The sequence below is a fragment of the Microcoleus sp. Pol11C3 genome (assembly GCF_036701485.1).
Taxonomy (GTDB): domain Bacteria; phylum Cyanobacteriota; class Cyanobacteriia; order Cyanobacteriales; family Microcoleaceae; genus Microcoleus.
Map to the genome: position 1 here is coordinate 1 of NZ_JAUBQW010000040.1, position 46157 is coordinate 46157.

Sequence of the window (46157 nt, forward strand, 5' to 3'; positions counted from 1 at the left end):
TCTATTTTCAGCGCGGCTTCTTGGCTCTATCCTTTATGCAGCAAGCATTATAGGTACGTTGTCACCCGCTAAGGCTAGAAAGAAACCGGGTTTCTGCAATAATTTTGGCATCCTCATCGAGACTTGGTGAAGAAACCCGGTTTCTCACTCCCAATGGGAACCAATTATTAAAGTTTAGGGTTTCTTTTTGGGAGATTTGGGAGGTTGGGGAGATTTTAAGATTTTGTCAGCGACCATTTTGTCAGCAATTAAATCGCCGATAATTCTAGCACCGTGGGAAGTAAAGTGCACGCCATCATTAGTTTTGACATATCCTCGCTTCCCGGATTTGTCCGCAACTATAGGAACCAATTTTCCGGCATTTGCAAAAGTGTCCCAAGTAGAAATAAATTCGAGTTTGGCTGATGAATTGCTGGCATTTTTATAAATATCGTTCATAATGGGAAAAGCTTTGAGATACAAAGATTTATTAGGTATGGATTGACCGATCCAATACACTTTTCTCACGGATGACGAATCCAGTAACTTGGCGTATCTTTCAACTCTTTCTTGATAAGCTTTTTGCCATTCTTTCGTCATAACAACCCGGCCTTTTCCTTGAAAATCAATAATATTTTGAGGGTCATTGGCTCCGAACAAAACTATTACTACATCCGGCTGGTAATTATTAAGAATTTGGCGAGTTCTGGCATACCAGTCATAATAATCTATCCGATTTAATCCGGTCGATACCTTGTAGTCAATTTTCGTATCGGCGATATTGTATTTTTTCTTAAGAGTGTACTGGAGTTGAATTCCTAAGTCGAACATTACGGAATCTCCAATAAATAAAAATCTGCGATAAGGTATGGTCAGTTTAGGTTTAGCTGGGGTTTGTTTTTTAGCCTTAGCCGGCTTTGGGGGTTCAACGGCCGCTTTTTTTTCGGTTTGGACAGGCGGAATTTCTGGTTCTTTGGGGAGGCTATCGAAGTTAATATCTTTAATTTTGCTCCAAAAATCTTGTTCGGATTTTCGGAAACCGTCTATTTCGATATGGCCCGCGGCTTGTTTAATTTCGGGACTGGCGAAAGGAGTTGAAGCAAAGCTTTTTAGAAATAATGATAAGTTTGAAAATATTAAAGTCAGAATTACCGAAGTAACAATCAGCAAAAATTCCCGGTCTTTCATATTCTTAGAAATTAAAGTAAATAAAAGGCGGAACGGTACTCGGTCCCAACATCAAGATAGTATACACGAGCAGCGAAACTAAGACAACCCGAAAGAAAATGTTTTTTAGTGACAAGACGGTTTGCAATAGTTGGGAGATACGATCGCCCCACAAGTTGATCGCGCCAATGACGGCAATTACTAAATACAATTGCCAAAAGTTAAATTGAAAAGTTGCGACGGCAGGATAGACAATTCCTTCAAAAAAACTGACCGCAGTTTCCCAGTTGGGAGTGCCGAAAAATACCCAGCTACAAGTAACAAAACTAAATGTTAACAGCCAACTGCAAAATTTAGCAAATCTGGGAAAGGCATAGTCTAATTTAAAGTGGATAACTTGGGGGAGATCTTTACATAAATGGTTGACAATTAATCCTAAACCGTGAATTGCTCCCCAGAAAATAAAGTTTAAACCTGCGCCGTGCCACAATCCACCGATCGCCATTGTTAAAAATAGATTTAGGTACTTCCTCAACTTGCCGTATTTGTTGCCACCTAACGGAAAATAAACGTAATCCCTCAACCACTCGGAAAGACTGATGTGCCACCTTTTCCAAAATTCTTGCAAGCTGAGCGATCGGTATGGCATATTAAAGTTGGCAATGGGTTTGAAACCCAGCAAACAGGAGATACCGTTGGCTAAATCCGAATAGCCGCTGAAATCTACGTAAATTAAACAGGAATAGGAAATTGCCGCGAGGATTAAATCGATGCTGCTGTACTGCTGGGGGACTTTGAATGGCAAGTCAGTGAAGTTAAACAAAAAGCTCGCTAAAGTATATTTTTTAAACAGTCCCGACAAAATCAAAACTATAACTTCTTCGATTTGATAGTCGTATTTGTTCGGTGAATTTAGCTGCAAGTAAAATTCGCGAGCTCGGGAGATTGGCCCGGAGGCAATTTGGGGAAAATAGGTAATGTATGCGGCGTAATCTACAAATTTAGGACAGGGTATTTTTTGCTGGTAGCAGTCGATTAAATGGGAAATCATTCTAAAAGTGTAGAACGACACGCCGACGGGGGCGATTATTTGCAAAACTTGAAAGTTGGCTGGAATTTGTAGCTGGTTCAGTACCTCAAATAAAGAAGTTACAAAGAAGTTGCAATATTTAAAGATGCCGAGAGTGGCAATGTTGAAAATTAGGCCGGAGATTAAAGCGAGTTTTTTATATTTACCGTTGCCGGAAGCCCGAAGAATGATATAATTGTATGCTGTACATAAAACGAGAATTAATAGAAAGTCGAAACTCCAAAAGGAATAAAATAATAAACTCGAAACTAACAAGACAATTTTATACAAATCGACCTGAGGTTTTACCGAGACGATCGCGCTAAAAATAATTAGGAAAAAAACTAAAAATTGGTAAGTGGGAAATAACATAAATCTCAGCCGAGAAAAAATCTTGTTGCGGGCAATATTTTTATAAGTACAGCCAGCCAACCTATCCCGAAGGGAATCGCCAGAGTCGGTCTGACCGCACCAAATTTCGGCGTGGATTGCGGACTGTAAGCTTTTGCAAGAGGTCAATTATTTCACAACTTCCGCCCTAGTTAACCGCACTCATAGATTCATAATCCTGTTTAAAGATTATGATGGTTGTGAGACGATGTATTAACGGATAACAACAGGCATCCCCTTGATTGCGAGGAACCAACGTGCAGCCAACAGACCCTAGCAAATTTACAGATCAAGCCTGGGAAGCCATTGTCAAATCCCAGGATGTAGCCCGCCGCTTTGCCAATCAGCAGCTAGAGGTTGAACATTTAGCGATCGCCATTCTTGAACAGCTTGGCTTAGCAAACACCATTTTCAGCTTGGCTGGGGTAGATGTCACCCGCTTGGCCCAGCAGTTAGATGCTTTTGCCAAACGACAGCCCAGAGTTGCCAACGCTGACCAACTATACCTCGGCCGCGGCTTAGAAGTGATGTTAGATGTTGCCGAGGCCACCAGAGCGACTTGGCAAGATAATTTTATCGCGGTTGAACATTTATTAATTGGCTTAGTAGAAGACGAACGAGTCGGCCGCAGGTTGCTGACAAAAGGCGACGGCCCGCCGGGTCGCCCCGGTTACGATCGCAAACCCCCAGCCGGTACGATCGATCGACCAAAACTCGAAGAAGCAATCAAATCTTTCCGCGCCACTGCTAAAGCCCAAGAAAAAAATTCCGAAACGGGGAAAGCCAGCCGCAGCAACGCTAAAGCCCAAGATCAAGATGGCGAAGCTAACTCCGACGCCCTCAGCAAGTACGGCCGCGATTTGACAGAAGCCGCCAAAGCCGGCAAACTCGACCCAGTAATCGGCCGCGACGAGGAAATCCGCCGCGTGGTACAAGTTCTTTCCCGCCGCCAAAAAAACAATCCGGTGTTAATTGGCGATCCCGGAGTCGGAAAAACTGCGATCGCCGAAGGTTTAGCCCAGCGAATTGTCAACGGCGACGTACCGGAATCTTTGAAAAATCGCCAGCTATTTAGCCTCGACATGGGCAGTTTAATTGCTGGGGCAAAATTCCGGGGTGAATTTGAAGAACGATTGCGGTCTGTTCTGCGGGAAGTCATCGATTCGGACGGGCAAATTGTCCTATTTATTGACGAATTGCATACCGTTGTCGGCACTGGCGGCGGTGGCAGTTCCGGTTCGGGAATGGATGCGGGAAATTTGTTAAAACCAATGTTGGCCAGAGGTGAATTGCGCTGCATCGGCGCTACAACTCTCGACGAATTCCGCAAGCATATCGAAAAAGATCCTGCCTTAGAACGCCGATTTCAACAAGTATTTGTCGGCGAACCCAGCGTTGAAGATACTGTTTCGATTTTGCGCGGATTGAAAGACCGTTACGAACGCCACCACGGGGTAAAAATTACTGATTCGGCCCTGGTAGCTGCTGCAACTCTGTCTTTCCGCTATATTTCCGATCGCTTTTTGCCGGACAAGGCGATCGACCTCGTAGATGAAGCGGCCGCCCACTTGAAAATGGAGATCACCTCTAAACCTGTGGAATTGGAAGGCATCGACCGCCGGGTGATGCAGTTGGAAATGGAAAAATTGTCGATCGAAGGCGAAGGAAAAGGCGCTCAAGCCCCTGGGATAGGCTTCCGCGTCGAACGCATCACATCTGAGATTGACATTTTAAAAGCTAAGCAAGAAAAATTGTCCTCTCAGTGGTTGGGCGAAAAGCAGTTGTTGGATGCAATCAATAAATTGAAAGCAGAAGAAGACCAACTGCGAGTCCAAATCGAACAAGCAGAAAGGGCTTACGATTTGAATAAAGCCGCACAGTTAAAGTACGGCAAGTTGGAAACTGCGGTGCGCGATCGGGAAGCGAAAGAAGCGGAACTTTTGAAACAGCAAGCTCAAGGTTCTTCCCTGCTGCGCGAAAAAGTTACTGAGGGCGATATTGCCGAAATAGTCGCTAAATGGACGGGCATTCCGGTTAACCGATTGTTAGAATCCGAACGCCAAAAACTGCTGCAATTGGAAAAACACTTGCACCAAAAAGTCATCGGTCAAGAGGAAGCTGTAACAGCCGTGGCAGCGGCAATTCGGCGCGCTAGGGCGGGGATGAAAGACCCCGGGAGGCCGATCGGCTCTTTCTTGTTTATGGGCCCGACAGGCGTCGGAAAAACTGAGTTAGCGCGGGCGTTGGCGGAGTTTTTGTTTGACAGCGATGATGCGATTATCCGTATCGATATGTCGGAATACATGGAGAAGCAAAACGTCTCTCGGTTAGTAGGAGCTCCCCCGGGATACGTCGGTTACGACGAAGGCGGACAACTTTCCGAAGCAGTGCGGAGACGCCCTTATTCGGTGGTGCTATTTGACGAAGTGGAAAAGGCACACCCGGATATATTTAACATTTTGTTGCAAGTGTTGGATGACGGCAGAATTACCGATTCTCAAGGTCGAGTGGTTGACTTTAAAAATACCGTAATTGTGATGACTAGCAATATCGGCAGCGACCACATTTTAGACGTGTTTACTAAGAAGGAAAAAACCGTCAAAAAACCTGCTACTCGGAAGCATGAAACGAAAGATTTGTCAAGTCAAAAGACAGATTATAAAGTGGCTGCCGATGGTACTGTCGAGGTGTCAGCCCAGCGAGTTGATGTTGATACTGTAACCAAGAATGAAAACAAGAGTGAGAATGAAGAAAATTTATTAACTCAAGAACGGGAGACAGATCAAGAGTACGAACAGATGTTAAAACGGGTGATGACAGCGCTGCGATCGCACTTCCGGCCCGAATTTCTCAATCGGGTGGACGAGATAATTTTGTTCCACACTTTGAGCAAGATCGAATTGCGGCAAATAGTCAGCATTCAAGTGAAGCGGATCGAGCGTTTGTTGGCCGAGCAAAAAATTACTTTGGAACTGTCGGATGCGGCGAAAAACCATATCACAGATGTTGGTTACGACCCGGTTTACGGCGCTCGTCCCTTGAAACGTGCCATCCAGCGGGAACTGGAAAACCCGCTGGCAAACAAGATTCTGGAAAATGCGTTTGTTGAGGGCGATACAATTGCGATCGACTGTGAAAATAACACTTTGCAATTTCGCAAAAAAGATTCTCGCCCAGCGCTGGTAGGTAAGAGTTTGTAGTTGCGTTAGAAACAGGCTTCCCGGCCTGTTTCACCAAAAATTAATCTTCTTTTGTCCCAGAAAGCCTGGTAGTTTAAAATCATGAAACAACTAACTAGAATCACTCTGAATCCAGAAGTAATGGGAGGAAAACCCTGCATTCGCGGCTTGCGAGTCACGGTGGGTACTATAGTCGGACTGATGGCATCGGGACACTTACCGTCAGGCATTTTGCAGGCTTATCCCTACCTGGAAGAAGCAGATATATATGAAGCGCTTGCCTATGCAGCGTGGCGAGTTGAAGAAGTAGAAATTCCTCTCAAAATAGCGTGAAAATTTTGATTGATATGAACCTGTAACCTGAATGGACTGTCGTATTTACTAAATACGGAATAGAGTCTCTTCATTGGTCTACAGTCGGCGATCCTCGTGCCACAGATCGCGTTATTATGGAAGGGGCGCGAGTAAATGACTATGCCGTATTCACTCATGATTTAGATTTTGGCGCACTGCTAGCCGCAACCCAAGCTGATGCTCCCAGTGTCATTCAAGTCCGTATTCAAGACGTGCTGCCTGCTAATATAGAGAGTTTGATTGTGGAAGTGTTCCATCAATTTAAGCCACAAATTGAGTCGGGGGCGTTCATTTCTGTGGATGAAACGCGCTCTAGGGTGAGAATTTTGCCGATTACACTTCGATAATTATTTATGGCCTGTTCTACAAAAATTAATCTGCTTGTGGAACAGGTCAGAAAGCCTGTTATTAAAAAATTAGGAACAGGCTTTCTGGTCTGTTCCACAAACAATCAATTTTCGTGTGGAACAGGCCAGAAAGCCTGTTATTAAAAATGGTGAACTATGTCAAGAATTAGAGATGGTGCGGCTACCATAGGCATCCATGCTGTAGGCAGGAACGCGAACGCTGTAATCCATCTCTGTTGCTGTGATTGCTACAGCCAATTTTTCAAAAGATTCATCGTTCCAATTGCGCTCGTGGATGGGCTTTGACTGTTCGCCCAGGAAATATGCTTGAGTGCCAATCACTGAGGCGGCGACCCAACCGACGATTAAAAGAGCGATTACAATAGCCATATTTGCTTTTTCCTTAACTTTTGTTGCTTTATGTAAACTAATGTAACGAAAATTAGTAATCAACGTCAAGGTACTGTAATGTCGTGGCAACCGTCCGGCAGGTAGTAAATACCGCACCTTTGACGGAAGCGGGAGAGGGGAAGAAGGAGACAGAGCGAGAGTATGTAGGGTGGGCACTACCGCGCATCGGTAGCTAGCACAGTACCCGGATTGTGAACTGTATCCGAAATAGCAAAACAGATTGTGGATTTTTAATCGTTAAGAACTTATAAGTTTTGCGTTAATAAATTACGATTAAAACTCTGCGGCTCGTATGAGGAATTGCGGCAAAATTATGAGTTATGATTTATCGGTTTGGATGGGAACTAACAAATCCCAATCACCAAATTTTAAGTACAAATTACCAATGACCAATTATCGCTACAAATCATGCCCAACTCAATGTTAAATGACGACCCGTTGTGGTTCAAAGACGCGATTATTTACGAAGTACCAGTTCGGGCTTTTGCCGACAGCAATGCAGACGGCATTGGCGACTTTAGAGGACTGACAGAAAAACTGGATTACCTGCAAAACTTGGGAGTAACAGCAATTTGGGTACTGCCATTTTTTCCCTCGCCGCTCCGAGACGACGGCTATGATACATCTCACTATACTACGGTCAACCCGATTTACGGCACATTAGAGGATTTTAAAGACCTTTTAGAAGCAGCGCACGAGCGGGGAATTCGAGTCATTATTGAGTTAATTGTCAACCACACTTCCGATCAGCACGCTTGGTTTCAGCGAGCGCGCCGCGCCCCGAAAGGCAGTAACGAAAGAGATTTTTATGTGTGGAGCGACACGCCGGAAAAATATCAAGATGCTCGGATTATTTTCAAAGATTTTGAAACCTCTAATTGGGCTTGGGATGCGGTAGCAAAAGCTTATTACTGGCACCGTTTTTATTCCCACCAACCCGATTTGAATTACGACAATCCCGCCGTCCGCCAAGCCATCTTAGATGTGGTAGATTTCTGGTTGGCGCTGGGAGTAGACGGACTGCGGATGGATGCGGTGCCTTACCTGTACGAGCGCGAAGGTACTAACTGCGAAAACCTGCCAGAAACTCACGTATTCCTCAAGCAATTGCGGCAGCACGTAGATGAGAAATTCCCGAACCGGATGCTGCTTGCTGAGGCGAATCAGTGGCCGGAGGATGCGGTTGAATATTACGCTGCTGGCGATGAATGTCACATGAACTTTCATTTTCCGCTGATGCCGCGTTTATTTATGGCTTTGCACATGGAAGATAGCTTCCCAATTAGCGACATTCTCCAGCAAACTCCACATATTCCCAATAATTGTCAGTGGGCCTTATTTTTGCGGAATCACGATGAATTGACGCTGGAAATGGTGAGTGATGAAGACCGAGATTATATGTATCGGGTTTACGCTCAAGACACTCAGGCGAGAATTAATTTGGGCATCCGCCGCCGCTTGGCTCCTTTGATGGGAAATAACCGCCGCCGCATCGAGTTGATGAATGCTTTGCTGCTGTCTCTTCCGGGTACGCCGGTGCTTTACTACGGCGATGAAATTGGCATGGGAGACAATATCTATTTGGGCGATCGCAACGGGGTGAGAACTCCGATGCAGTGGAGTGGCGATCGCAATGCCGGTTTCAGCCGTGCTAACCCGCAGCGGCTGTACGCACCGCCAATTGTTGACCCTGAATATCACTACGAATCTATTAACGTGGAAGCGCTGCGGGCGAATCCGAGTTCTCTTTGGTGGTGGATGAAACGCCTAATTGCAATTAGGCAGCGCTTCCAAGCATTCGGTCGCGGGACTTGCGAGTTTCTGTACCCGGAAAACCGCAAAGTTTTAGCTTTTGTTCGCACTTATCAAGACGAACACATCCTCGTAGTGGCTAATTTGTCGCGCTTCGTGCAGACGGCAGAATTAGACCTTTCGCCCTTTAAAGGTGCTGTTCCAGAGGAGATTTTCGGCCGCACTGAGTTTCCGGCGGTTGGCGACTCGCCTTACTTCTTGAGCTTGAGCCCTCACACGTTTTACTGGTTTACTCTTCGTGTTAAACACGAAGATTTTCCGCGGAACGGTTTTCACACAGACTTGCCTAGTTTGGCGGTCATAGGTACTTGGAAAACTGCTTTTTCTACAAGTCAGTTAAGCGATATGCTGCTCAATCTTTTGCCGGAATACTTGCGGCGAAATCGTTGGTATAGCGGTACAGACAGGACAATTCAATCATTAGAAATAAGTGAGGTTGTGCCTGTTGAATGTAATGATAGTGCTGGGGAGGAATCTAAAGTTTACATTCTGTTTTTGCAGTTGAATTATACTGAAGGTATGCCGGAAACTTACGTTTTGCCTTTAGGTTGGGAAGAGATGAAAGGCGATGCGGACGAGCGGGCGATCGCGCGGCTGCACTTCCCAGAAACCAACAAGGAAGTCGGGCTACTATTTGATGCTGCTGGGGAGAAAGGTTTTCTGAGCGCGCTGCTGGGGGCGATCGGCAATTCTCGCAGTTACAGAGGTGTTGCAGGTCAACTGGTAGGAATTGCCGACAGTGCATTCAGCTCAGAACAAGATTTATCGGACCTGGACCCTCACCTGTTCAAAAAAGAACAAAGCAATACATCCGCAGGTTACGGCGACCGCTTCGTCCTGAAAATATTGAGAAAAGTCGAGGAAGGAATCAACCCCGAATTAGAAATCGGACGCTTTTTAACAGAGCGCAACTCGATCCAACACTACGCTCCAATTGCCGGAGCATTGGAATATCACACACAAGGAAAACAAGTCGTTACAGTCGGAATACTACAAAATTTAATCCCCGACAGCATAGACGCTTGGTCTTATACATTAGACACACTGCGCGACTATTTCGAGCAAGTAATGACAGTAGAAGCAAAGCATTCCGGCGAAAATTTATCTATTTCCCCCGAAAATTATTTACCGAGCGCTTTGACCGGATCAACGCAGCGGCAGTCAAACTCGCTAGTAGCGGATTTATCCCTGGAAATTCCGGCATTAGCTCGCCAACTCATCGGCTCTTACTTAGCATCAGCCGAACTTTTAGGTCAGCGGACAGCCGAACTTCACCTTGCTTTAGCTTCGGACATAGAAAATCCCGCTTTTGCCCCAGAAAGCTTTACCTCGTTTTACCAGCGTTCCATCTATCAATACATGAGAAATGTGGCAGGAAGAACTTTGCTGGAGCTGAAAAAACGGCTGTCCAAACTGCCACCAGAAATACAAAAATCGGCGCAAAAGCTCCTCAACCGCGAAGATTTGCTCATGGAACGTTTCAAGTCTATTTTGAACTTGAGAATCACGGCCGATAGAATTCGCTGTCACGGAGACTTTCATTTCGGGCAAGTTCTTTATACAGGCAAAGACTTCGTAATTATTGATTTCGGAGGAGAACGCGATCGACCATTAAGCGAGCGGCGGATGAAGAGGTCGCCCCTGCGAGATGTTGCGGGAATGCTGCAATCTTTGAGTTACGCTGTTACTTTGGCACTCCGCAATGAAGTAGAAAGTGGCATGATTCGCCCTGAAAATCTCCCGGAGATGCAGCAGTGGGCGAACGTTTGGCATCGCTGGGTCAGCCTAACTTTTGTCAAGAGTTATTTGGCGACTGCCGCCGATGCAAATTTCTTGCCAAAATCTATCCCGGAACTACAAGTTTTGCTGGATGCTTACATTTTGGAAAAAGCGGTTGGCGAGCTAGCCTACGAACTTAATTACCGCTTGGATTGGGCGCACATTCCGCTTCAGCGGATTGTACAATTGCTGAATTTATAAGGGCGGGTTTATCTCTACTCATTAGGGTGCGTGACTTTCTAGCCACTCAAGTGGCAGCGAGATGCTGGAGAGTCACGCACCTTACACCATACCCAATCTACTTTGATAACGATTTGAGCGGCGAATATAATTCGCTCTTCTACCAACAAATTCCCCGCCCCGCGAGGCTAGAAGAAAAAATGGTAAAAAACTGATTTCCTATTACTTAAAATAAAGAGCGGCTTGATATAAAACTTGTTCTTGATGAGTTAACAAAGTGCAGTCAGAAAGCGGGTAAGCCACACAAGTAACAGCGTAGCCAGCTTGCAATTCTGACGGCTTCAAAAACTTTTGTTCGCTTTGGTCGATTTCACCGCTCAGCAGTTTGACAACGCAAGCAGAACACTCTCCTTGCTTGCATCCGTTCGGCAAGCGGATGCCGGCATCCTCTGCCATATCTAAGATATACTGGTCGTCTGGTACTGCGATCGTGCGATCGAGCGCGAGAGCCTCATTCACCAACCGAACTTGATAAACTGCCATTTTTTCCTCATTCCTCGCGAAAGGGCGGGTTTACGATGCTGTTAGTCCTAGCAAATATTTCGGGTAAAACCCGCCCGTACAACTAGAAAGGGCGGATTTATATCGTGTATATCTAGACAAGCGCTTCTTGATAATCGAGATTTTCATCTAGATAAATAGCCCGAATATCCTCCGGCAAGTTGGATTCTAAAGTTTGATATCCTTTTTGCAGCAAAGCCTTTACCTGAGCAGGGGAAATAGCTTCCCCTTCTGCTTGCAAATAAGCTGCAATTCGAGTTTCGCTCCAGCGGAAAGTCTGAGCCATCAACACCACTAAACGCGGCAGCGGCGCTAACAATTCCAAGGCTTGTTTGACGTAACACCAGAGGGGAGGCGGAGCCGATTGCAAAGAGTAGTGAATCGACTCAACAGGGGGCAATTCAGCTTGATTTATGCAGACGGCGGTGACATTAATCAGCCAGTTTTGGAGACTAAGATTTCCCCCATCAGACTCTTGGATTTCGCGGCGCAAATCGAGGCCTCGGAGTTCGTGATAGATGTGCAGCCAAGTGTGGGCAAATAGGTAATCGCCTTGTACGGGCGATCGCACCGAATGGCGAATCAGGGAGTGGACAATTTGAGCATAGCGGCAAAAAATCGCCGTGAAGAAGCGACCCTGATCGGGATGGTTTTGAAACAGAGTCAATAATTCCTGATCGCTGTGATGGAACAGGGATTTGACCACAGGATGGTTGAGTTCTGAAAAATTAGGTGTTTGCACAATTGTTCTGGAAAGGTTTGGAGAATAAATGCGGGTGCAGCCCGATTCTACAACACGATATACATTTGATGCAAGTGCTTAAAAAATATGTTGATATTTAAGTTATATTTTAGTCAATTTAATTATATAATGGAATTGGTAAGTGACGCTGAATAAACCTCAATTAATAGAGCGAAATTTATTTGTTCACCGTCACCTACAAAGGTTGTTTAAATGGTAAATTCTTTGTATGTCTAGCATTAATACTGGTATCGAATGGACCGACAGAACATGGAATCCAACAACGGGCTGCGATAAAGTCAGTCCCGGTTGTACGCATTGTTATGCTGAAGCATTAACAAAACGGTTTCATACTAATTTTCCTAACGGTTTTGATTTAACGGAATATCCAAAACGTTTGAATGAGCCTAAAAGCTGGCGAAAGCCGAGTCGCATTTTTGTTAATTCAATGAGCGATTTGTTCCATGAAGATGTTTCTCTTGAATTTCTGAAAAAAGTTTTTGAGGTAATGCGTGAAACTCCTCACCACATTTATCAAATTCTTACGAAGCGACATGAGCGTTTAGCAGACTTAGCCCCTAAACTTAATTGGTCTGATAATATTTGGATGGGGGTGTCAGTTGAAAATCAAAACTATGTTCATCGTGTGGAGCATTTGCAACAAGTCAATGCAAAGGTACGCTTTTTATCCTGCGAACCACTTTTAGGGCCTTTGCAACTCGATCTAAGAGATATTCACTGGGTAATAGTTGGGGGAGAGTCGGGGCAAAAACACCGTCCGATGCAGGAAGAATGGGCACAAAGTATTCGCGATCAGTGTCAGGATGCTGGAGTCGCGTTTTTCTTCAAGCAATGGGGAGGTAGAACACCTAAAGCTGCTGGGAGATTGTTGGATGGGAAAATTTGGGATGAGATGCCGGAAGCATGGAATAAACATCAAAGACAATTCAATGGCTACACTTTCAGCGTGAGTCGCAAGTCAAGTAAAGTAAAGTAGTAGCACCTACTTTGGTAAAAATGTAACTGTCACGTTCTCTCCAAATGTAATTTCTCCTTTGTACTTCCTTCGCTTACTGGCAGGTGTATCTGCGATAATTTTACCTTGTTGTTCTAGTTTATTAAGAGCTTTCTTGTAATTTTTACTAATGTAAGGCTTGTTAACATGATGCTGATTGTAAATTTGTTCCATTGTCAGTGTTTGACCAGCAAATTCATTCAATAGCATATTTTCAAGCTCATCTAGAGGACGGTAAAGCTCATACAATAGGGGATATCTAGGTGGGGCTGGATTGTATTCAAAAGAAGGAACGCCTTGTTTAGAGTTAGAGCTTTCTCCAGCCATAATGTCTTTCATAATGGAATAAGCCAAAACATTTTTTGATACAAAAATTAGATGATGGGTAGTCCGATTACCGCGTTCATCTTTAAAGCAAAATGGGCGTACATATGAGCCACCTATTTCTTTCAAAGCCTGACAGAGAGCCTCCACAATTATTAACTCTCGCTCATCTGGTTGCTTAATCAATTCAAGCTGTTCCCTAAGATTGTCAGCTCGCTCTTTACCGAAGAGAGAATTCATGTGCTTCTCTACGGCTGTATTATGCAATCCCATGTTAATCCGGTTGTAGTTAAAGAAAAATATACAATCACAACCCCAATCTTTGATGACCGCTCCAATTAACGCAAGTGACAAGCCTTTATAACCCCAAGGGTCGATAAAAAATAGCGTAGGAATCATATTGATTTTTTTAATTGCTTGAACAATTTCTTCTCCAACCTCCTTGTTTAAAAGTATTGGCTTATGGGTTAACCTGCTTATATCAGGGATGGATTCTATAGCCTGCTGGAGAGAATGAGTATTATTTGAGTCCTGATCATTAAACAAGGTTACTAGCATTTGTGACATCTCTGGCTCGGCAATAGCGCGCTCTAAGATAAGTAATGGAGTAGACTTAGAACCGTCTTTGTAGCGACCTGGCCCACAGAACAAATCAATATATGCTATTTTCTTACTCCAATTCTTGGCGGTTGGTATAATCACTTTTGCCCATGCCCAAAAGTATTTAGCAACTATTGTGGCTTTTACTAAAGAATTATCTCTGGATTCATCAAAGAAAGAACTGTCAGCCATCACAGTCACCTCTAAACTTTAGTTGATTTTACTGGTGTTACACAATAGTACCATATCCTCCGCCCCCCGGAGTCTCAATGACAAACACATCCCCCGATCGCATTTCCACACTCGCCGTACTTCCCAACTCCTCAACATTTCCATCAACCATTTCAACATAATTCCGCCCAAGTTTCCCGGCTTCCCCACCATTCAAGCCGCAGGGAGAAATCACCCGCCGCCCCGATAAAATTCCCGCCGTCAGATCCTCCCGAAACCGCACTCGCCGCACAACTCCATTACCGCCGCGATGATATCCATTCCCCCCGCTATTAGCCAGAATTTCAAAATTCTCTAACAACACCGGGAAGCGCCATTCTAATACTTCTGGGTCAGTTAAACGCGAATTAGTCATGTGAGTTTGAACCGCATCCGTACCGTCAAAATCTGCACCAGCACCCGAACCGCCGCAAATAGTTTCATAATATTGATAGCGCTGATTTCCAAAGGTAAAATTATTCATGGTTCCCTGAGAAGCAGCCATCACTCCCAACGCACAATACAAAGCATCGGTAATATTCTGCGATGTTTCCACATTTCCGGCAACTACCGCCGCTGGATAGCGAGGATTCAGCATACAGCCTTCGGGATTGATGATTTCGAGAGGTTTCAAACAGCCCGCATTTAGAGGAATATCGTCATCTACCAACGTGCGGAAAACATACAAAACAGCGGCTTTGCACACCGCAGCGGGAGCATTAAAATTGTTGCTTTGTTGAGCAGAAGTGCCAGTAAAATCTATTTTTGCACTGCGCGCAGATTTGTCAATTGTAATTGCTACCTTAATTTGTCCGCCACTATCCATCGGATAAGTAAATTCGCCATCACTCAAAACCTCAATTACCCGCCGCACCGACTCTTCCGCATTGTCTTGTACGAAGCCCATATAAGCTTGCACTGTCTCTAATCCGTAATGTTCTACCATCTTGAGCAGTTCTTCAGCGCCGCGCTTGTTAGCCGCAATTTGTGCTTGTAAATCGGCTATATTTTGAGCGGAATTGCGAACAGGAAAATTTCCCGCTGTCAGAATTTCTCGTAATTCTTTTTCTCTAAAATTGCCCTGGCTTACTAACAGCAAATTGTCAAGCAATACACCTTCTTCAGTTACTATTTTACTGTTAGGAGGCATGGAACCGGGAGTAATGCCGCCGATGTCGGCGTGGTGTCCCCGCGAGGCAACATAAAACAAAGGAAGGGAGGAAGAATTATCAAATACTGGAGTAATAACGGTGATATCTGGTAAATGCGTGCCGCCGTTGTATGGATTGTTAGAAACATAAACATCGCCCGGTTGAATCGCATTGCCTTGTGCTAAAATTAAAGCTTCAACGCTTTCGCTCATCGAACCTAGATGTACGGGAATGTGCGGCGCGTTGGCAACTAATTGCCCGTTTTGGTCGAAAATTGCACAGGAAAAGTCGAGACGTTCTTTGATGTTGACTGAGGAACTTGTGTTTTGTAATGTGACGCCCATTTGTTCCGCGATCGCCCGAAACAAATTATTAAAAATTTCCAGCAAAACTGGATCTGATTTAGCCGCAGATAAACCAGAATGAACGCGGATATTATCTGCCTCCATCTGCGTGCATCGGCGGTTCAAAATTAAATCATTATTTTCGGTAATTTCCCCTTCCCAGCCCGGTTCTATGATATTAGTTCCCGTAGCTTCAACAATCATAGCAGGGCCTTCTATGCAGTCGCCCGATCGCAAATCGTCTCTCTGATAAACAGGCGTTTCCCGCCACCCGCCAGCAACATAGGTTTGCACGGTTGAAATTGGTTGCACGGGCAAGATGCCCGTACCACAAGAGGGAGAAATTGTGGATGCTTCCGGCACATCCATTCTTTCTACAACTTCCACCGAAACCGCTTCCACAATCAGCGGTTTTTCTGGCATTATAAAACTGTAACGCTGTCGGTGGGCTGCTTCAAAATCAGCCTGCATCGCCTCAATATTGTCAGAAAAATATACCGCCAAAACCGAGTCACTGCCCTGATATTTTAAGCGCAACTTGCTAACAACTAAAACCTCGGACTCATTCTCTGTGTTCTCTGCGCCTCTGTGGTTCAATTCCCTCTTTCCATCTGCCTCCAATGCAGTTAAAATATGATGCAAATCAGCTAATAATTCTGCATTTAATAGTTGCTCGATCGCCCTTTCGCGAATAGCCCGCACATCAGCCAAACCCATACCGTAAGCCGACAACACACCCGCATAAGGGTGAATAAATACCCGTTTCATCCCCAAAGCATCGGCGATCGCACAAGCGTGTTGGCCGCCCGCACCGCCGAAACAGCACAATGTATACTCCGAAACATCGTAACCGCGCTGAAGCGAGATTTTTTTGACAGCATTGGCCATCTTTTCCACCGCGATCGCCAAAAAACCCTCCGCCACCTCTTCGGCCGTTCTCTCGCCCCCAATTTCCCCCGCTAATTGCCCAAATTTTTGCTTTACTACGTCAGGGGCGATCGGCAAATCTCCATTCAATCCAAACACTTTCGGGAAAAAATCCGGTTGAATTTTGCCCAACATCACATTGCAATCAGTCACCGTCAACGGGCCGCCTTTGCGGTAGCAAGCAGGCCCAGGATTAGCCCCAGCAGACTCCGGCCCGACGCGGTAGCGAGCCCCGTCAAAAAAGACAATTGAACCGCCGCCGGCTGCTACAGTGTGAATTGCCATCACGGGCGATCGCAATCTCACCCCAGCAATTTCCGTCTCAAATTCGCGTTCGTATTCGCCGTTAAAATGGGCAACATCTGTCGAAGTTCCGCCCATATCAAAGGTAATAATTTTATCAAAACCTGCCTTTTTGCTCGTTTGAACTGCACCGACAATTCCCCCAGCAGGCCCGGATAAAATACTGTTTTTTCCTTGAAATTGTGCGGCGTCCACTAAGCCGCCGTTCGACTGCATGAACATTAATTTGGGGAATTGGGCATTGGGAATTGGGAATTGGGCATTGGGCATTAATAATCCCTCGTTCCCGGAATCTGCCTCGATTAACTGACTGATTACTTGTTCGACATAACGCCGTAAAATCGGAGATAAATAAGCATCGACAACCGCAGTATCTCCCCGCGAAACTAATTTCATCAGCGGGCTAACTTCGTGAGATACTGAAATTTGAGTAAAGCCAATTTCTCTGGCTATTTTAGCAACTTGTTTTTCGTGTTCCGAGTAGCGGTAGCCGTGCATGAATACGATCGCACAACTGCGAATTCCCTCATCGTATGCTTGCTGCAAAGACGGGATAAACTCGGGATTGACAGCACTTAACTCCTCACCTTGAGCGCTGTAGCGTTCTGCAACTTCAATAACTCGATCGTACAGCATCTGGGGCAAAACAATGTGACGCGCGAAAATATTCGGGCGGTTTTGATAGCCAATTCTCAGCGCATCGCCGAAACCTTTAGTAATTAACAGAATTGTGCGATCGCCCTTTCGTTCCAGCAAAGCATTTGTCGCCACCGTCGTCCCCATTTTAATCGCTTCAATTTGTGCAGCGGGTATGGGAACATTTGCGGCAATTCCCAAAATGTCGCGGATTCCTTGAACTGCGGCGTCAGTGTAGCGATCGGGGTTTTCCGACAGCAGCTTGTGAATAACTAGCTTACCGTTGGGGCGCTGGGCGACAATATCAGTAAAAGTGCCACCGCGATCGATCCAAAATTGCCAGCGAGTGCGATCGGGAAAATCAGCATTCATATATTTTTCCTCAATTTTCTTATGTGAATAATTGAAAATTATTTAACAAAACTATCTAAAAGTCAATTCATAAAAATCATAACCTTATACTCATAAAAATCATATCACTTTCTCTTTTCTCTTCTTCTTTCTTCCTTCGCTCCCTTTGCGCCTTCGCGGTTCAATAAAATTGCTACATATAGCGAATAGCCTCAACCAACCCCCGACAAACACCAGCCAGAAAATCCAAATCCAAAGTCTCAATCCGATCGCTCGCTTGATGATAATGAGGATTCCGCATATTAGCCGTATCAGTCACCATAATCGCCGGATAACCATTATCCCAAAAAGGAACATGATCGCTGCGGCGAGTATCCGGCACAATTAAACCTCGATTCGGCACCGGCAGCCACTCGCAGGGCTGACCAGATTTGCGAATTTTCCCACTCAAATTAATCAAATCGGGAACAGTCCGCAAATTGCCAATTAAAGCAATAAAATTACCAGTATTTGGATAAAAATATTTCAAGCCAGCGGGATAGCTTTGAGAATTAGGATTATGGTTGCAATAACCCAACATTTCCAAAGAAATCATTAACCGGATTGACTCTTGTTGTTGCTTGTATTTAGCTGCATGATGACTGCTTCCCAAATAACCGTATTCTTCCATATCAAAGGCGACTAATTGCACTGGATATTTGAGCGGCGCAGATGCGATATCCCTTGCGAGTTCCAGCAAAACAGCAACACCAGTAGCATTATCATCGGCCCCAGGTGATCCGGGTACAGTATCGTAATGAGCACCAATTACGATCGGCGGGAACCCCTGTTTACTCGCCTTTTCGGAGGGGGGTAAATCCAAAATAAGATTGTGATGAATTCGCCCGCGAACCGAAAAATCGTCGATTTCTACAGTTCCCCACTGTGCCAACTGTTCGCGGATGTATTGCTGGACATAGAAATGCCCTTCGGATGCGAGGTATGGGTTGCGATCGCGTACAATTTGAATCAGATGGCTGTGCAGGCGTTCCTTGAGATCCATGCGATCGGAGATACAATGAGTACACTCAGATTATATGGGATTGAATTATGATTGGAGAAGTCAGAATCGAAAATTACAAGTCTATTCAAAAACTGAAGCTGGAATTAGGACGAGTCACCGTATTGATTGGCGAAAATGGCTGCGGCAAGAGCAATATTTTGGAGGCGATCGCCCTTGCTTCTGCGGCCGCTGATGACAAGCTGGATAACGAGTTTTTAGCTTCTCGGGGCATCCGAGTGACAGAACCTCAATTAATGCGATCGGCTTTTGAAAGAGAAAGTTTGGTTAAAAATATTAAAATTGATATCCAAGAAATTGATGGAAAAAGCTTTAATTGTATTTTAGATAATGATAACTCTCCCTATTCTCAATGGGTTAATAAAAACTTCGTGAGCGCTCCTGAAAATTATTTAGAGAATGTTCTCCCCAACTCAGCTAAAGTAGAAGAGGTTATCTTAATTGAAAATCCACAAGAGGTTTCTGAAAAATTAAAAAAAGAAACCTTAAAAGACAGACTAAAAAATTTCCCCCTCCTCATTAATAATTTAGAAGGAGATCTAAAAGATAATTTTACATTTTTAGCCTTACAATTATATAATAAATTGTTTTCTAATTCTAAATTAATTAAGTTTACTATTTACTCTCCTGAAAACCAAGCCTTACGAACTTTTGAAAAAGAAGGACAAATTCAACCATTAGGCATTAATGGTGAAGGCTTGTTTAAACTTATAAAGTTTTTGAAGTCAGAAACAAACCAAGAGAAACTAAATCAAATTAAAGAAAAGTTGCGATTGATAGATTGGTTTAGAGATTTTGAAGTGCCTGAAGATTTATCACCCCTGCAAAGTTCTCTCCAAATTAAAGATAAATATTTAGATAGAGATTTAACTTACTTCGACCAAAAAAGCTCTAATGAAGGCTTTTTATTTTTACTCTTTTACTTTGCCTTGTTCATTAGCGATCTCACGCCTAAATTTTTTGCAATAGATAACATTGATGCTTCTCTCAACCCCAGATTGTGCCGCCGATTAATGCAAGAATTAGTCGAATTAGCAAAAAAACACGACAAACAAGTTATATTCACAACCCACAACCCGGCAGTTTTGGACGGTTTAGATTTAGATGATGATGAACAGCGGCTGTTTGTGATCTACCGCAATCAATTAGGACATACCAAAGCAAGACGCATTCTCAAACCTGAACCTATCGAAGGACAAGAACCTGTAAAATTATCAGAAGCATTTCTGAGGGGCTATATCGGAGGACTTCCTAAGAATTTTTAATATGAGTAATTTCGGATTAATTACAGAGGGATTAACTGACCAGATTGTTATTGAAAGTATTTTAGCAGGATATTTCAATAACCCGGATATAGATATTAGACCCCTTCAACCAGAAAGAGATAAAGACGATGAGAATAAATCTCATAATTATGGAGGCTGGAGTCAAGTTATTGCTTACTGCAAGTCAACAGATTTTAAGGAAGCATTTCAATTTATCGAATATATCATTATCCAAATAGATACTGATGTTTCAGAAGATTATAATATCCCCAAGCTAGATGAAAATGGTAAATTTGACACTAGACAGTTGATCGAAAAAGTCATCGATAAGTTTAAAGGTTTGATAGGGGAAGATTTTTACATAAAATACGAACAGCGAATCGTATTTGCCATATCAGTACATTCTATTGAGTGCTGGTTGCTGCCGTTGTACTATACAGATAAGAAAAAAGCTAAGTTGATAAATTGTCTGGATACGTTAAACCAGCAGCTTAGTAGAAAAGATGGTTTTACAATCGATCGCAATGCTAAAAATCCTGACTACTATCGACAAATAGCCCGCAAATATTGCAAGCAGAAGGTTTTAATAGCCAGTTACCCAGACAATCCGAGTTTCAAAGTCTTTATAGAAGAAATTGAGAACCGAAATATTGCTGTAGAACCCGACGAAGATTTTTAATGTAAATTAAGCTGTTTGGCTGGACACAGTTAATTGCGTGGGGAACCCAATCTAAATCTCAAGTTCCGATTCCAGTTCGCCTACCCGCACCTGCACCGGCAACTCTACCGAATTCAACTCAGAAGACTCTAACAATCCTGTTGCTTCAACTTCTGCACTCGCTTCACCGTGCCGCACTTTTCGCAACTTTTCCGCCAAAGTATCCCGCTGATTAATCAAATAAATACTCACCAAAGTCAGCCCGACTCCCATCGATTGCAGCGGATTCAACACCTCGCCCAAAAACAAATTGCCGAACAGCAAAGCAAAAACAGGCGTAAGAAAGGTAAGAGAACTTAAACTTGTCAGACTGCCACTTGAAGCAAAATAAAAGAATAAACCGTAGGCGATCGCACTTCCGAACACAGTAGAATAAGCTAAAGCCATCCAACCCGAAAAATCAATATTCACAAACTGTTCAGACTCAGTTGCAGCCGAAATGGCCAACAGCGGCAAACCGCCCAAAATCATGTGCCAGCCCGTCGCCACCACCGGGTCAACATAACGGCAAACCCAGCGCACCAAAACCGTACCCACAGCCATCGACAAAGCAGCCAATAGCATCAACCATTCTCCACCCTGAAACAACTGTTCGATACCCCCAGAAACCTGCGCGTTTTCAGGATGAAAAAGCCCCAAAATCCAGCCATCAGGCAACCCGATCAAACTGATGCCCGCAATGCCAATAACTAATCCCAACCAGCCCCAAAAACCAATTTTTTCTTGAAACAGCCACAAACATAAAATCGCCACTGCTAGCGGTTGAGAATCAATCATCACCGAACCCAAACCCGCACCGGTTCTCGCCAAACCTTCGGCTAAAAAGCCTTGAAACAAAGTAGCGTCAACTAAAGCAAACAGCGAAATCCACAGCCAAGCTTTCCAACCGGCAGGCTGCTGTTTGCCCATCAGTGCCGCCGCCAGCAGCACCAACACACCCGCAGGTATCAAACGCACGACAGCCACAAACAGCGGCGTTGTGTGCGGCATCACCCCTTTCATCGCTACCATCGCGGTTCCCCACAGGAAAAACGGCGCAATTAGCAACAGCGGAGCAAAAGGCAGTTTAGAATCGGTAAGCTTTAGCTGCATGACGGAGACTCCAAATAATTGATGAGAATGGCTCTCACGAGAATGATGTAGATTTGTTAAGCAATTTTTACAATTATATATTGGTGTTGAGTTAAATTCGATCGCACCAACCTCGGCAATTATGAACAGACATCTTGCCTGTTCCACAAAATCAAGGTGGAACAGGCAAGATGTCTGTTGCGGCAATTATGAACAGGCAAGATGCCTGTTCCACAATCCAGAATTTTCTTGTGGAACAGGCATCTTGCCTGTTGCGAACACAGGCACAACATCTACCCCGATGAATAAGGCACACTATAAGAAGTTAGCTACAAAAATCCGTACATTGCCCGAAAACTGCCCATGATTTGGCCATTCAAGCCCCGCTACCGCAAACAAATCGCCCGTATCGAAATCACCGGAGCCATTGCCGGAGAAACCCGTAAACGAGTCCTAGAAGCTCTCAAAACCGTTGAAGAACGCAAATTTCCCGCCTTGCTGCTGCGGATAGACAGCCCCGGCGGCACTGTCGGCGATTCCCAGGAAATTTACAGCGCGCTCAAGCGTCTGCGCGAAAAAGTCAAAATTGTTGCCAGTTTCGGCAATATTTCAGCTTCAGGCGGAGTTTACATCGGCATGGGAGCCGAGCATATCGTTGCCAATCCCGGTACAATTACTGGTAGCATTGGGGTGATTATCCGGGGCAACAATTTAGAACGGCTGTTAGAAAAAGTAGGCGTTTCTTTTCAGGTGATTAAATCGGGGCCGTATAAAGATATCTTGGCATTCGATCGAGAATTGACAGATCCGGAACAGCAAATTCTGCAAGACTTGATCGACACCAGCTACCAGCAATTCGTGGGAACCGTTGCTGAAGCCCGGAAATTGACCGTTGAAAAAGTCAAAAGTTTTGCCGACGGTCGGGTTTTTACCGGTCAGCAAGCTTTAGAATTGGGTTTGGTCGATCGACTGGGAACAGAAGAGGACGCTCGCCGCCTCGCCGCCGAACTCGCAGGCCTCGACCCGGAAAAAACCGAGTCTTGCACGCTAGAAAAACAAAAACCTTTCCTAAATCGCGTCTTGGGGAGTAGTCTGGATATATCCGGGCTTTCAGCTTACAATAATTTGCTGGAATTCGAGCTTTCTACTAGCGGTTTGCCGCTGTGGATGTATCGCCCGTGATTAAATAAATTAGTCATTGGTCAGGAGTCAGTAGTCATTAGTTACTCCCTGGATGATTGGGCGATTGAAATCTGTTGACCTCAAACTCCAATGTGGCGCTTCGCGCGTCGTCATCAGCGCTTCGCGCTGGCTTCGCCTAGGAGTTCGAGGTCAAACTACACAAACCAAGTCCACTCAAGCGAGGACTAAGAAATAAAGTGGGTATTTAAGCCTAATTTAGTACGACTAATAACTAATGACTAATGACTAATGACTAATAACAAAAATATGGAGGAAATTTGCGTGGAGTGGCAAGTGCGGGGTATTCGTGGGGCAACTACTGCTAGCGAGAATTCGGTGGCAGCAATTGGAGAAGCCGTGAGAGAATTATTAGATGAATTAGAAGCAAAAAATGATATAAATCCAGATTTAATTATTAGTGCTACGTTTTCTGCAACTCGTGATTTAGATGCTGTCTTTCCGGCTGCGATCGCCCGCGAACGTCCTCACTGGTGTAATGTTCCTTTATTGGATGTCCAGCAAATGCACGTTGAGGGTGCTTTGGAACGCTGCATCCGGTTTTTAATTCACGTTAATTGGCCGGCACACGTTGAAATTTATCATCCTTACTTGCGGGGAGCTCAAAATTTGCGCCCCGATAGGAATTTAACGGTGGCGGTGGCTGGGGAAAAATAAGAAAATCACTTTTTGATTGATTCAAGAATTAACCCACCATTGCTGGTGGGTCTATTTTTAACGGAGGAATGAACATTGGCAGATCAAAATTGACATTCCTGGAGGCACTAGATAAAATAAAAACAAAAAAAATAAAGCATGAGCATTAAGAGAATAGTCGATCGCAATCTACGGATTTTGGGTTCTGCTGTTCCGGGGTTCTACAAAATATTTGTTTGTATCAGCTTTTTATTACTTGTCTCCAGATTATTATTTGGTGAACTAGCATTTTCTTTACCAAAAGTACAACCAATCGCACCCCAAGATTTTTATACTTGGTGTTTGGGAACAATTGCAGGGACAAACCCTCCAATAAAAGGAGTAATAATTGAGCAGATTTTGATGGATATGAGACCTAGTGAACTTAGCGAGATTAATAGTAAAACCTGTAAGATTATCCAAGAAGCACTGCTAAAATTGACCAAATTAGACCTACGTCCAACTACGTTTGCAGGGAATAGTTTTAATGACTTACCTCCAGAAGAACGTCTCATTATCGATTTGCAGCCAATAGCTTCTCTTACCCATCTTAAAGAACTCAATTTAGCCGGTAATTTCTTAATTCACGACCTCAAACCCTTGGCATCTTTGACTAAATTGCAAGTCCTAGGGCTGGCTGATAATAAAATTACTGACATTACACCCCTGAGTAAACTAAAAGAACTCCGAAAACTAGATTTAAGCAACAACAAAATCACCGACATTACACCCCTGAGTAAACTAAAAAAACTCCGAAAACTAGATTTAAGCAACAACAAAATCACCGATATATTGCCACTTCAGGAATTACAGAATCTCCAAAAAGTTCTACTATCTGGTAATGATTTATTGAGTCTTAATTGTCCTTTAAAAATTAAGTTTAGCTGCCAATTTATGGATAAGTAGGTGGATAGATTAATTTGAGCTTACCTTTTCCGGTTAGGATTTCCCGCTCAATCAAAACAACATAAAAAAACCGGCTTCTTTGAGAAACCGGATTTTTGTCAATCAGACGCTTTTTTGTGATGCAACCTAATCCCTAAAAAGATGTCATATATAAAACTCCAAAAGTCCTTCTTCCCTTCCAATATTCCCAAAGTTTGAGGAGAACCCTTTTCATCTAACAGCGGCTTCACAGCTTCGTAAGCTGGCTTGTAATTGTACCAAGGAATTGAAGGCCACAAATGATGAATCAGGTGATAGTTCTGCCCCAAAATCAAGATATTTAGAATCGGACTCGGATATACTCTGGCATTTTTCCAGCGATCGCGATCGTGAAACGGACGGTGAGGCAAATAATCAAAAAATAACCCCAACGCCAACCCCACCACCAAAGCCGGAGAAAACCAAAAATTCAGGACGTAATCTAAATGGCCGTATTGAATCGAGATATACACGATCGCGATCACGAACAAACGGCTGAAAAACCATTCCAATAGTTCGTATTTCCGCCACAGTTTGCGCTTAAAAAAGAAAATCTCGTGGTAAAAAAACCTCGCAGCAATCAACCACAAAGGCCCGCCCGTAGAAACATAATGGTCTGGATCGTTATCTGGATCATTGACATGGGCGTGATGCTGCATATGTACCCGTGTAAACACCGGGAAAGCAAAACCCAACATCAGGGCGCTACCGTGTCCCAAAATAGCATTAACTGTGCGATCGCGATGGGCTGCATTATGAGACGCATCGTGAATCACAGTTCCAGCCATGTGCAAAGCCAACACGTTCAGAGAAAAACAGCACCACTGGGGCCATCCCCAACACCAGAAACCCAAGTTAGAAATCACGAGAATCGCTACTGCACTCAAAAATAGCAGCAGTGTCGGATTAAAGTCACCGGGAGGACTCAGAAACTCTTTCGGCACTGTCAGCGGCCGTCCTGCCTCCGACATCTTTGTTAAGACTCCTTAATATTTCACACTTGCGTAGTATAAGATACAAGCCAGACAATAGTAAAGTTTTATGAAAGAACAGAGTCCGATCGCCAGAAACTAGCCTCTGCACAAACAGCAAAGTATTGCTGTTGTACAAGGATACCAGTCCTAGATTAGCCAAAAGAACTCAGCAGACCAAATAAAATAAATGGGTATGTCTGTATTTATGTCAAGCGTGAGAGCGGAAAAATTGCAAAAAAGAGCGCTCCCCAAGAAAAGATTACCGATCGGTAAAAAGTCAGATATTCTATATATTGTTCAATACCTGCTGTTTTGACGACTATCAAAATTTTTAAGACTTGAGACTAGCGTCATTGCTTGTAGTGCAAAAATGAAACGTTAGCCGAAATTTAAACAAGAAATCCACCTGCCTCCCCAGAACACCGCTGATGCAATTGCCAAAAGCCCTACGCCGGACTAAAATCGTCGCCACCATTGGCCCAGCAACTTCGGACCCACAAGTGCTGCGCCAGCTTATAGAAGCCGGTGCCACAACTTTGCGACTCAACTTTTCCCACGGAACAGAAGAAGACCACCAGCGCAGCATTCGCTTAATCCGGCAAACATCCTTTGAACTCAACCAGCCGGTTGCCATCCTCCAAGACCTCCAAGGCCCAAAAATTCGTTTAGGGCGCTTTGAAACAGGCTCTATAGTTGTCAAAAACGGCGATCCTTTCATTCTCACCAGCCGCCAAGTTCCCGGCACCGAGCTCATTTCTTCTGTCACCTACGACCCCCTAGCAGACGAAGTTCCAGAGGGATCAGTGATTCTGCTCGACGACGGGAAAGTGGAAATGGTGGTGGAAAAAGTAGACCGCACTTCGCGGGAATTGTATTGCCGCGTCGTAGTCGGCGGGCCGCTTTCCAACAACAAAGGCGTGAATTTTCCGGGAGTTTACCTGTCAATTAAGGCGCTGACTGATAAAGACCGCAAAGATTTAATGTTCGGGCTCGACCAAGGTGTCGATTGGGTGGCCCTGAGCTTTGTGCGGAATCCCCAGGATATGCTCGAAATTAAAGAGCTGATTGCCAGTGCCGGCAAGCAAGTACCGGTGATTGCTAAGATCGAAAAGCACGAGGCGATCGAACAAATGGAGGAAATTCTGGCCCTTTGCAACGGCGTGATGGTCGCCCGCGGCGATTTGGGAGTGGAACTGCCCGCCGAAGACGTGCCAATTTTGCAAAAGCGGCTGATTGCTACTTCTAACCGCATGGGCATTCCCGTAATTACCGCTACCCAGATGCTCGACAGCATGGTAGGTAATCCTCGTCCCACCCGCGCCGAGATTTCCGACGTGGCCAACGCGATTCTTGACGGAACTGATGCGGTGATGCTCTCGAATGAAACTGCTGTCGGGAAGTTCCCCGTCGAAGCGGTGGCGACGATGGCGAGAATTGCGGTGCGGATGGAGAGGGAAGGAATTAAACGGAATATTAGGAATGTAGAAGATATTGGTCGATCGATCCCCAACGGCATCAGCCAAGCAGTCAGCCAAATCTCCGAACAGTTGAACGCGGCCGCCATCATGACGCTGACCAAAACCGGCGCTACAGCCCGAAATGTCTCGAAATTCCGGCCGAAAACTCCGATTTTGGCAATTACTCCTCACGTAGACGTAGCCCGACAACTGCAATTAGTATGGGGAGTCAAACCCTTGCTGGTGCTGGATTTGCCCTCCACCGGTCAGACATTTCAATCTGCAATGACTGTCGCCCAAGAAAAAGAGTTAGTGTGCGACGGAGATTTAGTGGTGATGACCGCCGGTACTCTGCAAGGGGTTGCCGGATCGACGGATTTGATCAAAGTTGAGGTAGTGACAGCGGTTTTAGGCAGAGGTACTGGTGTCGGTTTGGGATCGGTGAGCGGCATGGCCAGGGTTGCTCGCACTGCTGCGGATGTAGGCAATTTCCACGCTGGAGAAATTTTGGTAGTGGAGCACACCAGCGTCGCTTTTGTGGAGATGATTCGGAAAGCCGCAGGTGTGGTGACGGAGGAGGATAGTTTGACTTCTCACGCCGCGATTATCGGTTTGCGCTTGGGCGTGCCGGTGATGGTGGGCGTAAAGAATGCGACGCGGGTAATTCGGGACGGAACTATGCTGACGCTGGATATGCAGCGGGGTTTGGTTTATTCAGGGGCCAGAGGCGGCTCAACAGACGGGGAACTGGCCGTTTAACAAGTTTTGAGTTAGGAGTTCTGGAGTTTTGAATTAAATTCTACAACTCCTTGCTTTTTTTGCTTAGGTTGTACTATAATTCAAAATTGTCTGTGCCGATGTAGCTCAGGGGTAGAGTATTCGATTCGTAATCGAACGGTCGTGGGTTCAAATCCCACCATCGGCTTGCAATAAAACACATATTTTCAAGGGTTCTATAGCTTATTAATGCTGTAGAACCTTTGTTTTTTGCATGACTTGTCTATGGTTTGCCTATTTTAGTGAGGAATGCAAGTGCTCGGATTTTAATGGGGACTGAAGTCCTCACTAGGAACCTATTTCATCGCGGATTTTAAGGAGGACTGAACTCTTCACTACGAAGCTATTTGATTACCAATTTTTATGGTTTTTAGTCAGGAGTAAAGTCCTCGGATTTTAATAAGGACTGAAGTCCGATGCTGCAAACCTATGGCCTTGCGGATTTTGTCGATGGCAAAAATACCAGATAGGGGCTGGCTATTGGTTGTTAAATTCTTGCCAAAAATCAAGGCCCTATTGAGGTAAATTGCTAAAGAGGAAAGGGAACACAATTTGTAATTACTTTGCCGAGCGCTAGTGTTTCTAAAACTTAACAGAAACTTAACAGAAATCGCTGTAATAATGCGGCACAATCAATTTTAACTATCGCATATCGCAGCCAGTTAGGGAATAGCGAAAAATTTATGTGCCTGCAATCAGGAGATATCCTGCGCCAACGTTACCAAATTGTCAGTGAATTAGGTCGGGGAGGGTTTGCGAGGACATATACAGCTAGGGATTTAGACATACCGGATAACCGCCTGTGCGTTGTTAAGGAAATTAGGCAGCCAAGCAATCCGCAACTCTTGCCAGAAGCACAGCAGCGATTGGAAAGAGAAGTTCGAGCTTTGCGCCAATTGGGCGGACATTCGCGCATTCCACAGTTATTCGATAGCTTTGAAGAAAATGAAAACTTTTATTTAATTCAAGAATACATTGAAGGACATCCGCTCAGGAAAGAATTCGCTCCAAATATCCAATGGACTCAAGAGCAAGTAATTGAATTTTTGCAGGATATCTTGCCAGTTATCGCTTTTGTTCACGAACACAATGTCATTCACCGCGATATCACTCCTTCTAACTTAATTCGGCGCGATTGCGAGAAAAGAATAGTTCTGATTGATTTTGGGGCTGTCAAAGAAATCAGTTCCTTGGACATAACTGATTCGGGAAAAACTATCAGCAGAACTATTTATACGCAAGGATATTCGCCGGCAGAACAAATTGCTGGCAATCCTCAATTTTGTAGCGATATCTACTCTGTAGGTATTGTCGCTATTCAAGCCCTCACAGGCTTGTCTCCTGCTCAAGATTTCCTGACAGATTCCCGGCGGGGCGATATCGTTTGGCGCTACTCGACTCCCGATCGCCCTATGGTACAGATTAGCGCCGGCATGGAAACGATTTTAAACAGAATGGTGCGCTACAACTTCCCCGATCGCTACCAATCTGTTGCTGATGTTTTGCAGGCTTTGAATTCGATCGCAACCTTACACCCGCTGCCCCCACTCTCACAGAATTTGAATGTACCGCAACAGTTGCAAGATAATCATTCAATCGTATCCCTATCGCCACCGCTGAAACGCGATCGGTTTTCGGGATTTTCTAGATCGCACTTTCGCCGATCGCTGTTGGGAATTGCGGGAATTATTGCCGGATGTGCGATCGCCCTTTTTTTTCACAACGTTTTTACCCCGAAAACTTGTCTTTTACTGCAAGGTGATGCTTTAAGCTGCGGCGAAGAATCTCTACTAAAATCCTCGACTCCTCGATTAAAGCAAGCAGGAGTTAATGAATTTGCCAAATCCAATTATCGGGAAGCATTTAATTACTTGAAAAGGTCGTGGCATGAAGAAGAACGCAAAGATCCCGAAACTTTAATTTACATGAATAATGCCTTATTAAAGGCTAAAAAAGCTGATTATTACACGCTTGCCGTAATCGTTCCCGTCAGTACCAACGAACAAGGTAGAGCCGAGATCGATTTGCCTAAAGAAATCTTGCGGGGAGTTGCTCAAGCGCAAACGGAAGTTAATTTAAAATTATTCAATTCGGAGATAGATCGCAACCTAAATGGTTTAGATTTTCAAGAGAATCAAGCTATTCAAGGTAAAGGTTTACAAGTCATAATTGCTGACGATGCCAATCTAAAAGAAGAGTCGATCGCCCGCGCTAATTCGCTAGTCAAACTGCGCGGTGTTTTGGGCGCTATCGGTCACTACACTAACGCAATGACAGTCCATACAGTCGATATTTACAACCAAAATCATTTAGTATTAATTTCCCCAGGCAGTACGACGGAAGAAGCCACAGAAAAACCCCGAAATTTTTTCTTTAGGACTGTGCCTCGGACTAAAGTTAGTGTTGAACTATTCGCGAAATATCTGATGAAAAAAAAAGGTCAAACCAAAGTAGCAGGTTTCTACAGCACCAGCAGCGAAGCCACTTCCTCTTTTTGGGAAGAATTCAGAAAACAGTTTAGAGAACGGGGAGGAAATATTGCAAATATCACCGAATTCGATTTGTCACACAGCGACTTTAACGTGAAAAAAGCCATACAAGAAGTCAGGCAAACAGAGAAAACAACGATAGTTTTAAGCCCGAGTCACATCCCGATCGCTCTCAACAATGCGATGGCACTTTTGCAAGCCAATCTCGATCGCAATTGGGTTGTCGGCACAGGGGGAATATACAGTCAAAAAACTTTAGAAGCTGCTGCTCAGTTACCGTCTTTTGAGAAAATGGCGGCCGCAGTTTCTTGGCATCATTTAAAATCTCCCAACCGCAAATTCCTTGAGAATACTCGCAAGCTTTGGGAAGGAAATGTCAGTCACCGAACTGCATTAACCTACGATGCCGCTAAGGCGCTGATTCAAGCCATAGAAATGCAGCAGCAACCCAGCCGCGAAGGGATGCAAAAAACCTTAGCCGATCCAAATTTTAGCGCGACCGGAGCCACCGGAACAATTCAGTTTGACAAAACGGGTTCGCGCAAAAATTTTAGTCCGATATTAGTGCATATTGTCAAGTGTTCTAAGGAGCAGTTTGGGGTGACTTTTGTGCCGATCGAGTTTCCGACAGCAGCAGCGGCGGGTTTAAACTGCGATTGATCGTACTACTTCTACTTGGGAGGCCGCGGGATGCGAAAACTCAGGGGACTGAGGATTTGATTGAGAGTTCGCAGTTGATCAGCGGTGCCCAAACAAATCAGCATATCTCCTCCTTCGATCGCAGTTTCTCCAGTAGGCCCCACAATCAAAGTCCCGCCAGCGCGCCGCACTGCTAAAACCAAGGCCCCCGATTGCGATCGCAACTTGGCATTTCTTAAAGTTTGCCCGACGTAGACACAAGTATTTGGATCGACCAAAAATTCTTCCATGTAAAAAGAACTCTCCGTGCCCGTCAAAACACCGTCTAAAAAATCCATAACTTGAGGCCGCAAAGCCGCCGCCGCCATGCGTTTTCCACCGGTAATGTAGGGGGATACGACGGCATCGGCGCCGCCCCGCTGCAACTTCTTTACGGCTTCTTCTGTTGTCGCGCGGGCGATCGCCCGTACCTTCGGATTCAGAGTTTTCGCCGACATGACAGTATATAAATTCTCGGCATCCGAGGGCAAAGCTGCTACTATGCAAATTGCGCGATCGATCCCCACACTTAGCAAAATTTCGTCTAGAGTTGCGTCTCCTTGGACAGCCGTGTACCCCAGTGCCAAAGCTGCCTCAACCGACTGTATCGCCGAATCTATCACCACAAAAGAGATATATTCGGCCTGAAATTCCAAGGCAATTTGGCGGCCAGTGCGCCCAAAACCGCACAGAATGTAATGCCCGATCAAAGAATCTACCAATCGTCGCTGCTGCCTAATTCTTGCTCCTTCTTGAAAATATCCTTGAATCAGCGCTTCTGTAAAGCGGTTGACGATGAAACCAATCACCATCACGCCCATCAAAATCAGGCATATAGTAAACATTCGCCCGCGTTGGCCGAGGGGGTGAAGTTCACCGTAGCCCACAGTTGCTAGGGTAAAGACTGTCATGTAAGCGGCATCCAGCAAAGACCATTTTTCCACCTGCCAATACCAGAGAGTAGCCGTACAGAAAATGCCACCAAGGGCGATGACTCCGCCCGTTAAATCTTTTTGCAGGCGCTGGTACTTTTGCTCTAGAGTTGAATACACCGATCGGGCTGACCTATTACCTATTAGCTGCTACCAATTTTAACGATATCAGCCCTAGACGCAGGGGGGGTCCAAAAGCCGATTTTTTCCTAGATACTTTGCTGCCAAACTCAACATTTTGACTCTTGACCGGGTTGTTTTTGCCTGAGTCCCGACTGAGTTCCAATCCCGTCGCAGAGGTGGCGATTGTTTGGATTTGCGATCGGCTTTGTCGGAAAATAATTGCGGGCGAGATTGCAGCCCTGCACCAGCAAATCGTCAAGATTAAGATTCCACAGCATCACGGTACCGTCAGCACTAGCACTAGCGATCGCTTTGCCGTCTGGACTAAAACTCGCACTCCAAACAGCATCTTTGTTACCTTTTAAAGTTTGGAGCAATGTACCGTCAATGTTCCACAGCCTCACCATTTTGTCTGTGCTTGCAGATAGCAACATTTGACTGTCGGGACTAAAGCTAATATTTGTCAATCCACTTGTATGCTTTAAAATACTTAGCGGTGTGCCGTCTTTCCTCCAAATTCTCGCAGTTCCCCCAGCACTTGCAGCCGCCAGCATTGCTCCGTCGGGACTGAAAGTTACACTCATAATTTTATCACTTTCAATCTGTAAGCTTCTCAGCAATTGGATATCGGTGCTTGCTTCGATGGATTGCTGTTTTTGCAACTTTTCCACAACCTTTCTCAAACTCCAAACTTTAACAGTGCCATCAGTGCCACCCGCAGCAATTATCTGACCGTCTGGGCTAAAACTCGTGCTGGTTATCCAACCTCGCTCTACTTTAAAAGTTGATAAATTTTTACCGTTTATTTTCCATAATTTAACAGTTCCATCGGCACTTGCTGAAGCAATAATTTTACCATCTGGACTAACAGAGACGCTGGTTATTTGACCGATGTGTCCTTTTAAATCATGAATTAATTTGCCTGTTTTTTGCCAAACTTTTACCTTTTTGTCGTCGCTGGCTGAGACAATGAGCTGAGCGCTAGGATTAAATATGGCACTTCTAATTTTATCAGTATGCCCGGTTAATGTTGCTTGCAAAGTTCCATTAGTTTGCCAAATTTTGATAGAATTATCATCGGTAGCAGTCACAATTGTTTTACTGTCGGGACTGAAACTCGCGAAAGCAAGGGTACTGGCTTGACTCTGCCAGTGGCGGCGTTCTCGGAAGCTGTAAACTGCCTGTTCGAGGGCGATAGCCACTCGCATCTGAATATCTGAGGTGACTCCGAGCGATCGTTTCATTTCTGTAACAGCTCTGATGCTTTCTAGCAAAGCTTCCTCTTTTTTATCCGCAGCCAAGAGCGTTTCTGATAGCAAACTGAGAGTAAGAATTTTGTTGTTTCTTTCTTCAATTGATGGTTTAATCCAAAAGACTGCTATCAGAATTAATATCAGTATTCCTGCTGCTACTGTAACTGTTTGCACTCTCAGTTGTTGCTCGCGCCAAAGTTTAACTGCAATCAGTTTTTTCTGCTTTTGTGCTTCGCTGAGTTCCTCTAATAACTTTTTTTCGCGGCGCAGTTGTTCGATTTCAGCTTGATTCTGTTTTTCTTGACAACGGAACTGGGCAAATTCCGCTTCTTGACTAGCACCTAAAAATTGATAATCTTGGGTGTTCAAGCTTTTATTTGCTGCCCAATGTCGGGCATCTTCCAATGCTTGACCGCGCAACAAGCGAGATTCGTCTTGACAATTTGTAGCTATCCATGCTGTTATGGATTCAGCATAAGGGCGCAAGTCGCCGAGTGCTTTTTCTACCCAGTTATGGCTGAATATAGCTGCGTAAATGCGGTTGGATACGGTTAATTTTCCGGCTCGTTTTACTACTAATCCGCTCAGCCGCAATTCGGTTTGTTCGGGAGTATCATCCGCCCCGATTCCCCCAGCACCCCTTAACAAGGGTAATTCTGGCATTTTCTCGCCCCTGATTAAGGGGGGTTGGGGGGGATCGCAGGGTGGCAATATTTTTTGATATAGTCCTAATAACCTACTGGCGCGGTGCGGACTTCTGAGAAGGCGATCGCGAATTGTTTTGATGTGTACAGGTTCATCGGATGATTCCCAATTATCAATAATATGAGATTGCACTATCTCGCTAATTAATAATTGATTTGTAGTAAAATTTTCACTTTTGCTTTCATCCGTTGAGTCTGATATAATAGAAGCCGAAGCTAAGCTGTTTAGATGGTGCAGAATCAGCTTGCAAAGCTTTTGAGTCAAAAATGGCTGCCCTCCAGTCCAGTCCAAAATCTCTTTTAAAACCTCTTGAGGATTGTCTACTTTTCCCTCAAACCCCTTTGCTAAAGGCAGAGCATCCTGTAATTTAAAACCGTGCAATTCAATAGCTAAACCGATATTAAAGGGCGTGCGAGTTGCATCGCTAATTAAATCCGATGGGGTAGCTACTCCCAGCAAAGCAAATGTAATGCGCTGGTATTCTGAATTGTGAGCGCGTTTATTGTAGCAACATCTAATTAATGCAAAAAAATCATCTAGCGGTTCTTGGAAACTCAGAACGCTATCAATTTCATCAATAAAAATGACCAGGTTTTGAGAAATTTTGACCAGCAGCAATTCTTCAATTAACTCTCCTAAGCGCTGCACCGGCGACATCAAGTCTCTCTCCTGCCACCAAGTCATAAACTCGACTGGGTCAAACAAGTTGAAACTGCACAAAAGCTTGTAAGCGACGCCGCCGTACCACTTATCTAGAGAGACTTGCTGGTTGCCAATGTCCGAAAGGTCGATCGTAGCACAGGCAATGCCATCAGCGGAGAGCTTTTGTACAGTTCGCACTAGCAAACTGGATTTGCCCATTTGTCGGGAATTGAGCACGTAACAAAACTCTCCAGCTTTCAGGGCTTGATAAAGTTCTGAGTCAGCTTGTCGCACTACATAAGTAGGTGCATTTTGCGGGAGACTGCCGCCGATTTGATATTGGTAATCGACTGTCATGATCTAGCCTCTAGTCATAAGTTTGTGGCATTTCAATGGTGCCTGTAGCACAAGCAATTTTACCATTTTCATAGGTGGGTTCTGGTGGTTTAATTGTACCAGCAGAATCAGCTCGGCACAATATAGATGTGGTTATTATTGGATTTTTAGAAGAATTTGACTCAACTTTTGTAGCAGGAATTACAAAGACTCCCCCGACATAGCTTTTAAGGTCTTTTTGCTTAGAAAATCCATAATTAAATGTTGCTTTTTTTGTTGTATGGTGGGAATATTTGTAATTTTCTGTCTCGGTTTTAATAATGCGAATTCTTAAAGCCTTAACAGAAGTGCTAAAAACACTTTTTTCGGCAAAATAGGCTTGCTGACGTTTGTTGATTAAGCTAATATAATCTTTGGGCTCCGATTGCTTGTTGATCCTAAGCTTAGCCTGAAAGGATGGCATAACTAGCGAAGCTAATACTCCAATCACCATTAAACTCACTAAGCATCCACCAACATTCGATGCAAGGCTAGCTGATTTAGAACTTTGTTGACTCATAGGTTTGTATCCTCTCTGTTTGTAGTAAAGACTTTAGTCCGGCAAATCTCACTTGAATGCCGATTTGACATGAGTAATCGACAGTCATTATATTGCGTATAGTTAGATTATTGGAACCATTGTTTTGTGCCTTTACCACAAGCAATTTTACCATTTTCATAGGTGGGTTCCGCTGGTGTAATTGTACCGGGAGAATCAGCTTCGCACAATATGGACGTTGTAGTTCTTTCCTCTTTAGCAGCATTTGGCTCAAAGTTTTTAGCAGGAACTAGAAAAACACCACCGACATAACTTTTGGACTTGTTTTCCTTTGCTACTGCATAATTAAATGCTGCTTTCTTAGTTGTCCGAATTGAATACTTGAAATGTGTTGTCTCTGTTTCAATGCCAATTCCCAAAGCCTTAACAGAACTGGAAAAAGCATTTTTTTCTGCAGAATAGGCTTGCTGACCTCGGTTCACTGAGCTAACATACTGTTGCGCTTGAAATGTCATATACGATCTCATATACTTATCTTGCGTGCTATCACCCAAAAATAATGGCAGAGCGATCGCGCCCATTACTCCAATGCCCATTAAAAGCAATAAGCATCCGCAACCATTAGGTACAATGCTAGCTGATTTAGAATCTTGTTGACTCATAGTTTTGTATCCTCTCTGTTGGTTGTAAAGACTTTAGTCCGGTAAATCTCAATTGAAGACCGATTTGATATTAGTAATCCACTGTCATTATCTTGCCTATAATTAGATTATCTGGTCACTTGTGTCGTGCCTTGACCACAAGCAATTTTACCATTTTCATAGGTGGGTTCCGCTGGTTTAATTGTACCGGGAGAATCAGCTTCGCACAATATGGACGTTGTAGTTATTTCCTCTTTAGCAGCATTTTGCTCAAAGTTTTTAGCAGGCACTAGAAAGACACCGCCGACATAAGTTTTTAATTCTTTTTTCTTGGATACTCCATAATTAAATGCTGCTTTCTTAGTGACCCGAATTGAATACTTGAAATTTGTTGTCTCTGTTTTAATGCCAAGTCCTAAAACCTCAACAGAACTGGAAAAAGCATTGTTTTCTGCCAAATAGGCTTGCTGACCTTTGTTCATTGCGCTAACATACTGTTTGTTTTCGGATTGCGGTGCCTTCCCACCCTGACTCAGAAATGATGGCAGAGCGATCGCGCCAATTACTCCAATGCCCATTAAAAGCAATAAGCATCCGCAACCGCCATAAGCTGCATTGCTAATACTTGATTCTTGATATTTAGTCATGTGTTGTCTCCTTAAAGGGTATATACAATGCGAATTAAATTCAGTGAGGCAGAGCCTTTGGATCTGCGTTACCAGGCTCTGCCTGGTAACGAGGAAAACTAGGGAATACTAATCCTTAAGCTCGCAGCTTTTGTACTTCTTTTCGATCGAGGGATGTCGGCTGAATCACTTTACTGCCGATCGCAAAATCGCGCAATTCCACTCTCGTAAACTTCACACCCCAAGGATCAGTGGTTGTATCCAACTCCTGCACTAAAGCATTATTGATTTCATTGCGAGCCGTGTAAAGTTCCTCCAGAGCTAATGTCGCAATGTGAGTCCGAATTGAAAGAATCAGCATATTTAACATCGCTTCCTTGAGATTCTGCACCTTGTAGGACGCTTTTTCTAAGTCAATTATTCGCCAGTAGACAATAAATTCAACGGTGACGGCAACGCGATCGCGCGTCGTGCATTGTTGCGGTGACAGTCTTAAAATTTGCTCGCGCAGAGTTTGTTTATAGGCGACTGTTTCGACAAACGGAATCAAAAATGTTATACCCGGTTCGAGTTTCTTTCTATCGTACTTTCCGAAAATTTCAACTAAAGCCTCATCTCCTTGACGGACGATTTTGACGCTGTTGGCTAAGGATACTCCGGTGATTGCAAACAACACCATTAAAAAATACTGATACATAATGAATCTCCTGGTAAATAGTAGACAGTTGACAGTTGACAGTTGACAGTGATTTCTTAGTCCGCGAAGGCGGACTTTGTTTGTGTAGAAGCGATTTCAATCGCCGAGTCATAAAAGAGCTAACTCAGGTTTAGCCGTTGATGTGAATTAATCTGTCAGGTACAACAATCAGCGTGTTTCCTTCGCGGCGCAAAACGTAAACTTTTTGTCTGGGTGCGATCGCCCCTTGGGAATCTTCGTTGCGGGCTTTCCACGAAGCACCTTCATAAATCACCATTCCGGTTTCTCCGGGGAAAATTTCGGAGATTGTTGTCGCTTCGGTTGCTTCGGGAATGACAAACTTTTTGCGAACAATGAAAATCGGTCGAATCCAGATGCTCAGCACGAGGGCTATCCCCATCCAGTAGAAGATTTGCCAGTCAAAATCTTCATACATTATGTTCGCCCAACTAAACTGAAATGCTACAGATCCTCTCCACAAAATAAATGATTCAATTAAAGCCGAAGCTCCCATCATTAGCACGTAAAACCTGTATTTTTGGGGCTGAGTTTTGATAATTAATAGCTCGATCGCACTAAGCACCATTCCGATCAGCAACCACAACATCGGGGGAGTGAAAGCGAAACCTGGTTGATTAGTGGCTGACGCCAGCGACCAAATTAGGATAGAATACACAATGCTTTTACCTCGTTGTGATGGGATTCAACCTTGTTATTTCTAATCTAATCAGGTGGCTATTTGAGTAGGCGACTGAGTTATTTGAAAAATCATCGACTTTTCATCGACTTTTCATCGACTTTAGGGACGGTAGGCATTTATGATGGTTTCAGTGTTTTGATTGTGATAAGCAATGCCACGATCGCTAAGGGTGCGCGAAGAGTGCATTCGCCCCGTTAAATCCAGTCTCCTGAGAAATGGCTTTCCCAGTCAAAAAATCCTGGCTGAGGATTTAGGGATGGCCCAATCTACTGTCAGCCATTTTCTGAATGGCAAACCTGTGGATTATGCCAATTTCATCGAAATTTGTCGCGGATTGGGGCAGGAATGGCGCGATATAGCTGATTTTGAGGGGAATTCAGAGCCAGAGGAGGTAGTGCTAGTGAGGGCAAAAGTGGCGATCGTCTTCGAGGGCTTTCCTTCGGATCGCTTCGCTAACGCCAACGCTCGATCGACCTCACACAACACCCTTTCCCAGCGGTTACACCAAGCTTTGAGTGCGGGAGGTCACGAAGTCTTTTTTATTAACAACAGCCGCGACGACGGCTCATATTTAAAGCGTTGCGATTATTTGCTGTTGCTGATTTCGGAAGAATCGGCCAATAGCGAAATGATATTGGAACAAGTGCAGCTAGCCAAAGAATTGCACAATTTAACTGCTCATAAGCCAGCAATTTTACCGATTTTAGTTGAATTAAATACACCACTTTCTTTTGATTTACTGAGCTATTTAGCAGGGATTCAGCCCTGGCTGTGGCGCGGTGCTGGGGACTCATTTAAATTATTATCACAAATTTTAACGATTATCAAAGAAGGTCGCACATCGTTAACGGCCGACCATGAATTAGCTGTAGAATGGAAAGTAATTACTAGCACCAAACAGTCAATAATTCAACCCCTGCCAGCAGCGCCGGCAGAATTGCCGGGAGGACAAGTTGAAATCGCTTCTCGTTTTTATATCGATCGCCCTCCGATCGAATCCCGCTGTTACGAGACGATCGCCCAACCGGGAGCGCTAATCCGCATCAAAGCACCCAGACAAATGGGCAAAACTTCCTTGATGGCGAGGATTTTGCATCACGCAGAAGTGCAAGGTTCTCGCACGGTAGCGCTGAGTTTTCAGCTAGCAAATCGGAAAATATTCGCTAATTCAGATACATTCTTGCAGTGGTTTTGTGCTAGCATTGGTCAAGAGTTAGGAATGCTGGAGCAGTTGCCCAAGTGTTGGGAATTAGCCAATTTAATTGGCAGCAATCAGTGCTGCAAGGCTTATTTTGAACAGTATTTGCTGTCAGAATCTTCACAACCTCTAACGTTAGGGTTGGATGAGAGCGATCGCCTGTTTGAATCACCGGAAATTGCTGATGATTTTTTTGGGTTATTGCGAGCTTTGCATGAAGAAGCAAAACGGCGCGATATTTGGAAAAAATTTCGCTTGATTGTGGTGCATTCTACAGAAGTTTATATCCCGCTGGACGTGAATAAATCGCCGTTTAATGTGGGATTGCCCATTGATTTGCCAGAGTTTAATTCCCAGCAAGTGCAAGACTTAGCAGCGCGACACGAACTGAGTTGGAGTGATACAGAAGTTGCCGAATTGATGGCGTTAGTGGGAGGTCATCCCTATTTAGTGCGACTGGGAATTTATCATATTTCGCGTCAAGATGTGACTTTAAATCAATTGGTCAAACTCCCGGTAACTGAAGCGGGAATTTATAGCGATCATTTGCGGCGACATTTATGGAATTTAGAGAAATATTCGGAATTAATGGAGGCGATGAGAGATGTGGTGAGTGTTTCCCAGCCAGTTAGATTGAGGTCAGAATTGGGGTTTAAGTTAAATAGTATGGGCTTGGTTAAATTAGAGGGAAATAATTACATTCCGAGATGTCGATTGTATGAGGAATATTTTCGCGATCGCCTTGACTGCAAATAATCCCTATTTACCCGATCGCCAAATCCACACTAACTACAAATTCGGGAAAAGCCAGCGGCGAAACTTCGTCGCCCCGCCAAAACCTCAGCATTAAACTGTAACCGTTAATAGTCGGCTGGCGGTAAACCTCCAAGCAGTTTTCCTGTAAATTGACTATCCAGACTTCCTGAATTTGCGATCGAGCATAAATAGGAAGTTTCACGTCTCTGTCATAATCTATTGAAGTGTCAGCTACTTCTATTAATAATAAAACTTCCGATGGTAGGGGATGGGCAGTTGAATAGTAATCGGCGCGAGGTTGCAGCAATACTATATCAGGTTGCGGTTCCGTGCGATCGCTCAACTGGACGGGGTTCTGCACGTCAAAAGTAGCCAAATTTTCGGGAATTTGGCTGCACAGTCTGGCTAAGCGCCTCACGGAGGAAGCGTGACGAGTGCCAATAGCTGCCATTTGCACAAGTTCTCCTTCTATCAATTCTAGGCGATCGGCCTCTGAAAGAATGCCAGCGTGACCCATCTGATGGTATTCTTCTACTGTGAAAAGTCTTTTGAGCAACTGCACTGCCATAATTTACCGTTCCTCTAACCATTTATTCAATTATAGTCAGTCGCGCTATTAAACACCAGTGCTGTCTAAAGTCGATGAGAACTCAGTCAAGTTCTCAAATAGCCTGGTGATTTAATAGAGATAGAGTAGAAGCAAGGCACAATATGCGAGGTTTGCATACCCTGCCGCACTCAGTGATAGATTCAGTTTAACCTCAATGAGGCATTTACCTGAAACCTGAATATCGTCGCGCCTCTCCTCCCACCATTACTCGCTGGAAAACTAATCTGCTAACACATTTGGAGAACAATCATGCAGCTTAATAAAAATCCTCAACTCGATGCACCCGATAAAAAAGCGGAAGCTTCAGAAAAAAACATTCTCCCTGACAAAAAACGTAAATCATGGGTAGGAACTTTACTGAAAATCACTTTTATTTATTTTCCTCTGGGCAGCATAATACTTGGTGCGATCGCCCTCCCTTCTTTTCTCGATTGTTCCAATAAAGCGAAGCAGTCAGAAGCTAAGCAATATATTAGCGTAATGAACCGCGCTCAACAAGCTTATTTTGCCAAAAAAGGTGTTTTTGCAACTTCCCTTGATGCCCTCAATCTTGGCCTTAAGTCTCAAACAACCAACTACAATTATTCAGTAATTGCTGGTAAAAAAGCTGCATTTAGTTACGGCGTATCCCGCCAGGTGCAAAAAAATGTTAAGAGCGTTGTCGGAGCTGTTCTTTTAGTACCCAATCCTCTTACCAATGCTAACACGGATGCAGATAAAAGTACGACAGTAACTATCTTCTGTATCGCTAAATCTGAAGGTACAACTAAACCTGCCGAACCCACAAATATTAATGGTAAATTAGCTTGTGGCGATGGCACTGTGGAAGTGGTCAAGTAAATATCGACAAAAATTATGCCAGAAATAGTCAAAGGGTTCTTCATCTTAGCTTTCATCTTCATTCCCCTCGAAAGAATCTTTTCCTTGCACAAGCAAAAGATATTCCGTCTCGGATGGGCAACCGATGCCACCTATTTTTTTACAGGTCACTTTATTGGCACAGCAGGCGCTATTGTTGTGACTGTCATATTCTCGCTGATGACTCATTTACTCAACCCTGAACTGCAAAGCAAAGTAGCCTCTCAACCTATCTGGTTGCAGTTGGTAGAAGCAGTTGTTGTTTCAGATCTGGCATATTATATCGCTCACCGACTACTGCATGAAGTACCCTGGCTTTGGCAATTTCATGCAGTCCATCACAGCATTGAACACATGGATTGGTTAGCAGCAGTGCGGGTGCATCCCTGCGACCAAGTATTTACTAGAACCTGCAAAATGCTGCCTCTGTGCTGGTTGGGATTTACCAATCAAACTTTGGTGGTTTATGCTCTTTATTCAGCGGCGATCGCCTTTTTGATTCATGCTAATATTAAGATCAAATTTGGCGTACTAAAATGGTTCGTGGCAACCCCACAATTTCATCACTGGCATCACAGTAAAATTCCCGAAATCAACAACAAAAACTTTGCTGTTCAGTTGCCACTGTTAGATTTACTCTTTGGCACTCTCTATATGCCATCACAGAAAATGCCCCAAAAATATGGTATCTCCGATCGCATACCTGCTGGGTATATCGGACAATTGCTCTATCCGTTTATTAGGAAAAACAAAATGCTAAATGACAAATTAAAACAAGGTGTGGCTCGCTATTTTAGCTCTTTGCCTGTAATGCTTGGTGTGATATTAATGCCTGTTTGTTTTCTTAGTGGAGTGGCCTTAATTAATCACATGGATATCCCTACTTTTATTGCCAGTTTGAATGCCCAAAAAGTAACTGTTGCCGAATTGCAGCGGGGTAAGTTAAAACCTGTGATTTTGATTGACGTGCGATCGCCCGAAGAATACGCCGCCGATCGCATCGGTGAAAGTCCGCTGGTTCCCCTAACTGACATTGAAGCTGGATTCGGTGTCAAGCAAGTGCAAGCTATTGCTCAAGCCAGTGTCAAATCTAATCAAACTCAACCAACTATTGTACTTTATTGTGCGGGGGGGGCGCGCTCAGTTAAAGCATACCAAAAATTGCAAAAAACTGGGCTGAATTTGGTTTTCCTCTCAGGTGGTATCACAGCGTGGCGGCAAGCTATACCTGCTAAACAAGACGCTGAAATATTGGCCCCAATTACTCGATCGCTCCCAGAGGCTGTCAGAAGTAATTAGTTAGTTAAAGTAAGAGAAGAGAACCAGGGGAACTCAAAAATATCTATCAATAGAAAGGTGTATGCGACTGACGGGATCAGTATCGTGAAATGAAGTAGCCATAATCTTCAGCAATCTGCAACGGTTGGCTGTTTTGGCAGGCACCACAATAATTAGAGTTAGCATAACTTGATTCCATGCAAAACACGATAGACATACTTCCTTCTTCAGACTCGCGGACTCTTTCCAAACAGCAACCCGTACTCCCAAATTATGAAGCAGCCGATCGGCAATTTGTCAATTTGCTAGAAGTTGAGGATTTAGACAAGACGGTGGCGGCAAAACCGTTACTTGTCAGCGATTTTGAAAGCGCGATCGCCTATGCACTTCAAGCCGCTTACCAACAGGAACTGGGCGATGAGGCCGCTCACCGCTTCTTGCAGCGCGTACTTTACCGTATCAACCGCCTCAACTTGTTTTGGTACGACGATTTACGCCGCTACAATAACGAGCGATCGCACTATTTGCGTTCCGTGCGCGATCGCATTGAGGAACCTTGGCAGCAGTGGGAACTGGCGCAAATCGACGTTGCAGCGCTGCAAAAATTGCCGGATGTCAAGCAAGCCCTGCGCGATCGCGCGGCCGCCCATGTCGATCCTCCGCTAACTGAGCTCGATCGCTACCAGCGGGAACAGATGACTGAAGAGGGATACAGACACCTGCTGGCGATCGCCTCCTTCGACGGTTTAGTGGAAGCCAGCCGCCTTTCTCGCATCCTCGGCGGTGCCGGCAACGAAATTCAGTGTACCCTTACCCGAGTGCTGATCGAAGAATACGGCGGCGGTCGTCTCCCCCGCAAGCATTCGACCTTTTTTGCTCAAATGCTGGCTGAATTCGATATGAGTACAGAACCAGAAGCGTACTTCGATTTAGTGCCTTGGCAAGTGCTCGCAAGCATTAATCACAACTTTCTGCTGACGGAACGCAAGCGCCATTTTCTGCGTTACAACGGCGGACTCACTTATTTTGAGGTGGCGGGGCCTGTCGCTTACCGCAATTATCTAGCCGCCGCCCAGCGTCTGGGCCTCTCCCAGGCTGCGATGGGTTATTGGGAACTGCACATCAAAGAAGATGAGCGTCATGGCCGCTGGATGTTGGATGAAGTAGCGATTCCGCTGGTTGATAGATACCCGCAGGAGGCTTGGGAATTGGTGTTGGGGTACGATCAGGAGAAGTCGATCGGCGATCGGGCTGGGGCTGCTGTAGTGCGATCGATCCAAGCCACAGAACGGAATTAACCGCTATATAGTAGGGTGCGTCAGAGACTGATGCACCCTAGATTTTGCACCGTTCTCAATAAGCCTTTGAGGAACAGGCTGTCCGGCCTGTTCCACAAGAAATACACTCTTTGTGGAACAGGCCGGACAGCCTGTTGCTGACAATGGTGGAACACGCAAGATGCACCTACCAGCGCTGTATTTTAAAATGCTGTCATTAACTGAATTAGCTCGATCGACAAATCTCTTTGCGACTTTTGGTGCTTCTTAAACAAAACTCCAGCCAGGAGATAGATGTTTTCCGAATAAAAAGCCATGCCCTGTTCTCGCAGAGTGGCGATCGCGCTTTTCACTTTGGGTTCCGAACTATAATAGCCAAAAGTTAAAGGTGCAATTTCAAAATTCGCAACCGAGTAGCCTTGATCCAAGGCATAATCGATCAAACCCACAGGATTAGAATAGCTAGAAACCATCAGCAAAACTTCATCGCAACCCAAAGATAAAAGTTTTTTAGCAATTGTCGACCCATCACTCCCCCCGTGCAACAGCGGCTGGTAAATCTTATCATCCACCGCCGGCAAGTAAGGCGGATTTGATATAACACAATCTGCCGACTCGTATAAAGGCGAATCAAAAAAAGAGCAATTGTTGACAGTGTATTTTTCGCTCAGTTGATATTCCTTAACTTGAGACTGAGCAATTTTCCAAGCTACATTATTTAGCTCAAATCCCTGTATTGTCCCATCAAAATCGCTTCTCAGCAAAGACTTAATAACTGGACTTCCCTCTCCTGAGCCAAACTCTACGATAAGTCTAGAATTGTCACTGGCATTTAACACTAAACTTTCCAAACAGTGCGCGTAAAAATCCGATTCTTCCGGGCAGTGGAATACCTGTTTCAGAGGATGGGATGAAGTGAGCATAAATTCTGTAACAAAGTTGACTATTTTTAACTTATCGGACAACTAATAGTGCAGCAATCTGTCGCAAGAGCTATTTTATCAACTTGTCCCATCTCTCTCTTCCTGTTTGATCGGGTGCGATCAAATAACTATTACTGCCGACAGAGTATCAACTTAACGCTATTAATCCGATTGACAGATTGCAATTATAGCGATTGCTGGTGAGATAGTACCTAAGCAAATAATTGTAAATTTTAATAGTGTCAGATATGACCTTTTTTAATTATTCAGTTCCGCCTCTGCGCCGGAAACAGCTTAAGATCGAGGTTCAGGATTTAGAAGGGCTTTGGCAGGTTCAGTTTCCCCTTGGCAAATATCGATTTTATTCACAATTTTATACTTGTCTCGATCGAACTTGCTTGCTGTGGAGCTTGCTGTTAATACCCATCTTCGGCACAGCACAATTTTTTTCTGTGAGTTGGATGCTGCAAGCAGGTTTGTGGTCAGCCCTCAGCCTGGTAGGTACAGCAGCAATGGTAAGCATGACATACTCTTGGGTCAAAATAGAACGCCTGATTTGGGTGCTTTACGGTTGGGTAATACTAATGTTATTAGGATTGCTGCTGACCGATTTAGCAATTTTTCTTAGTTGGGGAAAACTGTTGGCGAATCTCTGTCCCCTGTGGTTGGGAATGAGCGGAATTGGGTATTTGGGGACTGGATTTGCAGTGCGATCGCGCGCACTTTTAGCTGCCAGTTTACTTCACCTGTTGGGAATTTTGATTTTGCCTTTCACGGGCGGTTTGTCTTTCCTATTTACGGGAGGCGTAATGGTATTTAGCTTGCTCGTGTTAGCCGAATTGCAATGGGATATGTGGCAACCAATTAACCTTAGCGGGTGACAACGTACCTATAATGCTTGCTGCATAAAGGATAGAGCCAAGAAGCCGCGCTGAAAATAGAGAC

Annotated in this window: 35 protein-coding genes, 1 tRNA gene and 1 pseudogene; 18 read left to right on the forward strand and 19 right to left on the reverse strand. The window is 44.5% G+C overall.

What is annotated here, in order from left to right:
* Positions 1–174: 174 nt before the first annotated feature.
* On the reverse strand, positions 175–1167 hold the full coding sequence (locus QUA40_RS11770) for a DUF459 domain-containing protein (RefSeq protein WP_333125547.1): 993 nt from the start codon (positions 1165–1167) through the stop codon (positions 175–177).
* Between the two features lie 4 nt (positions 1168–1171).
* A complete protein-coding gene (locus QUA40_RS11775; RefSeq protein ID WP_333125550.1) occupies positions 1172–2587 on the reverse strand; it encodes an MBOAT family O-acyltransferase in 1416 nt (471 codons plus the stop codon).
* 275 nt (positions 2588–2862) lie between these two features.
* Here QUA40_RS11775 and QUA40_RS11780 point away from each other — a divergent pair, with 275 nt between their 5' ends.
* The 3 genes and pseudogenes from QUA40_RS11780 to QUA40_RS11790 all read left to right on the forward strand — a co-directional run.
* Positions 2863–5805, forward strand: coding sequence for an AAA family ATPase (locus QUA40_RS11780; RefSeq protein ID WP_333125553.1), 2943 nt, complete (start codon positions 2863–2865; stop codon positions 5803–5805).
* 81 nt (positions 5806–5886) lie between these two features.
* Positions 5887–6117 (forward strand): DUF433 domain-containing protein, encoded by a 231-nt coding sequence (locus tag QUA40_RS11785; protein WP_332947108.1) that lies wholly within the window; start codon positions 5887–5889, stop codon positions 6115–6117.
* Between the two features lie 56 nt (positions 6118–6173).
* A pseudogene (locus QUA40_RS11790) lies at positions 6174–6485 on the forward strand (DUF5615 family PIN-like protein); the annotation flags it as partial.
* Positions 6486–6644: 159 nt separating this feature from the next.
* On the opposite strand, the gene QUA40_RS11795 reads toward QUA40_RS11790, so the two are convergent.
* On the reverse strand, positions 6645–6875 hold the full coding sequence (locus tag QUA40_RS11795; RefSeq protein ID WP_333046753.1) for a photosystem II protein, Psb35-related: 231 nt from the start codon (positions 6873–6875) through the stop codon (positions 6645–6647).
* Positions 6876–7304: 429 nt separating this feature from the next.
* Between QUA40_RS11795 and treS the strand changes: the two genes are divergently transcribed.
* Positions 7305–10688, forward strand: coding sequence for a maltose alpha-D-glucosyltransferase (gene treS / locus QUA40_RS11800; protein ID WP_333125556.1), 3384 nt, complete (start codon positions 7305–7307; stop codon positions 10686–10688).
* A 201-nt stretch (positions 10689–10889) separates the two neighbouring features.
* Here treS and QUA40_RS11805 read toward each other — a convergent pair whose 3' ends face one another.
* Together QUA40_RS11805 and QUA40_RS11810 are read right to left on the reverse strand one after the other, a co-directional pair.
* Positions 10890–11210: a 2Fe-2S iron-sulfur cluster-binding protein gene (locus tag QUA40_RS11805; protein ID WP_333046751.1), complete on the reverse strand. Its 321-nt coding sequence runs from the start codon at positions 11208–11210 to the stop codon at positions 10890–10892.
* Positions 11211–11322: 112 nt separating this feature from the next.
* A complete protein-coding gene (locus QUA40_RS11810; protein ID WP_333125558.1) occupies positions 11323–11970 on the reverse strand; it encodes a sigma-70 family RNA polymerase sigma factor in 648 nt (215 codons plus the stop codon).
* 229 nt (positions 11971–12199) lie between these two features.
* On the opposite strand from QUA40_RS11810, the gene QUA40_RS11815 reads away from it, so the two are divergent.
* Positions 12200–12967: a phage Gp37/Gp68 family protein gene (locus QUA40_RS11815; protein WP_333125560.1), complete on the forward strand. Its 768-nt coding sequence runs from the start codon at positions 12200–12202 to the stop codon at positions 12965–12967.
* A gap of 6 nt (positions 12968–12973) precedes the next feature.
* On the opposite strand, the gene QUA40_RS11820 is transcribed toward QUA40_RS11815, so the two are convergent.
* The 3 genes from QUA40_RS11820 to QUA40_RS11830 form a co-directional block, all read right to left on the reverse strand.
* Positions 12974–14101, reverse strand: a complete 1128-nt coding sequence (locus QUA40_RS11820; RefSeq protein ID WP_333125563.1) for a three-Cys-motif partner protein TcmP — start codon at positions 14099–14101, stop codon at positions 12974–12976.
* 37 nt (positions 14102–14138) lie between these two features.
* Entirely contained in the window at positions 14139–17852 is a 3714-nt protein-coding gene (locus tag QUA40_RS11825) for a hydantoinase B/oxoprolinase family protein (RefSeq protein ID WP_333125566.1), read from the reverse strand.
* A gap of 172 nt (positions 17853–18024) precedes the next feature.
* Positions 18025–18873 (reverse strand): M28 family peptidase, encoded by an 849-nt coding sequence (locus QUA40_RS11830; RefSeq protein ID WP_333125568.1) that lies wholly within the window; start codon positions 18871–18873, stop codon positions 18025–18027.
* Positions 18874–18920: 47 nt separating this feature from the next.
* Between QUA40_RS11830 and QUA40_RS11835 the strand changes: the two genes are divergently transcribed.
* Together QUA40_RS11835 and QUA40_RS11840 are read left to right on the forward strand one after the other, a co-directional pair.
* Positions 18921–20156, forward strand: coding sequence for an AAA family ATPase (locus QUA40_RS11835; protein ID WP_333125571.1), 1236 nt, complete (start codon positions 18921–18923; stop codon positions 20154–20156).
* 1 nt (position 20157) lies between these two features.
* Positions 20158–20835 carry a phage tail protein gene (locus QUA40_RS11840; RefSeq protein WP_333125574.1) on the forward strand — a complete coding sequence of 226 codons (678 nt, stop codon included), beginning with the start codon at positions 20158–20160 and terminating at the stop codon, positions 20833–20835.
* 51 nt (positions 20836–20886) lie between these two features.
* Here QUA40_RS11840 and QUA40_RS11845 read toward each other — a convergent pair whose 3' ends face one another.
* On the reverse strand, positions 20887–21966 hold the full coding sequence (locus tag QUA40_RS11845; protein WP_333125577.1) for a DMT family transporter: 1080 nt from the start codon (positions 21964–21966) through the stop codon (positions 20887–20889).
* 342 nt (positions 21967–22308) lie between these two features.
* On the opposite strand from QUA40_RS11845, the gene sppA reads away from it, so the two are divergent.
* The 3 genes from sppA to QUA40_RS11860 all read left to right on the forward strand — a co-directional run bounded on the left by sppA (position 22309) and on the right by QUA40_RS11860 (position 24726).
* Positions 22309–23127 carry a signal peptide peptidase SppA gene (sppA, locus tag QUA40_RS11850; protein WP_333125580.1) on the forward strand — a complete coding sequence of 273 codons (819 nt, stop codon included), beginning with the start codon at positions 22309–22311 and terminating at the stop codon, positions 23125–23127.
* A 249-nt stretch (positions 23128–23376) separates the two neighbouring features.
* Entirely contained in the window at positions 23377–23802 is a 426-nt protein-coding gene (gene aroH, locus QUA40_RS11855; protein ID WP_333125583.1) for a chorismate mutase, read from the forward strand.
* A gap of 138 nt (positions 23803–23940) precedes the next feature.
* Positions 23941–24726 carry a leucine-rich repeat domain-containing protein gene (locus QUA40_RS11860; RefSeq protein ID WP_333125585.1) on the forward strand — a complete coding sequence of 262 codons (786 nt, stop codon included), beginning with the start codon at positions 23941–23943 and terminating at the stop codon, positions 24724–24726.
* A gap of 98 nt (positions 24727–24824) precedes the next feature.
* Here QUA40_RS11860 and crtR read toward each other — a convergent pair whose 3' ends face one another.
* Positions 24825–25715 (reverse strand): beta-carotene hydroxylase, encoded by an 891-nt coding sequence (gene crtR / locus QUA40_RS11865; protein ID WP_333125588.1) that lies wholly within the window; start codon positions 25713–25715, stop codon positions 24825–24827.
* 431 nt (positions 25716–26146) lie between these two features.
* Here crtR and pyk point away from each other — a divergent pair, with 431 nt between their 5' ends.
* From pyk to QUA40_RS11880, 3 genes are all read left to right on the forward strand, one after another.
* Positions 26147–27934 carry a pyruvate kinase gene (gene pyk, locus QUA40_RS11870; protein WP_333125590.1) on the forward strand — a complete coding sequence of 596 codons (1788 nt, stop codon included), beginning with the start codon at positions 26147–26149 and terminating at the stop codon, positions 27932–27934.
* A gap of 94 nt (positions 27935–28028) precedes the next feature.
* A tRNA-Thr gene (locus QUA40_RS11875) sits at positions 28029–28100 on the forward strand.
* Positions 28101–28635: 535 nt separating this feature from the next.
* Entirely contained in the window at positions 28636–31101 is a 2466-nt protein-coding gene (locus QUA40_RS11880) for a protein kinase domain-containing protein (protein ID WP_333125592.1), read from the forward strand.
* Between the two features lie 11 nt (positions 31102–31112).
* Here the strand turns inward: QUA40_RS11880 and QUA40_RS11885 are convergent, their stop codons facing one another.
* The 7 genes from QUA40_RS11885 to QUA40_RS11915 all read right to left on the reverse strand — a co-directional run bounded on the left by QUA40_RS11885 (position 31113) and on the right by QUA40_RS11915 (position 38288).
* A complete protein-coding gene (locus QUA40_RS11885; protein ID WP_333125594.1) occupies positions 31113–32171 on the reverse strand; it encodes a potassium channel protein in 1059 nt (352 codons plus the stop codon).
* A gap of 110 nt (positions 32172–32281) precedes the next feature.
* Positions 32282–35131 (reverse strand): AAA-like domain-containing protein, encoded by a 2850-nt coding sequence (locus QUA40_RS11890; RefSeq protein WP_333125597.1) that lies wholly within the window; start codon positions 35129–35131, stop codon positions 32282–32284.
* Between the two features lie 10 nt (positions 35132–35141).
* Entirely contained in the window at positions 35142–35669 is a 528-nt protein-coding gene (locus QUA40_RS11895; RefSeq protein ID WP_333125598.1) for a type IV pilin-like G/H family protein, read from the reverse strand.
* A gap of 107 nt (positions 35670–35776) precedes the next feature.
* Complete coding sequence (locus QUA40_RS11900; RefSeq protein WP_333125601.1) at positions 35777–36310, reverse strand: type IV pilin-like G/H family protein; 534 nt, start codon at positions 36308–36310, stop codon at positions 35777–35779.
* A 107-nt stretch (positions 36311–36417) separates the two neighbouring features.
* Positions 36418–36936, reverse strand: coding sequence for a type IV pilin-like G/H family protein (locus QUA40_RS11905; protein ID WP_333125603.1), 519 nt, complete (start codon positions 36934–36936; stop codon positions 36418–36420).
* 115 nt (positions 36937–37051) lie between these two features.
* Positions 37052–37612: an SPFH domain-containing protein gene (locus tag QUA40_RS11910; protein WP_333125604.1), complete on the reverse strand. Its 561-nt coding sequence runs from the start codon at positions 37610–37612 to the stop codon at positions 37052–37054.
* Between the two features lie 130 nt (positions 37613–37742).
* On the reverse strand, positions 37743–38288 hold the full coding sequence (locus QUA40_RS11915; RefSeq protein ID WP_333125607.1) for an NfeD family protein: 546 nt from the start codon (positions 38286–38288) through the stop codon (positions 37743–37745).
* Between the two features lie 175 nt (positions 38289–38463).
* Between QUA40_RS11915 and QUA40_RS11920 the strand changes: the two genes are divergently transcribed.
* Complete coding sequence (locus tag QUA40_RS11920) at positions 38464–40266, forward strand: AAA-like domain-containing protein (RefSeq protein ID WP_333125609.1); 1803 nt, start codon at positions 38464–38466, stop codon at positions 40264–40266.
* Positions 40267–40273: 7 nt separating this feature from the next.
* On the opposite strand, the gene QUA40_RS11925 is transcribed toward QUA40_RS11920, so the two are convergent.
* Positions 40274–40834: a Uma2 family endonuclease gene (locus QUA40_RS11925; RefSeq protein ID WP_333125611.1), complete on the reverse strand. Its 561-nt coding sequence runs from the start codon at positions 40832–40834 to the stop codon at positions 40274–40276.
* 291 nt (positions 40835–41125) lie between these two features.
* On the opposite strand from QUA40_RS11925, the gene QUA40_RS11930 reads away from it, so the two are divergent.
* The 3 genes from QUA40_RS11930 to QUA40_RS11940 all read left to right on the forward strand — a co-directional run bounded on the left by QUA40_RS11930 (position 41126) and on the right by QUA40_RS11940 (position 44310).
* The gene (locus QUA40_RS11930) at positions 41126–41716 is read left to right on the forward strand and encodes a type IV pilin-like G/H family protein (RefSeq protein WP_333125613.1); all 591 of its coding nucleotides are present in this window, start codon (positions 41126–41128) and stop codon (positions 41714–41716) included.
* Positions 41717–41731: 15 nt separating this feature from the next.
* Positions 41732–43033, forward strand: a complete 1302-nt coding sequence (locus QUA40_RS11935) for a sterol desaturase family protein (RefSeq protein WP_333125616.1) — start codon at positions 41732–41734, stop codon at positions 43031–43033.
* 176 nt (positions 43034–43209) lie between these two features.
* Positions 43210–44310 carry an iron-containing redox enzyme family protein gene (locus QUA40_RS11940; protein WP_333125619.1) on the forward strand — a complete coding sequence of 367 codons (1101 nt, stop codon included), beginning with the start codon at positions 43210–43212 and terminating at the stop codon, positions 44308–44310.
* Between the two features lie 182 nt (positions 44311–44492).
* Here QUA40_RS11940 and QUA40_RS11945 read toward each other — a convergent pair whose 3' ends face one another.
* Positions 44493–45212, reverse strand: a complete 720-nt coding sequence (locus QUA40_RS11945) for an SAM-dependent methyltransferase (RefSeq protein ID WP_333125622.1) — start codon at positions 45210–45212, stop codon at positions 44493–44495.
* Between the two features lie 248 nt (positions 45213–45460).
* Here QUA40_RS11945 and QUA40_RS11950 point away from each other — a divergent pair, with 248 nt between their 5' ends.
* Positions 45461–46093, forward strand: coding sequence for a hypothetical protein (locus QUA40_RS11950; RefSeq protein WP_333125625.1), 633 nt, complete (start codon positions 45461–45463; stop codon positions 46091–46093).
* The last annotated feature ends 64 nt before the right edge of the window (positions 46094–46157 follow it).

What these genes read in the sequence shown, in the direction of transcription:
- QUA40_RS11770 (WP_333125547.1), bottom strand. Translation starts at nt 1,167, where the DNA reads ATGAAAGACCGGGAATTTTTGCTGATTGTTACTTCGGTAATTCTGACT.
- QUA40_RS11775 (WP_333125550.1), bottom strand. Translation starts at nt 2,587, where the DNA reads ATGTTATTTCCCACTTACCAATTTTTAGTTTTTTTCCTAATTATTTTT.
- QUA40_RS11785 (WP_332947108.1), top strand. Translation starts at nt 5,887, where the DNA reads ATGAAACAACTAACTAGAATCACTCTGAATCCAGAAGTAATGGGAGGA.
- QUA40_RS11795 (WP_333046753.1), bottom strand. Translation starts at nt 6,875, where the DNA reads ATGGCTATTGTAATCGCTCTTTTAATCGTCGGTTGGGTCGCCGCCTCA.
- treS (WP_333125556.1), top strand. Translation starts at nt 7,305, where the DNA reads ATGCCCAACTCAATGTTAAATGACGACCCGTTGTGGTTCAAAGACGCG.
- QUA40_RS11805 (WP_333046751.1), bottom strand. Translation starts at nt 11,210, where the DNA reads ATGGCAGTTTATCAAGTTCGGTTGGTGAATGAGGCTCTCGCGCTCGAT.
- QUA40_RS11815 (WP_333125560.1), top strand. Translation starts at nt 12,200, where the DNA reads ATGTCTAGCATTAATACTGGTATCGAATGGACCGACAGAACATGGAAT.
- QUA40_RS11820 (WP_333125563.1), bottom strand. Translation starts at nt 14,101, where the DNA reads ATGGCTGACAGTTCTTTCTTTGATGAATCCAGAGATAATTCTTTAGTA.
- QUA40_RS11825 (WP_333125566.1), bottom strand. Translation starts at nt 17,852, where the DNA reads ATGAATGCTGATTTTCCCGATCGCACTCGCTGGCAATTTTGGATCGAT.
- QUA40_RS11830 (WP_333125568.1), bottom strand. Translation starts at nt 18,873, where the DNA reads ATGGATCTCAAGGAACGCCTGCACAGCCATCTGATTCAAATTGTACGC.
- QUA40_RS11835 (WP_333125571.1), top strand. Translation starts at nt 18,921, where the DNA reads ATGATTGGAGAAGTCAGAATCGAAAATTACAAGTCTATTCAAAAACTG.
- QUA40_RS11840 (WP_333125574.1), top strand. Translation starts at nt 20,158, where the DNA reads ATGAGTAATTTCGGATTAATTACAGAGGGATTAACTGACCAGATTGTT.
- QUA40_RS11845 (WP_333125577.1), bottom strand. Translation starts at nt 21,966, where the DNA reads ATGCAGCTAAAGCTTACCGATTCTAAACTGCCTTTTGCTCCGCTGTTG.
- sppA (WP_333125580.1), top strand. Translation starts at nt 22,309, where the DNA reads ATGATTTGGCCATTCAAGCCCCGCTACCGCAAACAAATCGCCCGTATC.
- aroH (WP_333125583.1), top strand. Translation starts at nt 23,377, where the DNA reads ATGACTAATAACAAAAATATGGAGGAAATTTGCGTGGAGTGGCAAGTG.
- QUA40_RS11860 (WP_333125585.1), top strand. Translation starts at nt 23,941, where the DNA reads ATGAGCATTAAGAGAATAGTCGATCGCAATCTACGGATTTTGGGTTCT.
- crtR (WP_333125588.1), bottom strand. Translation starts at nt 25,715, where the DNA reads ATGTCGGAGGCAGGACGGCCGCTGACAGTGCCGAAAGAGTTTCTGAGT.
- pyk (WP_333125590.1), top strand. Translation starts at nt 26,147, where the DNA reads ATGCAATTGCCAAAAGCCCTACGCCGGACTAAAATCGTCGCCACCATT.
- QUA40_RS11880 (WP_333125592.1), top strand. Translation starts at nt 28,636, where the DNA reads ATGTGCCTGCAATCAGGAGATATCCTGCGCCAACGTTACCAAATTGTC.
- QUA40_RS11890 (WP_333125597.1), bottom strand. Translation starts at nt 35,131, where the DNA reads ATGACAGTCGATTACCAATATCAAATCGGCGGCAGTCTCCCGCAAAAT.
- QUA40_RS11895 (WP_333125598.1), bottom strand. Translation starts at nt 35,669, where the DNA reads ATGAGTCAACAAAGTTCTAAATCAGCTAGCCTTGCATCGAATGTTGGT.
- QUA40_RS11900 (WP_333125601.1), bottom strand. Translation starts at nt 36,310, where the DNA reads ATGAGTCAACAAGATTCTAAATCAGCTAGCATTGTACCTAATGGTTGC.
- QUA40_RS11905 (WP_333125603.1), bottom strand. Translation starts at nt 36,936, where the DNA reads ATGACTAAATATCAAGAATCAAGTATTAGCAATGCAGCTTATGGCGGT.
- QUA40_RS11910 (WP_333125604.1), bottom strand. Translation starts at nt 37,612, where the DNA reads ATGTATCAGTATTTTTTAATGGTGTTGTTTGCAATCACCGGAGTATCC.
- QUA40_RS11920 (WP_333125609.1), top strand. Translation starts at nt 38,464, where the DNA reads ATGCCACGATCGCTAAGGGTGCGCGAAGAGTGCATTCGCCCCGTTAAA.
- QUA40_RS11925 (WP_333125611.1), bottom strand. Translation starts at nt 40,834, where the DNA reads ATGGCAGTGCAGTTGCTCAAAAGACTTTTCACAGTAGAAGAATACCAT.
- QUA40_RS11930 (WP_333125613.1), top strand. Translation starts at nt 41,126, where the DNA reads ATGCAGCTTAATAAAAATCCTCAACTCGATGCACCCGATAAAAAAGCG.
- QUA40_RS11935 (WP_333125616.1), top strand. Translation starts at nt 41,732, where the DNA reads ATGCCAGAAATAGTCAAAGGGTTCTTCATCTTAGCTTTCATCTTCATT.
- QUA40_RS11940 (WP_333125619.1), top strand. Translation starts at nt 43,210, where the DNA reads ATGCAAAACACGATAGACATACTTCCTTCTTCAGACTCGCGGACTCTT.
- QUA40_RS11945 (WP_333125622.1), bottom strand. Translation starts at nt 45,212, where the DNA reads ATGCTCACTTCATCCCATCCTCTGAAACAGGTATTCCACTGCCCGGAA.
- QUA40_RS11950 (WP_333125625.1), top strand. Translation starts at nt 45,461, where the DNA reads ATGACCTTTTTTAATTATTCAGTTCCGCCTCTGCGCCGGAAACAGCTT.